Origin of the sequence: Bacillus solitudinis, assembly GCF_002797395.1 — a bacterium.
GTDB lineage: Bacteria > Bacillota > Bacilli > Bacillales > Bacillaceae_D > Halalkalibacter_A > Halalkalibacter_A solitudinis.
In genome coordinates this window covers 2,008,337-2,055,028 of the sequence record NZ_KZ454943.1, presented here as the reverse complement: position 1 = coordinate 2,055,028, position 46,692 = coordinate 2,008,337, and the positions used below count along the sequence as shown (strand labels likewise).

Genomic DNA, 46,692 nt, shown 5'->3' with positions numbered 1-46,692 from the left:
TAGCCTTGGGAGATGGTCCTCCCGGATTCCGACGGGGTTTCACGTGTCCCGCCGTACTCAGGATCCGTCTCGGAGAGAAGGGCATTTCGGTTACAGGATTGTTACCTTCTATGATGGGCCTTTCCAGACCGCTTCACCTATGCTCTTCTTTTCTGACTCCGTATGAGACGTCCTACAACCCCAAGAGGCAAGCCTCTTGGTTTGGGCTGTTTCCGTTTCGCTCGCCGCTACTTAGGAAATCGCATTTGCTTTCTCTTCCTCTGGGTACTTAGATGTTTCAGTTCCCCAGGTCTGCCTCCTCGTATCCTATGTATTCAGATACGGGTATCATCCCATTACGGATGATGGGTTCCCCCATTCGGATATCCTCGGATCAAAGCTTACTTACAGCTCCCCGAGGCGTTTCGTCGTTCGTCACGTCCTTCTTCGGCTCCTAGTGCCAAGGCATTCACCGTGCGCCCTTTCTAACTTAACCAAATTAAAAAAGGTTTTTGTTTAATCGTCTCCGATTAAACATGAATTTTCTTGACTTTCATGTTTACATTTCATTATCTAGTTTTCAAAGAACTATCCTATAGAAAGAACAAAAGTTCCTTCAAAACTGAACAAAAGACCAAAGCGTATATGACCTACGTCATATATCGACTAGAGTAAAAACTCCATAGAAAGGAGGTGATCCAGCCGCACCTTCCGATACGGCTACCTTGTTACGACTTCACCCCAATCATCTGTCCCACCTTAGGCGGCTGGCTCCATAAAGGTTACCCCACCGACTTCGGGTGTTACAAACTCTCGTGGTGTGACGGGCGGTGTGTACAAGGCCCGGGAACGTATTCACCGCGGCATGCTGATCCGCGATTACTAGCAATTCCGGCTTCATGTAGGCGAGTTGCAGCCTACAATCCGAACTGAGAATGGCTTTCTGGGATTGGCTCCACCTCGCGGCTTCGCAACCCTTTGTACCATCCATTGTAGCACGTGTGTAGCCCAGGTCATAAGGGGCATGATGATTTGACGTCATCCCCACCTTCCTCCGGTTTATCACCGGCAGTCACCTTAGAGTGCCCAACTAAATGCTGGCAACTAAGGTCAAGGGTTGCGCTCGTTGCGGGACTTAACCCAACATCTCACGACACGAGCTGACGACAACCATGCACCACCTGTCACTTTGTCCCCCGAAGGGGAAAGCCCTATCTCTAGGGTGGTCAAAGGATGTCAAGACCTGGTAAGGTTCTTCGCGTTGCTTCGAATTAAACCACATGCTCCACTGCTTGTGCGGGCCCCCGTCAATTCCTTTGAGTTTCAGCCTTGCGGCCGTACTCCCCAGGCGGAGTGCTTAATGTGTTAACTTCGGCACTAAGGGCATCGAAACCCCTAACACCTAGCACTCATCGTTTACGGCGTGGACTACCAGGGTATCTAATCCTGTTTGCTCCCCACGCTTTCGCGCCTCAGCGTCAGTTACAGACCAGAGAGTCGCCTTCGCCACTGGTGTTCCTCCACATATCTACGCATTTCACCGCTACACGTGGAATTCCACTCTCCTCTTCTGTACTCAAGTCTCCCAGTTTCCAATGACCCTCCCCGGTTGAGCCGGGGGCTTTCACATCAGACTTAAAAGACCGCCTGCGCGCGCTTTACGCCCAATAATTCCGGACAACGCTTGCCACCTACGTATTACCGCGGCTGCTGGCACGTAGTTAGCCGTGGCTTTCTGGTTAGGTACCGTCAAGGTGCCGCCCTATTTGAACGACACTTGTTCTTCCCTAACAACAGAGCTTTACGATCCGAAAACCTTCATCACTCACGCGGCGTTGCTCCGTCAGACTTTCGTCCATTGCGGAAGATTCCCTACTGCTGCCTCCCGTAGGAGTCTGGGCCGTGTCTCAGTCCCAGTGTGGCCGATCACCCTCTCAGGTCGGCTACGCATCGTCGCCTTGGTAAGCCGTTACCTTACCAACTAGCTAATGCGCCGCGGGCCCATCCCTTAGTGATAGCCGGAGCCATCTTTGAGAACATGCGCATGAACGCTCGTTCTATCATCCGGTATTAGCACCGATTTCTCGATGTTATCCCGGTCTAAGGGGCAGGTTGCCCACGTGTTACTCACCCGTCCGCCGCTAACCTTTAGGAGCAAGCTCCTAAAGGTCCGCTCGACTTGCATGTATTAGGCACGCCGCCAGCGTTCGTCCTGAGCCAGGATCAAACTCTCCATAAAAGTGTTTGAGTTGTTTTACCAACAGGCTCAAAAATATCGCTAACGATATTACATAATAAATTGACGAGATTTGATTTATCGAAATAAAACAATCTCTATTTTTTCGCTTGGCTTTTGTTCAGTTTTCAAAGAACTCGTCATCGTGTTTTGGCGACTTTATTAATATAACATAACTTCAACCACTAGTCAATAATTATTTTTAATTAAGAAGTATTTCAATTGCTGTCTTAGCGGCAAGAAATAATATACCATATGATCACATAAAAGGTCAATGTTTTTTTAAAAAAGTTAAACCTCTCAGGTTAAGAGAGGTTTAATACTACCTATAGAATAAATTGTTTTACTAAAATCAAAAGTGCTAATCCTGGAATACCGAGTATTCCAGAAACAGCAGCAGTCACTCCGTTAATTGGAATATAAAAATTAAAAAAGGTTCCAAATGCATTTACAAAAAATAAAAGTAACGCACCTACAACAAACTTTACCGCTAAATTCCCAAGAAAACGTAACGGTTTTAGTGGGGCACCTACAATTAATAACACGAGTATCAGTGCACCCAGTACGGTTATAATAATAATAGGATCGATTTTAATCACCTCTCAAAACGCTCTATTCTTTATAATTAATCTATGCATGTCCAAAAAAAAAAGAACAAACTTATAGTTTGTTCCTTTTTGCCTTTCTTACCCGAGCTTCTCTTAATAGAAAGGTATAAAGCGACTCTGATAATTCGGTCTTGTAAACGACTTCATCAGGAGGTTCTACACTATGATATAAGAGATGTTTCTGGTTGTTATACCTTTGCTTAAGAAGTTCAATGTATTCAATAAGCTTTTCGTTTCCCTTAATTCTTAAGCTACCTTTCTTTTGAAAAAGCATCTTTTTCCCCTACCTTAAAGTTCTCTTCTTCCTTCAATCGCTTTGGAAAGCGTAACTTCGTCTGCATACTCTAAATCGCCCCCAACAGGTAAACCATGAGCAATTCGAGTGACTTTAATTCCAGTAGGCTTTATAAGACGGGAGATATACATAGCCGTCGCTTCACCTTCAATCGTGGGGTTTGTCGCAATAATAACCTCTTGAATGGTGTCATCTTGCAATCGTTTTAACAACTCAGGAATTTTAATATCCTCAGGCCCAATCCCATCCATCGGTGAAATTGCCCCATGAAGGACATGGTAATCGCCACGGTATTCCCTCATCTTTTCCATCGCAATTACATCTCTAGCTTCTTGTAAAACACAAACTGTAGATTTATCCCGATGCGTATCCTCACATATACGACAAGGGTCCGAATCGGTAATATTATGACATACCGAACAGTAGGTTAAATTTCTCTTTGCATTAACGAGTGCTTTTGCAAAATCAAGCACATCGTCTTCTTTCATATCTAAGACAAAAAAAGCCAGGCGGCTCGCTGTTTTTGGCCCAATACCTGGCAGTCTCATAAAACCATCAATTAGTTTAGCTATCGGTTCAGGATATTGCAACACGTTTCCCCCTAGAACATACCGGGAATATTCATCCCTTTTGTAAACTTGCCCATATCTTGTTCAACTAACTCATCCACTAATTTCAAAGCCTCATTAGTTGCTGCTAGTATTAAATCTTGTAACATCTCTATATCATCAGGATCGACGACTTCTTCTGATATTTTCACATCAAGAATTCGTTTGTCGCCACTAGCGATGACCGTAATCATTCCACCACCTGCTGTAGCTTCAACTGTTTTTTCCTTTAACTCTTCCTGTGCTTTCGTCATTTGCTTCTGCATTTTTTGCATTTGCTTCATCATATTACCCATATTTTTCATAAGATGTATCCTCCTTTAAAATTATTTATCCTCAAACTCAATTAATTCTGAGCCGACTAACTTAATCGCCTCATCAACGACTGGGTCTGATTGTTCTTCGTTATCCGAAGAACCTTGTTGTTCTTTTACGTATTCTTCTCTAAGCTTCTCCCAATGGTTATGTAGCAATGTAAAGAATACAATAGGTCGTTGAAATGTTTCCTGAAACACTCCTTCAAGAAACTCTCTAAACTTCGTATCAATCATATCACGATGCATCTCATTTTGAAATGCTAGAAGCATCCCTGACGGAGAGGCGGCAACTGGACGACTGTCGCTAATCCATGCATGGGCAGGGATGTTTTGAGTTTTTATCCGTTCCATTACAGTTCCCCAACGACCTGTCACCTCCTGAAGACTTTGTTTGTTTGCTTCTTTTAAAAGCTCTTTTACTTGAGCCGTTGCCACTCTCGTTTGTGGTAATTGTCTCATTGTTCGTTTTTGAGAAGAATTAGTGGTTGTTTTACCTTGTTGACCTTCATTTGTTTGAATACCATTCGTATTAATTTGTTGTAACTTATTCTCAAGTTCTTGAACTCTTGAATGTAGTTGTCGAATGGTATCATTTGTCGAAGAATCAAGTGCTTGGTTTTGTGGCGAATTTTGCTGGTTCATCAATTTAATTAAAGCTAGCTCAAGAAATATCTTAGGGTGAGCCGACCACTTCATTTCTAACTGACTTTCATTTAATGAGGCAATGGTGGAGTATAACCATGTAGCATTAAACTGTGAAACAAGTGCTTTAAAATCATCATTTACTTTCGCCCGTTCTAACAAAGCCTCCGCATGAGGAGCAGTCTTAAATAACAAAATATCCCGAAAATAATAGATAAAATCCTCAATAAAACGCATTGGATCTTTTCCTTCTCGAAGTATCTGATCGAGAAGTTGTAACACGTCGGAAGTTTCACCAGCATTTATTGCTTTTATGATATCAGCCAAGGCCTGCTGGGAAACCGCGCCCGTTATTGCAAGCACATCTTGGAGATTCACTATTTCATCTGCAAATGAAATCGCTTGGTCCAATAAACTTAAGGCATCACGCATTCCACCATCTGCAGCACGAGCAATCATCATTAATGCGTCATCTTCGGCTTGGAGCTCATCATGATTTAAGATAAGTTTCATTCGATTCACAATGTCTTCGTTTGAAATTCGTTTGAAATCAAAACGCTGACATCTAGAAATTATGGTCAATGGAATTTTATGTGGTTCAGTCGTTGCTAAAATAAATATGACATGACTTGGTGGCTCTTCTAATGTTTTTAATAATGCATTGAAAGCCCCTGTCGAAAGCATATGAACCTCATCTATTATGTACACTTTATAGCGTACCTCATTTGGTGAAAACTTCACTTTATCTCGTATATCACGGATTTCATCTACACCATTATTAGAGGCCGCATCAATTTCCATAACATCAACAATTGCTCCAGATGTAATCCCTTTGCAAGATGCACATTCGTTACATGGCTCAGCTACTGGTGCCTTTTCGCAGTTAATTGCCTTAGCAATAATCTTCGCCGCGCTAGTTTTCCCTGTACCCCTTGGACCAGAAAATAAATAAGCGTGAGAAAACTTTTCTTGAAGTAACGCATTTTGTAGTGTTCTTGTAATATGTTCTTGTCCAACCACATCCTGCAACAGCTGTGGACGCCAAACTCGATAAAGCGCTTGGTAACTCATTCCGCCACCTCTTTCACAACACCAATCTCATTATTATTATAACGACTTTAAAAAATTTTTCATAGGGGAATGCCAAATGTCATTTTAAATTCGCGGCTAGCGCGACTATATAAATGATGAGCCTTCCTTCGGGCGGCTGCCGTCGCGGCTAGCGCGACTATATAAAAAAACAACCACTTTTGAATAAGTGGTTGTTTTATCTATTAAAATTGATACCGTGCACCTTTCTTTGATAGTATCACCCCAAGCGTTACCTAGACAGTTAGCTCGGCCCAGGCTACTCTACGGCACACGAAAGGGTCCACTTACTGCTGCTTCCTTCCGGACCTGACAGGGTTCATGGGTTTCCGTTGCGTAGAACCAAAGCGTCAACACCACTTATCTAGGGCAGACCTCACGATGACAAAACCTCAGAAAGGAATTCAGTCTCGCTATAGCGGATTGCGAGTGCAGGGCACCGCTACCTCCCCACCTAGCACGGCAAATTTAATAACATGTTTAAGCGTCTTGTCCGACGCATTTATTAGTATAGAATATTTAAAGCAAAAACACAACCGTCAGAAACAGGAAGAAAAGGAAAATCATCAATCTTAATGTTTATTCGCGCGTTTTTCCGCTCGTAATTGACGAAAAAACGACGTTAGTCGACCTCCACATTCTTCTGCCAAGCACCCAGAAACTATTTCAGTCTGGTGATTAAAACGCGGGTCATCTAAAAGGTTCATCAAAGTTCCTGCACAACCTGCCTTCGGATCACTAGCACCAAAAACAACGACATCGATTCTCGATTGGATAATTGCCCCAGCACACATTGGACAAGGCTCGAGTGTTACATAAAGCGTACAGCCATTTAAACGCCATGTTTTTAAGCGCTGACAAGCAATCTCAATAGCCAGTAGTTCAGCATGAGCGATAGCTTGATGATCAATTTCTCTACGATTATAAGCTGCTGCAATAATTTGATTATCTTTCACAATAACAGCTCCAATTGGAACCTCTCCTATGGATTCCGCTAGATCTGCTTGCTTCAATGCTTCTCGCATCCAACTCTCATGCATCTTCTTAATCACCTTTCCCTATGCTTAGCTATATGTAAGAACCTTGCAGATCATCATTAATTTGACTATAAAAAAACACTACCTAATAGGTAGTGTAGTATGTATTATGGAGGAGGAAGAGGGATTCGAACCCCCGCGCGGTTTGACCCGCCTGTCGGTTTTCAAGACCGATCCCTTCAGCCGGACTTGGGTATTCCTCCGTGAACTTGCTGACAAGAAATATCTTATCAGATACACATAAACTTATCAAGGCCTTTTTTTAAAAAATGTAGAGTTTTTTTATTAACAATAATAATCAAAAGTTTGAGGGTGTCATTTTACAAGGACACCCTCTTTAGTTCATCTATTTTGTGATTTTTTCAATGTTCCCCATATAAGGCCTTAGTACAGTTGGAACTTTAACTGAGCCATCCTCTTGCTGATAGTTCTCTAAAATTGCAGCAACCGTCCTGCCAATCGCAAGCCCGGATCCATTCAATGTATGCACAAACTCAGTTTTCGCCTTTGGCTCACGGCGAAACTTAATATTTGCACGACGAGCTTGAAAGTCTTCAAAATTACTACAAGAAGAAATTTCTCTGTATGAGTCATAGCTTGGAATCCAAACTTCAATGTCATACTTCTTTGCAGCTGTAAAGCCTAAATCGGCAGTACACATGCTTAAAACGCGGTAGGGAAGTTCAAGTAGCTGTAAAATTTTTTCTGCATGGCCGGTCAGTAATTCAAGCTGTTCATAAGAATCCTCTGGTTTTACAAAACGAACCAACTCAACCTTATTAAATTGATGTTGACGAATTAAGCCCCTTGTATCCCTTCCTGCTGAACCTGCTTCCGAACGGAAACAAGCACTATAGGCCGTATAGCCAATTGGTAGTTGTTCAACGTTGAGGATTTCATCACGGTGATAATTTGTCACCGGAACCTCAGCAGTCGGAATTAGAAAATAATCCTCCTCACGAATTTTAAAAGCATCTTCCTCAAACTTAGGTAACTGACCTGTTCCAGTCATGCTCGCTCGATTCACCATGTATGGTGGAAGGATTTCTTCATAGCCATGTTGATCTTGATGTAAATCCATCATGAAATTAATTAATGCTCGTTCCAGTCTTGCGCCATACCCTTTATAAAAAACGAAACGACTCCCCGTTACTTTTGAGGCACGCTCAAAATCAAGGATGCCTAAATCAGTAGCAACATCCCAATGAGGCTTCGTCTCAAAATTAAATGAACGAACCGTACCCCATTTACGAACTTCAACATTATCATCTTCTGTTTCGCCAATTGGCACACTTTCATGCGGTACATTTGGAATTGTCAGAAGCAACTCATCAAATTCAGATTCAAACATCCTTAGTTCTTCATCATACGCTTTAATCTGGTCAGAGACCTCACGCATTTCCTTAATAAGAGCATCTGCATCTTTTTTCTCACGTTTTAATTGCGCTACTTCTTGAGAAACTTGATTACGGCGGCTTTTTAATTCTTCCACGTTAACAATAACGCTACGACGTTTTTCGTCCAGCTCTTCAAAGCGGTCTAATCCAGAAATATCTTCACCTCTTAAAGCAAGTTTCTGTTTAATATCATTAAAGTCTTTACGTATACGTTTAACATCCAACATACATGTATCCTCCAATCAAATTCTCATTTATTTACACCATCTTCACTTTAAAAAAAGCCCTCACCCCTTCAAATGAAGAAGGGACGAGAGCACCCGCGTTACCACCCTTGTTGTTCTCTACGGAACCACTCAATTCAATAACGGCTATAAAACCGAAGAGATTTACTATCCTTTCAATCTCCCACTCAAGGGTGGATTCAAAACTAAGCTTCACCAATTCGCACCGACCATTGGCTCTCTGTAACAAGCTACAAGCTTTTACTAGTCCCTATCAACAAGTTAATCCTATTTAGATGTAAGACGTTCTTCTTTTGCTTCCTCTACCATATCAGCAAAATACTGATGAAGGCGATAATCATCCGTTAACTCTGGATGAAAAGAGCAAGCTAAAAAGTTCCCCTGCTTCGCTGCAACAATCTCGTCTCCATATTTAGAGAGCACTTCTACATGTTCTCCTACTTCAACGATAAGAGGAGCACGAATGAATACCGCTCGCACATCATTATCGACACCGGTCACGAGTAAATCTGTCTCAAAACTTTCTCGTTGACGGCCAAAGGCATTTCTTTGTACTTTCATATCGATTAAAGATAAATGTCCTTCATCCTGACCTACAATATCAGTAGCCATTAAAATTAATCCGGCGCATGTTCCGAAAATCGGTTTACCGTCTGCTGCAAACTGTTTTAATGGTTCAAAAAAACCATACTTGTCAATTAAGCGACGCATCGTGGTGCTTTCTCCACCAGGAAGGACAAGTCCATCTAGATCTGAAAGCTGTTCCACCTTCTTCACAACGACTACGTCAGTCTGTGGAGATTGCAAGCACTTTACGTGCTCACGAATCGCTCCTTGAAGTGCAAGCACACCTATTTTTGCCATGTTTACGGCCCTTCCTTCCTAGTATTTTGTTTACCAACCTCGCTCTTGCATACGGTCCGTTGGTTGCAATGTAGATATTTCAATCCCCTTCATTGGTGTTCCAAGGCCTTTTGAAAGCTCAGCAATTAATGTGTAATCTTCATAATGCGTTGTTGCTTCAACAATCGCACGAGCAAACTTTGATGGGTTGTCTGATTTAAAAATACCCGATCCTACAAAGACACCATCACAGCCTAGTTGCATCATTAAAGCAGCATCAGCTGGTGTTGCAATTCCGCCTGCTGCAAAATTAACAACTGGTAACTTACCTGTTTCTTTAATCTCTAAAAGTAATTCATAAGAAGCGCCTAAGTTTTTTGCTTCCGTCATAAGTTCATCCTTGGACATCGAAGCTACTTTCTTAATTTGCGACTGCATCATGCGCATATGACGAACAGCCTCAACAATGTTTCCTGTTCCAGGCTCACCCTTAGTACGGATCATTGAAGCACCTTCTCCAATACGACGAGAAGCTTCTCCTAAATCACGAGCCCCACATACAAATGGCACAGTGAAATCACGCTTGTACAAATGATACACTTCATCAGCTGGTGTCAATACTTCACTCTCGTCGATGTAGTCAACACCCATTGCTTCAAGTATGCGCGCTTCAACGATATGGCCAATTCGCGCTTTCGCCATTACGGGAATCGAAACGGCATTTAAAACTTCTTCTACAATTCTTGGGTCAGCCATGCGAGCTACCCCACCAGCAGCACGAATATCAGCTGGTACACGCTCTAATGCCATGACTGCAACAGCACCCGCATCTTCAGCAATTTTTGCCTGTTCTGCATTAATAACGTCCATGATGACGCCACCTTTTTGCATTTCTGCCATACCACGTTTTACTCGATCCGTTCCTATTTGACTCATATGTAATTCCTCCTATACCGTTCCTTACTTAATTGGTTTACTTGTCAATTTATAGTATAACGCAACCGTATAAGTTTCGGTAATTTTTCTGTTTTCTATTTTAGCACGAAATGGAAGCTACGCAAAATGTAGCTCCATTCGAGACTTCTTTGTTTCAGTTTAACTGCCAAACATATTAGCAACACTTGTCCATATCCCTGAGAAAAAACCAGAAATCGCACGCATCGTCATTGAAAACCAACCTGCTTTTTCAACACTCACATCAGTTACAACGTCTGAAGAAATATGCTGTTGACTATAGAGATACTCTTCCTCTCCTTCACCAGTATATTCAAGAGACAATGTACCCACGATTTTCCCTGCCTCAATAGGGGCCACCAGTTCGCCTTCCCCATTCAACACGGAGTTATCAATTGTTAATACGGCTTCATAAGCTTCTTCTTCACCGTTCTTAATAACGCCAGCTAATGCTTCGGAACTAGAAATTGAAACTTCCTTTTCTTTACCAGCTGCTACCGGTAAGATGTTTTCACCCTCAGGAATAAAGCCTGCTTCTACTAGCTCTTGATGAGAGAAATTATTAAAACCGTAGTCTAGTAACTTTCTTGTTTCATTAAATCGGTCGTCACGGCTTCCTGTGCGCATCACAACAGATATAAGTCTTGTTCCGCCTCGTTTAGCCGTAGCGGTAAAGCAATTCCCTGCCTCAGCAGTGTAACCTGTTTTCAAACCATCTATTCCCTCATAGTCATGCTGAGGTCGAATACTCGATAGCATCCAGTTCCAATTTTCCATTGAGACTTCTTCCCCTGGACCAGCCTGGAAATCTTTCATTGGAATACTCGCTGTATCAAGCACTTCTGGGTAATCCCTTAAAAGTGAGTAAGCCAACTTAGCAGTTGCTCTTGCTGACATCATATTTTCAGCAATTTCACCTGTTCCCTCAGGGTGGTTCCCTTGCAAGTCACTGTTGTTTAATCCTGTCGAGTTCACAAACTCATAATCCTCTAAACCAAGTTCCTTACCTTTATCATTCATCATTTTTACAAAGCCTGTTTCCGAACCAGCAATAAGTTCAGCAATTGCTATAGTTGAAGCATTTGCTGAGTAAATCGCAACCGATTCATATAATTGTTTCACAGAATAAGACTCATCTTGACGCAAAGGAACGTTTGATAGTTCTCTTTTCAATGAAAGCGCTCGTACATGATCACTTATTGGAACTTGTTGTTCCCACGTGATGCTTCCCTTGTTAATTGCCTCTAAAATAAGATACTCACTCATCATTTTAGTCATACTAGCCGTAGGTAAAATCGCATCTATATTTTTTTGATACAAAATTTTACCAGTTGCTGCATCAACAAGAATCGCTGATTCGGCTCCTAAATCTAATGCCGCTTCTGCAGATTTAGGCTGCATGAATAAAGTTAAAACCAGCACAACCGTAAGCATGATTGTAAAACAGTTTTTCATTGTTGCTTGTTTCACCTCTCCACCTCCACTACTTTTCACATAAACGTTATTTTATCACATCGACTCATAAAAAAATAGATAGAGAAGACTCTATCTATTTTCCAGGTCATTTCAATTATAGTGAGTAATTTGGTGCTTCTTTTGTAATTTGGACATCATGTGGATGACTTTCACGTAGACCAGCACCGGTAATTCGAATAAACCGCCCATTGTTGCGTAAATCTTCTAGGGATGCTGTACCGCAATAGCCCATTCCCGCTCGGATCCCCCCAATTAATTGATGAATTGTATCATTAAGTGGTCCTTTATATGGGATACGACCTTCAATCCCTTCAGGAACTAGCTTCTGTGCATTTTCCTGGAAATAACGATCCTTACTTCCCTTTTCCATTGCACCAAGTGAACCCATACCGCGATAAACTTTAAACTGACGGCCTTGATAGATTTCACGCTCTCCAGGACTCTCGCTAACACCTGCTAGGAGGCTACCAAGCATAACGGCATGTCCACCTGCTGCAAGAGCCTTAACGATGTCTCCAGAGTACTTAATACCACCATCAGCAATAATTGGGACCCCGTGTTTACGTGCTTCCGTTGCACAATCATAAACAGCCGTTATTTGCGGAACACCAATTCCTGCAACAATCCTCGTTGTACAGATTGAACCAGGTCCTATACCTACTTTAACAACACTTGCTCCAGCTTTAATTAAATCACGTGTTGCCTCTGCTGTGGCTACGTTACCCGCAATAATCGTTAGGTCAGGATATTGGTCACGTAATTCTCGAACTTTATCAAGTACCCCTCTTGAGTGACCATGTGCTGTATCAATGACAATTGCATCAACACCAGCGTCCACAAGTGCAGCAATGCGGACGTCAGCATCGCCAGACACACCAATTGCTGCGCCTACAACCAATCGCCCTTGAGAATCCTTTGCTGAATTTGGAAATTCAATTACTTTTTCAATATCTTTAATTGTAATTAACCCTTTCAGAATACCTTGTTCATCAACGAGGGGAAGTTTTTCAATTTTATACTTTTGGAGAGTTTTTTCAGCTTCTTGTAAAGTTGTCCCTACTGGAGCAGTGACTAAATTATCTTTTGTCATTACTTCATCAATAAGAATTGAGTAGTCTTCAATGAAACGTAAATCACGATTTGTTAATATTCCCACTAACTTTCTTTCTTCATTAACAATCGGAACTCCTGAAATGCGATACTTCGCCATCAAATGTTCTGCATCGAACACTTGACGATCAGGTGTTAAATAAAATGGGTTTGTAATAACACCACTTTCAGATCGCTTTACTCGGTCGACATGCTCTGCCTGCTCTTCAACTGACATATTTTTATGAATAACACCTAGACCACCTTCGCGCGCAATTGCAATTGCCATTTTTGCTTCAGTGACCGTATCCATACCTGCACTAATTAAAGGTATATTCAATTGTAACTTATCGGAAAGCTTGGTTTTAACAGATACATCTCGTGGCAATATTTCAGACTTTGCAGGCACAAGCAGTACATCATCAAACGTGAGCCCTTCCTTTTCAAACTTATTCTCCCACATTAAATATTCATCCTCTCCACATTCTCTTTTCGTAAAAATATTATTAGTAGCTTAACAATTGGGCAAACTACTGTCAAGAACAGACATTAAGTTTGACTTTTCCGAATTCATTGACAAAAGGTGATTCTTACTATGAAAGAAGCTTTCTTGAAACCACTTGTTCCATTCTATTCCGCATCATATACCCGGTCTTTTCTAACAGAGTGCTATGATTTTCAGAAAATAGAACAACCTAAAGCTAAGGGGTATCAAACAAGCTATTCTTTTTTATACCACTTGCATCATGGCCAACTATACTTTGAACAAGCTTCTAATGCACCTATCGAAATAAAACCAATTTTACTTTTTTATGGTTTAGTACAATTTATGAAAGCTTGTATATTAACAAGAGATCCTCTTTACCCTGAATCTACTCAAGTATTGGCTCATGGCGTAACATCTAGAAAAAGAAAAAAAACAGCCTACCGCTTTCTCGATGACGAAGTAAAAATTCAGAGAACCGGCCTTTATTCTCACTTTTTAGACAAAATGTTTCACATGAAACAAATCGATGGTGAAAAGTATAGGATGGATTGTTTACTTAAACAAATCCCAGAATTGCATGATTTGTTTTTATTAATCCAAAAAACGGATGTTTCTATTAAAGGCGAAAGTAGAAACAATTCAATCGTTTTCTCTTCTCAAATACTTAACTCTCATCATATGACACCGAAACGATTTGAACAGCATATAAGTCAATATAAGCCGCTTTGGAATTTAAATCAAGTGTCAGTTACCTGTTCAGAGGCCAAAGATAAGCTAACCGTACAATTTAATCAACATTTTACAAGTTCTTTTCTTCCTCCTTTTCTAATTAGTGCAGAGAAGGATTATTTCTTACTTAATAAAAAAGAAAATTACTACTTACTTCCGGAAATTACAGTTCACTACTTATTGCTATATAACTTAAGTATGATTAGCCGATATGAGACAGAATGGTGGGGAGAATTAATTCATACAATTGATGGGAATGATTTGCCTTTTATCCTTCACTTTTTAGACGTAACACAACAGAAGATTCCGCTTTTTCTTTATTCGCTATTAAAAATCTAGTAAGTAAAGGTTGTATAGATTTTCTTCTATAAGTAATTTTCTAGTAGAGAGCTTGCAGTGTATGGAGGCGTGCCCCTCCTTGAATGTCTATTTGAATCATCTTAGAAAAATTTCTACTTTCTTATTCGTTTGAAACAATGCTTTACTTTTCTTCCTACACACTTTAATAGTGGCCCCTCTACTTAATCTATGAAAGTAAAAAGCACAATTCAATCCAATTGAACTGTGCTTCATTATTTTATTGTACAATTAAATAAAAGCACAACCCGATTGGGTTGTGCTTTATCGCCTGGCAACGTCCTACTCTCACAGGGGGAAGCCCCCAACTACCATCGGCGCAAAAGAGCTTAACGACCGTGTTCGGCATGGGAACGGGTGTGACCTCTTCGCTATCGCCACCAAGCTTACGACCTGATTATACTTCCTTGCTAGCTTGCGACGAGTAGCGCAGCACGCAGGAGCAGACCAAGTAGCTTTGTCTTGATGTTAAATCAAGATGTAATTGAAAGAATAGTTCTCTCAAAACTAGATAATGTGTAAACATGTGTCAAGAAATATTGGATAAGTCCTCGACCGATTAGTATCTGTCAGCTCCACGTGTCGCCACGCTTCCACACCAGACCTATCAACCTCATCATCTTTGAGGGGTCTTACTGGATTACTCCATGGGAAATCTCATCTCGAGGGGGGCTTCATGCTTAGATGCTTTCAGCACTTATCCCTTCCACACGTAGCTACCCAGCGATGCTCCTGGCGGAACAACTGGTACACCAGCGGTGTGTCCATCCCGGTCCTCTCGTACTAAGGACAGCTCCTCTCAAATTTCCTGCGCCCGCGACGGATAGGGACCGAACTGTCTCACGACGTTCTGAACCCAGCTCGCGTACCGCTTTAATGGGCGAACAGCCCAACCCTTGGGACCTACTTCAGCCCCAGGATGCGATGAGCCGACATCGAGGTGCCAAACCTCCCCGTCGATGTGGACTCTTGGGGGAGATAAGCCTGTTATCCCCAGGGTAGCTTTTATCCGTTGAGCGATGGCCCTTCCATGCGGAACCACCGGATCACTAAGCCCGACTTTCGTCCCTGCTCGACTTGTAGGTCTCGCAGTCAAGCTCCCTTATGCCTTTGCACTCTACGAATGATTTCCAACCATTCTGAGGGAACCTTTGGGCGCCTCCGTTACTGTTTAGGAGGCGACCGCCCCAGTCAAACTGCCCACCTGACACTGTCCCTGAACCGGATCACGGTCCGAGGTTAGAATGTCAGCACAGTCAGGGTAGTATCCCACCGACGCCTCCACGTAAGCTGGCGCTCACGCTTCCAAGGCTCCTACCTATCCTGTACAAACTGTACCAACATCCAATATCAAGCTACAGTAAAGCTCCATGGGGTCTTTCCGTCCTGTCGCGGGTAACCTGCATCTTCACAGGTACTATAATTTCACCGGGTCTCTCGTTGAGACAGTATCCAAATCGTTACACCATTCGTGCGGGTCGGAACTTACCCGACAAGGAATTTCGCTACCTTAGGACCGTTATAGTTACGGCCGCCGTTTACTGGGGCTTCAATTCAGAGCTTCTCCTAAAAGGATAACCCCTCCTCTTAACCTTCCAGCACCGGGCAGGTGTCAGCCCCTATACTTCGCCTTGCGGCTTCGCAGAGACCTGTGTTTTTGCTAAACAGTCGCTTGGATCTATTCACTGCGGCTCTCTCGGGCTTGCACCCTACTAGAGCACCCCTTCTCCCGAAGTTACGGGGTCATTTTGCCGAGTTCCTTAACGAGAGTTCTCCCGCGCGTCTTAGAATTCTCTTCTCGCCTACCTGTGTCGGTTTGCGGTACGGGCACCTCTCACCTCGCTAGAGGCTTTTCTAGGCAGTGTAGGATCAGGAACTTCGGTACTTAATTTCCCTCGCCATCACAGCTCAGCCTTCGCGAGAAGCGGATTTGCCTACTTCTCAGCCTAACTGCTTGGACGCACATATCCATCAGTGCGCTTACCCTACCTTACTGCGTCCCCCCATTACTCAAACGGTGAGGAGGTGGTACAGGAATTTCAACCTGTTGTCCATCGCCTACGCCTTTCGGCCTCGGCTTAGGTCCCGACTTACCCTGAGCGGACGAGCCTTCCTCAGGAAACCTTGGGCTTTCGACGGAGGGGATTCTCACCCCTCTTTTCGCTACTCATACCGGCATTCTCACTTCTAAGCGCTCCACCAGTCCTCTCGGTCTGACTTCGCTGCACTTAGAACGCTCCCCTACCACTGACACCATACGGTGTCAATCCATAGCTTCGGTGATACGTTTAGCCCCGGTACATTTTCGGCGCAGAGTCACTCGACCAGTGAGCTATTACGCACTCTTTAAATGGTGGCTGCTTCTAAGCCAACATCCTGGTTGTCTGGGCAACTCCACATCCTTTTCCACTTAACGTATACTTTGGGACCTTAGCTGATGGTCTGGGCTGTTTCCCTCTTGACTACGGATCTTAGCACTCGCAGTCTGACTCCCGAGGATAAGTAATTGGCATTCGGAGTTTGACTGAATTCGGTAATCCTGTGGGGACCCCTAGTTCAATCAGTGCTCTACCTCCAATACTCTTACCTCGAGGCTAGCCCTAAAGCTATTTCGGGGAGAACCAGCTATTTCCGAGTTCGATTGGCATTTCACCCCTACCCACACCTCATCCCCGCACTTTTCAACGTGCGTGGGTTCGGGCCTCCATTCAGTGTTACCTGAACTTCACCCTGGACATGGGTAGATCACACGGTTTCGGGTCTACGACCACGTACTATGGCGCCCTATTCAGACTCGCTTTCGCTACGGCTCCGCCTTATCAGCTTAACCTTGCACGGGATCGTAACTCGCCGGTTCATTCTACAAAAGGCACGCTGTCACCCATTAACGGGCTCCAACTAGTTGTAGGCACACGGTTTCAGGATCTGTTTCACTCCCCTTCCGGGGTGCTTTTCACCTTTCCCTCACGGTACTGGTTCACTATCGGTCACTAGGGAGTATTTAGCCTTGGGAGATGGTCCTCCCGGATTCCGACGGGGTTTCACGTGTCCCGCCGTACTCAGGATCCGTCTCGGAGAGAAGGGCATTTCGGTTACAGGATTGTTACCTTCTATGATGGGCCTTTCCAGACCGCTTCACCTATGCTCTTCTTTTCTGACTCCGTATGAGACGTCCTACAACCCCAAGAGGCAAGCCTCTTGGTTTGGGCTGTTTCCGTTTCGCTCGCCGCTACTTAGGAAATCGCATTTGCTTTCTCTTCCTCTGGGTACTTAGATGTTTCAGTTCCCCAGGTCTGCCTCCTCGTATCCTATGTATTCAGATACGGGTATCATCCCATTACGGATGATGGGTTCCCCCATTCGGATATCCTCGGATCAAAGCTTACTTACAGCTCCCCGAGGCGTTTCGTCGTTCGTCACGTCCTTCTTCGGCTCCTAGTGCCAAGGCATTCACCGTGCGCCCTTTCTAACTTAACCAAATTAAAAAAGGTTTTTGTTTAATCGTCTCCGATTAAACATGAATTTTCTTGACTTTCATGTTTACATTTCATTATCTAGTTTTCAAAGAACTATCCTATAGAAAGAACAAAAGTTCCTTCAAAACTGAACAAAAGACCAAAGCGTATATGACCTACGTCATATATCGACTAGAGTAAAAACTCCATAGAAAGGAGGTGATCCAGCCGCACCTTCCGATACGGCTACCTTGTTACGACTTCACCCCAATCATCTGTCCCACCTTAGGCGGCTGGCTCCATAAAGGTTACCCCACCGACTTCGGGTGTTACAAACTCTCGTGGTGTGACGGGCGGTGTGTACAAGGCCCGGGAACGTATTCACCGCGGCATGCTGATCCGCGATTACTAGCAATTCCGGCTTCATGTAGGCGAGTTGCAGCCTACAATCCGAACTGAGAATGGCTTTCTGGGATTGGCTCCACCTCGCGGCTTCGCAACCCTTTGTACCATCCATTGTAGCACGTGTGTAGCCCAGGTCATAAGGGGCATGATGATTTGACGTCATCCCCACCTTCCTCCGGTTTATCACCGGCAGTCACCTTAGAGTGCCCAACTAAATGCTGGCAACTAAGGTCAAGGGTTGCGCTCGTTGCGGGACTTAACCCAACATCTCACGACACGAGCTGACGACAACCATGCACCACCTGTCACTTTGTCCCCCGAAGGGGAAAGCCCTATCTCTAGGGTGGTCAAAGGATGTCAAGACCTGGTAAGGTTCTTCGCGTTGCTTCGAATTAAACCACATGCTCCACTGCTTGTGCGGGCCCCCGTCAATTCCTTTGAGTTTCAGCCTTGCGGCCGTACTCCCCAGGCGGAGTGCTTAATGTGTTAACTTCGGCACTAAGGGCATCGAAACCCCTAACACCTAGCACTCATCGTTTACGGCGTGGACTACCAGGGTATCTAATCCTGTTTGCTCCCCACGCTTTCGCGCCTCAGCGTCAGTTACAGACCAGAGAGTCGCCTTCGCCACTGGTGTTCCTCCACATATCTACGCATTTCACCGCTACACGTGGAATTCCACTCTCCTCTTCTGTACTCAAGTCTCCCAGTTTCCAATGACCCTCCCCGGTTGAGCCGGGGGCTTTCACATCAGACTTAAAAGACCGCCTGCGCGCGCTTTACGCCCAATAATTCCGGACAACGCTTGCCACCTACGTATTACCGCGGCTGCTGGCACGTAGTTAGCCGTGGCTTTCTGGTTAGGTACCGTCAAGGTGCCGCCCTATTTGAACGACACTTGTTCTTCCCTAACAACAGAGCTTTACGATCCGAAAACCTTCATCACTCACGCGGCGTTGCTCCGTCAGACTTTCGTCCATTGCGGAAGATTCCCTACTGCTGCCTCCCGTAGGAGTCTGGGCCGTGTCTCAGTCCCAGTGTGGCCGATCACCCTCTCAGGTCGGCTACGCATCGTCGCCTTGGTAAGCCGTTACCTTACCAACTAGCTAATGCGCCGCGGGCCCATCCCTTAGTGATAGCCGGAGCCATCTTTGAGAACATGCGCATGAACGCTCGTTCTATCATCCGGTATTAGCACCGATTTCTCGATGTTATCCCGGTCTAAGGGGCAGGTTGCCCACGTGTTACTCACCCGTCCGCCGCTAACCTTTAGGAGCAAGCTCCTAAAGGTCCGCTCGACTTGCATGTATTAGGCACGCCGCCAGCGTTCGTCCTGAGCCAGGATCAAACTCTCCATAAAAGTGTTTGAGTTGTTTTACCAACAGGCTCAAAAATATCGCTAACGATATTACATAATAAATTGACGAGATTTGATTTATCGAAATAAAACAATCTCTATTTTTTCGCTTGGCTTTTGTTCAGTTTTCAAAGAACTCGTCATCGTGTTTTGGCGACTTTATTAATATACCAGAATGATTTACTTGCGTCAAGCATTTTTCAATAATTATATTATTCTTGACGACAAGTAAAAACATATCATTATTTTTCATGATAACTAACCTAAAAAAGGGTTGTTATTACGATATAATTTCATCTATATGCATATGTGTTTGTTGTGCTAGGTGGATAATATCCCCATTTTTTAATTTAACCATCGGCCTCGTCGGTGAAAGACTATCAAAAAAAACAATCTCAGCCTCTTCCCCTGTTGTTAATCGAACCTTTGTACCAACGGAAACTTGAATTAAACTATCAAGTAGTGTTTGGAGAATTTTGTGATCAAACTTTCCAAATTCCTCTTTTGATATTTCCTCTAAAACTTGGTACGGAGAACGTTTTGAACGATAGTGGCGCTCTGATGTCATTGCATGGTAAACATCAGCAACAGCTACAACTTGACTAAAAATATGCATTTTTTGATCGTTTGCTCCAAGAGGGTAACCACTTCCATCATGTCTTTCATGATGCTGAAGAACAGCTAACAAAACAGAATCGGTCACGCCTGTCACGTCTTTTAACATTCTATAACTATGAATTGGGTGCTTCTTCATTTCTTCAAATTCTGTAGCTGTTAAAGGACCTTCTTTTTCTAAAATTTTTGGAGATACTTTTGACATTCCGGCATCAGCCAACGCTCCTCCAAAGCCAATTTGCATCCACTCTCCTTTTGAATAATTTAATTTATTACCAAGAAAAGCGGAAAGAGCACCAACTGCTATCGCATGATGATAGATATAATCCTTAGTTGTGCTGTAATGGTGCAATCGCAACAAATCAACCGGATGTTCAATTACACGTTCAAAAAGTGGTAAGATGTTTTTTCTAACTTCAATCATTTCAACGCGCTGACCAGCTTGCCAAGAACTAAAAAGTTTCTTATATTGTTTTACTGCTTCAAGGTAGATTTGAAGAAAGCTAGATTCAGTTACTTCCTCTAAGCTCTTCTCACTTTTCTGAAATCCTTCTTCCTCCTCTACCAATTCAACTGGTTCAAATTTTTCACCACTAGATAATACTGATTCAACTTCAACGGTTTCTATTAAAAATGCGTGAATAATGGTCAAATGCCTATTGGCTAAAATTGTATTTTCTTTAATAATTGGAAAGTCTGTTGAACTATAAATATCCTCAGCTAATATACAACCTTCAATTAACTGTTTCACTTTAACCCTCATCCTTAGGTTCCCCTTTTCTAAAAATCATACAGTAATTAAACTTCAAATTTAAAGTATCTGTTCATTATACGATAGGGGTAAACATAAATAAACGCACCTTTGCTCTAAAGCTTAATTTTACCGTTTTGTATGAAGTAAACAAAAGAGGAACCTCTCCTGATAATTATTTTAAACATCCATTTTTAAATCCTGATTAAAGTGCTGTTTTCTTCTATAGACAACTTTCGAAAGTAAAACGCTACATTCATATAAAAACAATAAAGGAATAATTACAAGGATATCTGATAAAAAGTCTGGAGGTGTTATTAAAATTGAAATAACAATAAGTGCAAAATAAGCATATTTACGCATCTTCTGTAATTTGTAAGGATTTAAAACACCAAGACTAGTTAAAAACATGATAATAACTGGTAACTCAAATAAAAAACCAAAAGGTAAGGTCATATGTAATAAAAAATTAAAATACTTTTCTGTTGTATAAAAAGTATGGAACAACTCGCCTGATAAAGACATCAGAAAATCAAGGACAATTGGAAAAACAACAAAGTAACCGAAACTAAGCCCTACTAAGAATAAAATAAATAGGGAGGGGATATATGCCAATGTAACTTTACTTTCTTTTAGGGAAAGAGCAGGTTTCACAAAAAGCCAAACCTGGTAAGCTGCAATTGGGATTGTCCCAGCAATTGCGATAACCCCCGCTATAATAAAATAAACCCATAATATATCACTCGGCCCGAGGATAGCTAACTTTATAGGTAAGTCTGCTACCAAATATAAATATATTTTTTCTACATATATAAAGCCTGCAATTAAAAAAATAGTAAAAAATCCGAATATTATAATTAGGCGCTTCCGCATTTCACCCAGATGTGCTACCAAATCCATATTACGGTCCTCCATCTAAAAACCCTCCTACTTTAAATTAAATTTTACTTTCAAATAAAAAAAGAAGATGTAAGTAGAGAAAGCAAACTCACATCTTCTTTTACTCTAAATTTCTTACATTACTTTTTCCTTCTCTTTACTAACAGTTTCAGAGGGTTCAGTCGTTTCTGTCTTTCTCTCGTCATCTGAAACTAAATCACGTGTAGATTTTTTAAATTCTCTTAGCGTGGTTCCGAATGCTCGTCCAATCTCCGGTAACTTTGATGGTCCGAAAATGATAAGAGCAATAACCAAAACTAAAATGAGTCCTGGTATTCCGATATTTTGTAGCATCCGCATTTGCTCCTTTATTTGTTTTATAAGCAATAATTGCTTTAATATTTAAATCCAGTAATCGCAACAACCGCTGGACGTGGCATGGTATCACCAGCACGATGCGGCCACTTGCTTGTTAAGTTATTTAGGTCTTTTGAATTTTCGCCTGGATGTTGAACGGCCACAAAAAGTGCTGTTTCATCAGGTGTAAAACAAGGTCCAGTAATTTCAGAGTCAATTGGTCCACTTGCAAACTGATACGCTTCACCTTGTTCAACCCCGATTGTCGGAATAACAAAAACTCCATTATTACCAAAAGAGGTAAATACTCCTTTATTCATAGCACTTGATGACATATCAGTTACTGTCCACAAGTTTCCTTCACTATCAAAAGTTAAATTATCAGGAGCACTAAAACCACTTTGGCTTCCACCAGCTGCGAAAATTTGAAAGTCGAAAGTTAGCGATCCTAAGTCATCATTTTCCTCAATAAAACGTGTAATATGCCCATGAATATTACCATGTGAATCATTATTGGTATGAGCTATAAATACTGTTTTATCAAAAGGACTAACCTCAACATCTTCTGGACGGTCTGTTGGGGTACCACCTACCAATAAAGCTGCCTCATGTGTATAAACAAGAACATCTGCTTGGGTTTTAAATTTATCCAATAAGTCTGCATTTTTTTCTGCAGCTTTACGAACAGCTTCGAGTGTTAAAGCAACCCATTTCCCACTCTTCATATTTGCTACATAAAGCGTTCCCTCTTCAAGAAGGTCTGAGTTAGCTGCCCCTCTTGATTCGACATACTTATTTTTGCTAATAAACTTGTAAACACATGCATTTTTTTTATCGTCGCCCATATATACAACAAGTCTTCCATCGTTTGTGGTACTAACAGCAGCGTTTTCATGGTTAAAACGCCCTAACGCTGTGTGTTTACGTGGCATGAATTTTTCATTAAATGGATCCACTTCAATAATCCAACCGTAATGTGTAGCATCTAAGCCAGCATCGTTTGCCGTACGTTCATAATTTTCTTCCGCTGATAAAACTGTGTTCCACGGTGTCATCCCCCCAGAACAGTTCGCAAATGTACCTTGAACATTCGTTGCCCCGCTGACTGTTTTTGATCCTTTAGCAGGTCCAGTTAAATTAAACGGTGTTAAGCCTGTAATTCGTCGTGCATATTTAGAAGTTGTATCCATTTTCCAAATACCGTTCTCATCACGGTAAACTTCAATAATCGAACCACCTTGAGTATAAAGTAATTTTTCAATTTGCTGCTTTGTATATGTATCACCCTGTTTTTTGCCATGAACAAATAATTCACTAGAGTACTCATGGTTAACCCATAATAAGCCTCGTTCATTTGAGCCATTGATGGGGAAAAACATTGTAAAATCATTATTAAAACCAAAAGTATCGCCTTTTTTATTAATTTTATCCCCGTAAGCTGCAATTACATCGTATTTGTAACCTTTAGGCAAAATAAGTTCATCCTTCGTACTCGGTTCAATCGGCGAGAACTTTAATCCAGAAACCTTTTTCTTGAAACCAAATAAGTGGCTACTCGCTTTTACATCCCCAGCAGCACTTGCCTTTGGTACAAATGCGCCTAAACCTGTTGAAGCTACACCCAGTGCAGTAACACCTGTCCCAACATACGTTAAAAATTTACGACGATTGATTTGTTCCACTTTCTAAACACCCCTTTAATTAGTAATAGAATTATCTCTTATTTAGAATATAGGGGAAATATTGATGCTAGATTAATAGAGTGTTAAGATATTTAAATTAAATGTAAATAATGTTAATCTCCATTTAATTTCCTCTTAATTCTCCTACTATGGATGGGACTTCCTTCTTTACATAAAAATAACCCTGCATCTAAAATGCAGGGTTATTAAATCATATGAATGTTATTCTTCTTCAGGGTTTTCTTCTTCAGGATTTTCTTGTTCGTCATTACTAGATGTATTCTCATCCGTGATTTCTTCAATCAAATCATCTATTTCTTCATCTTCGATATCAACTCGAGCAACAGTTGCTACTTCTTCGCCCTCATTTACACGAATAAGGGTAACTCCTTGAGTATTACGTCCAGTCGTTGAAATCCCTTCTGCATGTGTTCTTATAATCACACCACTCGCAGTAATAATCATAATATCATGATCATTAGAAACAATTTTCAAGGAGACTAAAGGACCATTCTTATCAGTAATATTACATGTCTTAATTCCTTTACCACCGCGATTTTGGATGCGATATTCTTCAATTGGTGTACGTTTACCGTATCCCTTTTCGGTAACAATTAACACATCATGCTGTTCTTCAATGATATCCATTCCAACAACATAATCATCCTCAGAGAGTGTAATTCCTTTTACCCCTCCTGCGGTTCTTCCCATTAAACGAACATCATTTTCATGGAAACGAATCGCCATTCCTTGTTTGGTTCCAATAATAATTTCTTGTTTTCCATCTGTTAAACGGACACCATGTAACTCATCATCTCCCCTAAGATTTATGGCAAACAATCCACCTTTTCGAATATTACCAAAAGATGAGAGCTGGGAACGTTTTGCTATTCCATACTTTGTTAAGAAGAATAAGTACGAATCATCATCAAATTCTTCAATCGGAATAACAGTACTTATATATTCACCTCGTTCAATTTGCAACAGATTAATAATTGGAATTCCTTTTGCTGTTCGTCCAAGCTCAGGAATTTCATAACCTTTAAGACGGTATACTTTCCCTTTGTTTGTAAAAAATAAAATAGTGTGATGAGAATTAGTTGTAAAGAGATGTTGTACAAAATCATTATCATTCGTACCCATTCCTTGAATACCTTTCCCGCCACGCTTTTGACTACGATATGTTGAAATCGGAAGTCGTTTCACATAACCATTATGGGAAATTGTAATAATGACATTCTGCCGAGGAATTAAATCTTCGTCCTCCAAATGGTCTTCACTCATAGAAATTCCGGTGCGTCGTTGGTCATTAAATTTATCTTTAATTTCCGTTAACTCTTCACGAATAATTTCTAACACCTTTTCCTCATTAGCTAAAATCGCTTTATATTCAGCAATTCTAGCTAGTAGGTCGTTATATTCTGCTTCAATTTTATCACGTTCTAAACCAGTTAAACGTTGCAGACGCATATCTAAAATGGCTTGAGATTGTTCATAGCTTAATTCAAAACGTTCCATTAAACCAGTTCTGGCAATATCGGTTGTTTGAGAGCTACGGATTAGAGCAATCACTTCATCAAGATGATCAAGGGCAACCCTTAAACCTTCAAGAATATGTGCTCTCGCCTCTGCCTTTCGTAGTTCAAACGCAGTTCGGCGTCTAATTACTTCGACTTGATGATCAAGATAATGCACTAAGCACTCTTTTAAGTTAAGCACTTTAGGCTGTCCTCCTACTAATGCAAGGAGGTTAATTCCGAAACTTGTTTGTAAAGCAGTCTGTTTATATAAGTTATTTAACAAGACATTGGCATTGGCATCACGTCTTACTTCAATAACCATACGCATTCCATTACGGTCAGATTCGTCACGTAAATCAGTAATCCCGTCAATTTTCTTTTCACGTACAAGCTCTGCAATTTTTTCAACTAACTTAGCTTTATTCACTTGATAAGGAAGCTCATTAACGATGATACGTGATTTTCCATTATTTTCCTCAATTGTCGTGATCGCTCTTAAAATAATCGATCCACGTCCTGTTTGATAAGCTTTACGGATACCAGAACGCCCTAAAATTTCAGCACCTGTTGGGAAGTCTGGACCCGGAATATATTCCATTAATTCAGGAATACTAATATCAGGATTTTCCGAAAGTGCTAATACCCCATCAATAACTTCACCTAATTGGTGAGGAGGAATATTCGTTGCCATCCCTACAGCAATCCCGGAAGCTCCGTTAACTAAAAGATTCGGAAAGCGTGCAGGCATAACAACAGGCTCCCGTTCAGAACCATCATAGTTATCCTGATAATCAATCGTATCTTTATTAATGTCTCGAAGAAGTTCCATCGAGATTTTGGACATTTTTGCTTCTGTGTAACGCATTGCGGCTGCTGCATCACCATCAACAGAACCGAAGTTACCATGTCCATCAACAAGCATATAACGGAAACTGAAATCTTGCGCCATTCTTACCATGGTCTCATATACAGCTGAATCACCATGAGGGTGATACTTACCAATAACTTCGCCAACAATACGAGCAGACTTTTTATATGCCTTATCTGACGTCATTCCTAAATCATTCATGGCATATAATATTCTGCGATGCACAGGCTTAAGCCCATCCCTTGCGTCTGGAAGAGCACGAGAAACAATAACACTCATAGCATAATCCATAAAGGACGCTTGCATTTCCTGGCTAATATTAATTTCTTTTATTCTTGATTGATCCTGTTCTGCCATCTAGACAAACCTCCACCTATATATCAAGATTCTTCACGTATTGAGCGTTCTCTTGAATAAAATCACGTCGTGGTTCAACTCGATCTCCCATGAGAACTTCAAATACCTCATCCGCTTTCATTGCATCCTCTAATGTCACTTGAAGAACAGTCCGAAATTCAGGATCCATCGTCGTTTCCCATAACTGGGTCGGGTTCATTTCTCCTAAACCTTTGTAACGCTGAATTCCTACCTTCGATCGCTCTGATACACCGCTTAACGTTTGTTCAAGTTCCTTATCACTATACGCATATTGGATATCGCGACCTTGTGTAATTTTGTACAAAGGTGGTTGAGCGATGTAAATGTATCCTCGTTCTATGAGTGGTCTCATATAACGATAGAAGAACGTTAAAATAAGTGTTCGAATATGAGCACCATCGACATCTGCGTCTGTCATGATAATAATTTTATGATAACGTGCTTTTTCAATATTAAAATCGGCACCAATTCCTGTACCAAAAGCCGTAATCATCGAACGAATTTCGTTATTTGCAAGTATTTTATCTAAACGTGCTTTTTCAACGTTAATAATTTTCCCTCTAAGTGGTAGTATTGCTTGAAAGTGCCGGTCACGTCCTTGCTTTGCAGATCCTCCAGCAGAGTCACCCTCAACGATATAAATTTCACTAATTGTCGCATCCTTAGATGAACAATCTGCTAATTTACCAGGTAAAGAACTAACTTCTAAAGCACTCTTACGTCGCGTTAACTCACGAGCCTTTTTGGCAGCTTCTCGCGCTCTCGACGCCATAAGTCCTTTTTCAATAACCTTTCTAGCTACTTGAGGATTTTCACTTAAGAAACGGGCAAAATATTCACTGAACAATGAATCCGTAATCGTCCGAGCTTCACTATTTCCAAGCTTAGTTTTCGTTTGACCTTCAAATTGAGGGTCAGGAATTTTGACTGATATAATTGCCGTTAACCCTTCACGCACATCATCACCCGTTAAATTAGGGTCATTTTCTTTAAAAAGATTATTCTTTCTAGCATAATCATTTATTACGCGTGTTAACCCCGTTTTAAATCCGGATTCATGCGTTCCACCTTCGTGGGTATTAATATTATTAGCAAATGAATAAATATTGCTCACATAACCATCATTATATTGAACCGCAACCTCAACGGTAATCCCGTCCTTTTCACCTTCAATATGAATCGGTTCGTCATGAAGAACTTCCCTTGAACGATTTAAATGTTCAACAAAAGAAGCAATTCCACCTTCATAAAAATAAGTCGCTTTCTTACCACCTTCACGCTTATCTTCAATCTGGATCGTTAATCCTTTATTTAAAAACGCTAATTCACGCAGTCTTTTTGCTAAAATGTCATATTCATAAACCGTTGTTTCCTTAAAAATTTCGTCATCCGGTCTAAAATGAATAATTGTCCCCGTTTTATCGGTTTCACCAATAATTTTTAAATCTGCGGCTGGAACACCGCGATGAAATTGCATATGATGAACATTGCCATCACGATGTACGAAAACCTCAAGCAATGTTGACAGCGCGTTTACAACAGAAGCTCCCACCCCATGAAGTCCACCAGAAACTTTATAGCCACCACCACCAAATTTTCCACCAGCATGGAGAACTGTCATGATTACCTCAACAGCGGGACGACCCATCTTTTCATGTACACCTACTGGGATCCCACGACCATTATCTTCGACAGTAATACTATTGTCCTCTTCAATTACAACTGTGATCGTATCACAATAACCAGCCATCGCTTCATCAATACTATTGTCGACAATCTCCCAAACTAGATGATGCAGTCCTCGTCCACTCGTAGAGCCAATATACATCCCAGGTCTTTTCCGAACAGCTTCAAGACCTTCAAGGACCTGGATTTGACTCTCATCATAGGATTCTTGCTCTAAATGTTGTTCATTCGCCACACTCTTCACCTTCATTTCCAATTATCTACACGACTTGCCGTGTGTACCCTAGAAAAGGTCTATAGCAGCCCTTTTCTTTATTTCAAATAAAACTATAATGTGAAACCCCATAATCTATCGAGACTAAACTTCCTGATTTTTATCAAGTTGATGTTCAAGTTCAGAGGTTGCTTGCGCTCGTCGATTTAACGTAATGGATGAAACAGGTGAATAAAAAATGGAGTCATCTGTAACCACAATGGATTTAATGAATTCTGAAGAAATAACTACCCTTTTTTTTTGACTTTCCTCTTGTTTTAAAAAGGCCTTTGTCATTGTTGACATCTCTTGAACATCTTGATTTAAAATTGCAATAATTTCTTTCGAACGAATAATGAAGTCTCCACCTAAATGAATAAACATTCAAGTCACCGCCTTACGTGTCTTTTACAACAATCCCTTTATCAACTCGGAAAATCGCAGCTTGACGTAGTGTATCATGGTTTAAACCGTCAATACTTGTCGTGGTCACAAACGTTTGAACACGTCGCTGAATTGTTTGCAGGAGATGAGATTGTCTATAATCGTCAAGTTCAGATAGAACGTCATCTAAAAGTAAAATGGGATACTCACCAATTTCAGCATAAATCAATTCAATTTCTGCTAATTTTATAGCAAGTGCAGTTGTACGTTGCTGACCTTGTGATCCATATGTCTGAACATCGTTATCATTAACAAGAAACCCTAAATCATCTCGATGTGGCCCAAACAACGAGACACCTCTTCCGATTTCACTTTGTTTTTTGGATTTATACGTTTCATTGAATACTTCCTTTATTTTCGACAATTCCATCTCTTCTGATACGTTAGAAGAAGGTTTATAGGTAATTTCAAGCCGTTCTTTGCCTCTACTAATATCATGATGAACCGGCTCAGCCCATTTTTGAAGCTGAGCTACAAAAATAAACCGCTTTTTTGTTATATTTGCAGCAACTTCTATTAGCTGGTCTGTTAGAATGTCGAGCATATCCAATGAACCCTTTTTAACCTGTAAATCTTTTAATAAATGATTACGTTGAATTAGTATTTTTTGATAGAGACCTAAATGATGAAGATATATTTTACTAATTTGTCCAAGCTCCATATCGATGAATCTTCTACGTACTTGCGGACTTCCCTTTACAAGATTCAAATCTTCTGGAGCGAACATGACCACATTAACCGCACCTACGTACTCACTTAATCTTCTTTGTTCAAGACCATTAAGTTTAACCTTTTTTCCTTTGGTGGAAATAACAACGTCTAGTTTAACAGACCCCGATTGTTTGATTACATCACCTTGAATTTTAGAAAACTCTTCATTCCATTGAATTAATTCCTTGTCCTTACTTGTTCGATGTGACTTTGCCAAAGCTAAAACATAAATGGCCTCGATAATATTTGTTTTCCCTTGAGCATTTTCACCGATAAAGACATTAACATTATCATCAAACATTAAGTCTGCTTGATGATAATTCCGAAAATGTTTAATACCTAATGTTTTAATATACAAAGAGAGTCCTCCTAAACAGAGACAATCTCAAATTCTGTTTCATCCGCAAGCTTGATTTGATCGCCAGGGACAAGTTTTTTCCCTCTCCGATTTTCAAGCTCTCCATTTATAAAAACTTCGTGTTCAGCAAGGTACCATTTCGCCATCCCACCGGTATCGATTGCTCCTACCTCTTTTAGCACTTGACCTAAAGTAATGTAAGCTGTCGAAATCGTAAGCTGTTCCATTTCATACCACTCTTTCTCCCTACAAAGGGCTATTTAACAAAACACGTATCAAAGTGAAGACAGCAAATCAGTAAGAGAATTGCTGCCTTCACATTTTTCGTCATTCGATTAGTATACCTTACTCTATTGTACTAAACATAGGCCAACTAGCCAAGTCTGATTTAAAATCTAATACGTACGAACTGGGGAGAAGAGATGGAGATAATGACTATGATCAATTGGTCGTATAACAAATGGGCTCATTGCACCAGTGAAAATGATATGAATATCCTCACTATCAATAACTTTCAGAGCATCGATCACATTTTTTCCGTTGAAAGATATTCTCATTTCTTCTCCATCCATTTCTACACTTTGAATGTTTTCTGTCACTTTTCCAACCTCTGGAGAGACAGATGTTATTTCTATTAACCCATTTTCCAAAGTTTTTAAGTTAATAACATTATTTTTTCCTTCTCGTGAAAGAAGAAGAGCACGTTCAAGCGTATGAAGAAACGGTCTTTTCTTTAATTTGAACGAGGTCTTCGATTGAGTAGGAATCATGTTTTTTGTTACAGGATATTTCCCTTCTAACAAACGAGAGAAAAATAATAGATTTTCAAATTTAAACAAAATTTGATTTTCTGTTACAACAACATCAACCAAATCATTCGTCTCATCTAATATTTTACTAAGTTCATTCAAGCTCTTGCCTGGAATAACCACATTAGAAAACTTCAAGGTCTCATCATTTCGTTCAATCGTTGCTTTTCGCATTGCTAAACGATGGCTATCTGTTGCAGTACAGATCAATTCCTCGTTTTCGACTTCTAAGTTTACACCTGTCAACACAGGGCGTGTTTCCTGAGTGGACACTGCGAACACGGTTTGTCGAATCATGTTTTTTAACATGTCTTGAGGTAACCTAAACATTAAATCTTCTTCAAGTTGAGGTAATCTCGGGTATTCTTCCGGATCAAGTCCATTTAAATTGAATACTGCAGAATCAGAGCGGATTGTCGCTGCGAATTGATCTTGAACGCTCAATTCAATTTCTTCCCCAGGAAGCTTTTTAACAATTTCCGCAAAGAAACGCGCTTGTAGAACTATACTTCCTTCTTCAGAAATTTGAACAATTTCAGTTCCTTCAGACTCTTTAGGTATGAATGTCTCAATAGAAACATCAGAATCACTCCCAGTTAAGGTGATTCCCCCACGATTAGCCACGATTTTAATTCCTGTCAAAATTGGTATGGTGGTTCTTGACGAAACAGCTTTTGCAACATGCTGTACATCTTGAACAAAACGGTCTCTATTAATGATAAAGCGCATAAGAGTATAGCTCCTTTATTAATAATCTTTTTTTTAAAAAGTAGTAGTAATAGTAATAGGTGGGTGTGGATTTGTGGATAAGTTCATTTGTAGTTATTCTAGTAGGCTTGTCCACATGTTGATAACCTGTTGATGAGTTGTAAAGACTTATTAACATTGTGCACAGTTAATTTGAACGTAACTGATCCATTATCTCTTGAACATTATTTTGGAGTTCTTGATCAGTTGTTAGCAGTTTAGAAATTTTTTCATGAGCATGAATGACAGTGGTGTGGTCACGGCCACCAAATTCGCTACCGATTTTAGGTAATGAGGAATCTGTCATTTCACGTGAAAGATACATCGCAATTTGTCTTGGGAAAGCAACAGATTTTGTTCGCTTTTTTGCTTTGAAATCCTCTAGTTTAATATGGTAAAACTCACCAACGAGTTTTTGGATGTCGATAATTGTTAAAATTTTAGGTTTAGAATTAGGAATAATATCTTTTAGTGCTTCAGCAGCCAAATCAGCATTCATATCTTGATTAATTAGGGAAGAATAAGCAACAACACGTATTAAGGCGCCTTCAAGTTCTCTAATATTTGTATCAATCTGGTTAGCGATATAAAGCATAACTTCGTTTGGAATATCAAGGTTTTCGGCCTTGGCCTTCTTTCGAAGAATCGCAATCCGTGTTTCTAAGTCTGGAGGAGTAATATCGGTAATAAGCCCCCATTCAAAACGTGAACGCAGACGATCCTCTAGTGTCGGTATCTCTTTAGGTGGACGGTCACTTGAGATGACAATTTGTTTTGATTCTTCATGTAAGGCATTAAACGTATGAAAAAATTCTTCTTGAGTTTGTTCTTTTCCAGCTAAAAATTGAATATCATCAATTAGAAGGACGTCTACACTACGGTATTTATTACGAAAATTAACGGCTCGATTGTCTCGAATGGAATTAATAAATTCATTTGTAAATTTCTCTGATGATAAATAGACAACTTTTGCATCGGGTTTATGATCCATTACATAATGGCCGATTGCATGCATTAAATGTGTTTTACCGAGTCCTACACCACCATAGATAAATAGCGGATTGTACGCTTTTGCTGGTGCTTCAGCTACAGCAAGAGATGCAGCGTGAGCGAAGCGATTGCCTGATCCTATAACAAACGTATCAAATGTATATTTCTCATTTAGCATTGTTTTTGTTACGTGATTAGCAGAAGACGCCTCTTGTCTGAATTGTTTTTTCGGTGGTGGTTCCAATAGAAATTCGTCCTCAAGTTCATTTTGAGGAATAATAAATTTCGGAACAAGTCTTGCTCCGGTGAGTTGTTCAATGGTGTCCGATGTTAATTCAGCATAATGGTCTTCAAGCCAGTCGCGGGCAAATTCATTAGGAGCCGTTACCGTAATGACATCATTTTGAATATCATTAGCTTTCGTGGATTTTAACCACGTTTCATAACTCGGTTTGCTAACTTTTTTCTCCATCTCCGCCAATGCTCGTTCCCATAGGTCGTGAATATTCTCCAACTTGTTACCTCCTCTTCAAAGCCCGAATAATGAAAAAAAGCTTTATAAAAAAAAGCTAAAATACAAGATTCATCCCCTTGTATAACTTTTGTTCACGTCAAAATAAGTGAGTGAATAAATATTCATACACATAAAAAACTCGGGAAATATATAATATAGTAGAAAAGCGTCTTTACCTACATTTTGTACAGCTTGTGGAAAACATTTTAAACACACATAAATACCTGTCCACAATCTTACCCACAGGTTGTGGACAGGTATTGGTTTTATAAAGACTATCCACGAGTGAAAACAATATAATCATAGCAAAAAAACGTTAGAGTCGCAATGATTTGTTGTGTTTATCCACAAGACACACCATCTTGTGGTCTGTTGTTATCCACAACACAAGATGTGTGAATAACATGTCGATAAGAGTGGGGACAGACAGAAAAATGTCGAAAGGCGGTTATCCACAGGGGGGATAGAAGGAAGTGTAGAAAGTTTATAGAACTATCAGAAGTGAAGAACATCTTGACAAGTACCCGGATGTTCCTTATAATTTACAAGAATGTCTTTAGATGAGTATATCCTCAGGGAGGTGTAATAGATGGGAAAACCAACATTTCAACCGAATAATCGCAAGCGTAAAAAAGTCCACGGTTTCCGTGCGCGCATGAGCACAAAAAATGGTCGTAAATTAATAGCGCGTCGTCGTCGTAAAGGAAGAAAAGTATTATCTGCATAGGCCACTGAAAATCAGTGGTCTTTTCTTACATTTATAAGTTAAACAATCATTGAGGTGTTCTAATAGATGAAGAAAGAGCAGCGGATAAAAAAGAATGATGAGTTTTCATATGTGTTTAATAAAGGTCAGTCCGTTGCAAATCGTCAATTCGTTTTATATTCATTAAAAAAAGAGGGCGAAGCTACGTATCGTATTGGTTTGTCTGTCAGTAAACGTGTAGGACATGCGGTAACGCGAAATCGTATAAAGCGATTGATTCGGACTGTCTTTCAAGAGAATAAAGATGATATTATGCCTGGTTTTGATTATGTGATTATTGCACGTAAGCCAGCGGCAGAAATGGATTACCATCAAGTAGAAAGTAGTCTATTGCATGTTCTCCGTAAAACAAGAGCTCTTTATAGGAAGAATAAATCACATTCATAATGAGACTTTCATTTAAGGATGTTCTTAAGTGGACAGGCGATCATATAATATAGTAGGAAGAAGATAGGTAAGAGGAGGAGAACTTGTGCTCAAAAAGTTAGGCTTAGCGACAATGGTTATTGCATTACTTGTTGTGATGACTGGATGTTTTAATATTGAAGAGCCCATCACTAAAAACAGTGAAGGATTCTGGGATTCTTATTTTGTATATCCATTGTCGTGGTTAATTATTTATTTTGCTGATCTCTTTAATGATAATTTCGGTTTATCGATTGTTGTCGTTACGATTTTATTGCGGCTTTTAATTTTGCCACTGATGATAAAGCAAACAAAGAGTGCAAAAGCGATGCAAGCTATTCAGCCTGAAATGCAAAAGCTTCGTGAAAAGTACAGTGCCAAAGACCAAAAGACGCAGCAGAAATTGCAACAAGAGATGATGGCGATGTTCCAGGAAAAGGGAGTCAATCCATTAGCGGGATGTTTGCCTCTTATCGTGCAAATGCCAATACTTCTTGCGTTATACCATGCGATTATGCGTACAGATGAAATTGGAAGTCATGTCTTTCTCTGGTTTGCATTAGATGTACCAGATCCCATTTTCCTGTTGCCGCTTATTGCAGGGGCAACAACATTTGTTCAACAAAAAATGATGCTGGTGTCAGATAACCCTCAAATGAAAATACTATTGTATGTGATGCCAATTATGATTTTTGTCTTTGGTTTATTCTTCCCAGCGGCGTTAACGCTTTATTGGGCAGTCGGTAACCTCTTTATGATTGCACAAACTTATTTCATTACAGGTCCGAATGTTGGGAAAAAGCCAGCGGAGGCCAGCACAGGAGGCAAGAAAAAGTGACCAATTTGACGATATCAGGTAAAACGATTGAAGAAGCAATTAAAAAGGCAATAATAGAACTTGAAACGACAAGAGAACGACTTTCTTATGAAGTTTTAGTAGAACCTCAAAAGGGATTCCTTGGATTTATCGGTTCGAAGCCTGCAATAATTAAAGCTTATGTAAAACCTGATTCTGTCGATGAGGCACTTTTCTTTCTTCAAGAAACATTGGATAAAATGAGTATTGTTGCAGATGTAACAAAAAAGGAAGAAGAAAGTGAACTTTATCATTTTCATTTAAATGGTTCTGGTGATATTGGACGAGTTATTGGTAAACGTGGTCAAACGTTAGACGCATTAGAGTATTTAACTAATCTCGTTGCCAATCGTAAGAATGAAAAGTTTGTTCGTATTCAATTGGATGCCGAAAATTACCGTGAAAAACGAAGGCAAACATTAGTACAATTAGCACACCGCGTTGGAGAAAAGGTTCGGGTAACAAATCAAAAAACTCGTCTTGAACCAATGAGTGGTTCTGAACGTAAAATTATTCATGCGTCTTTACAAGGTGTATCAGGAATTCAAACGTATTCACAAGGACAAGGACCTAATCGCCATATTGTAATTGCTCCAGAAAAACAAAAAACGATTAGAACATAGTGTAGTGCTACTGGCAATTTTTTGATGTTAAGGGTGTCTTGAGAGGTTTTTATGACTTCTCGGACACCCTCTTTTCTGTTTAAATAAGGGCTAACATAGCTTTTCGAAGTTGGCTATGCTATCCTATTTATTTAGGAGTATGTAAAATTTCAGCTTAAAAAGATACGATAATTGACCATAATAGATGTAAGTACTTGTTTTTGACTGAGGGGTGATTAAATGGAGTTTGATACAATTGCTGCAATTTCAACAGCTTTGGGTGAAGGAGCAATTGGAATTGTGCGTTTAAGTGGAGATCATGCAATTGCTATTGCAGATAAACTATATAAAGGAAAAGCATCTCTTCAGGAGGTTCCATCTCATACGATTGTTTATGGATATATTATTGATGAGAGAACTGGTCAGCGGGTCGAGGAAGCAATGGTATCGATCATGCGGGCTCCGCGGACGTTTACAAGAGAGGACATTGTTGAAATTAACTGCCATGGTGGCCTCGTTTCTGTGAATCGCGTCCTGCAACTTGCTCTAAGGAATGGGGCTAGGTTAGCTGAGCCAGGCGAGTTCACCAAGCGTGCGTTCTTAAATGGAAGAATCGATTTGTCGCAAGCAGAAGGCGTTATCGACTTAATCCGCTCAAAGACGGATCGGGCGATGAATGTTGCATTAGGACAGGTTGAGGGAAGATTATCAAAAAAGGTGAGAGAATTAAGACAGGATTTACTTGAAACTGTGGCCCATGTCGAAGTAAATATTGATTACCCAGAGTATGATGCCCAACAGATGACCCATAACTTACTGATGGAAAAATCAGGTAGCGTTTCTAAAGAAATTGATCAAATTCTCGCAACTGCTAATCAAGGGAAAATCTTACGGGAGGGTCTTTCGACTGTGATTGTGGGTAGACCCAACGTTGGTAAGTCATCTCTATTAAATAGCCTCGTTCACGAAAACAAAGCGATTGTTACAGAAGTCGCTGGAACAACAAGAGATATTATTGAAGAATATGTAAATGTTAGAGGAGTTCCGCTAAAATTGATAGACACAGCTGGGATTCGTGAAACAGAGGATATCGTTGAGCGAATTGGTGTTGAAAGATCTAGACAGGTTTTAAAGGAAGCAGAACTTATTTTACTCGTGTTAAATTACGGAGAACTTCTCTCTAAAGAGGATGAAGCGTTATTCGAAGCTGTTAAACAGATGAATGTTATTGTAATTATTAATAAAACAGACATTCCTCAGCAAATCGATTTAAAGCGTGTTGAAGAACTTGCCGAGGGAAGACCCGTTATAACAACATCACTAATCCAAGATAAAGGTATTGATGATTTAGAGCAAGCTATTGCTTCATTGTTTTTTGAAGGAGAACTTGAAGGTGGAGACGTGACGTATGTTTCGAATACGAGACATATTGCTTTATTAGAGCAAGCGAAGACGACAATAGATGATGCAATAGTAGCGATTGAGTCTGGTGTTCCAATTGATTTAATCCAAATAGATATTACAAGAGCTTGGGAACTCTTAGGTGAAATTATTGGCGATAGTGTACATGAAAGTCTAATTGACCAGTTATTTTCACAATTTTGTTTAGGTAAATAAACAATTAAAGGAGGTTTTATTCATGAACTATCATGGTGGTGAATTTGATGTCATCGTTGTAGGAGCAGGTCATGCGGGTGTAGAAGCCGGTCTAGCAGCGGCAAGAATGGGTTCAAAAACATTAATGTTAACGTTAAATTTAGATGCTGTAGCCTACATGCCGTGTAACCCTTCTGTAGGAGGACCTGCCAAGGGGATTGTTGTTAGAGAAATTGATGCTCTTGGTGGTGAAATGGCGAGAAATATTGATAAGACACATATTCAAATGCGAATGCTGAATACAGGAAAAGGGCCAGCTGTGCGTGCATTACGTGCTCAAGCTGACAAATTTATGTATCAGCATGAAATGAAAAAGACAATTGAAGAAAATGAAAACCTTTTACTTCGACAAGGGATGGTTGAACGGTTGATTGTTGAGGAGGGTGTATGTAAAGGAGTAATTACAAACACCGGCGCAAAATATTATAGTAAATCTGTTGTTATTACCACTGGCACATATTTAAGAGGGAAAATTATTATCGGTGAGCTTTCTTACGAAAGTGGACCAAATAATATGAAAGCATCCGTTGAATTATCTCATCACTTAAAAGAGTTAGGATTTGATTTGGTACGGTTTAAAACAGGAACGCCTCCTCGTGTGAATAGTAGTACAATTGATTATGATAAAACTGAAATTCAGCCTGGGGATAATGTCCCGCGTGCGTTTTCATATGAAACGACAAAGTACATCACCGACCAACTCCCTTGCTGGTTAACTTATACAGGTGAGGATACCCATCAAATTATTACAAATAATTTAGGGCGTTCACCGATGTATTCAGGTATGATTGAGGGGACGGGGCCACGTTATTGCCCATCAATTGAAGATAAAATAGTCCGGTTTAATGATAAACCAAGACACCAAATCTTCTTAGAACCAGAGGGTAGAAATACTTCAGAAGTGTATGTACAAGGCTTATCAACAAGCTTACCGGAAGATGTTCAGCTAGAAATCTTAAAATCAATAACTGGCCTTGAAAATGTAAAAATGATGCGCCCAGGCTACGCTATTGAATATGATGCAATTGTACCTACGCAGCTTTGGCCGACACTGGAAACAAAAGCTGTAGAAGGCCTATTTACAGCAGGTCAAATTAATGGAACATCAGGTTATGAAGAGGCGGCAGGACAAGGGATTATTGCTGGAATTAATGCTGCAAGAAAAGCGCAAAACAAAGAAGCATTAATTTTAGATCGATCAGAGGCTTATATTGGTGTCCTCATTGATGACCTAGTAACGAAAGGCACGAACGAACCTTATCGTTTACTAACATCCCGAGCAGAGTACAGATTATTGCTTCGTCATGATAATGCAGATTTAAGATTAACTGAAATGGGATATGAAATAGGCCTAATTTCACAAGAGCGCTATCAGCGTTTTTTAATAAAAAAGGAGCAAATTTCTCAAGAGAAAAAACGCTTAGAAAATTTAATTATTAAACCTTCAGAAGAGGTAAGAGTCCTCTTGGAAGAAGTGAAATCTACACCACTGCAAGAAGCAGTGAGAGCCTCCCTTTTGTTGAAAAGACCCGAGTTAACTTACTCAGATATAGCCAAAGTTATTCCAGCAGCTTCATGTGAAATAGATGAGGATGTAGCCGAACAAGTTGAAATTCAAGTAAAATATGAAGGATATATTGAAAAACAACTTCAACAAGTGGAACGATCGAAAAAAATGGAAAGTAAAAAAATCCCAGAAGATTTGGATTATTTCTCAATAAACGGTCTAGCTACGGAAGCGAAACAAAAGCTGGCACAAGTTCGTCCACTTTCTGTTGGTCAGGCATCACGTGTATCAGGGGTAAATCCTGCAGATATTTCAATTCTTCTCGTTTATTTAGAACAAGGGCGACTAGCGAAAATCCAATAAAAAGCGGAGGAACTTATGAGTAAGGAAAAATTTATCCCTTTTTTAGAAGAAAAAGGGATTTCCCTTTCTTCAAAACAGATTAATCAATTTCAGCGTTATTATGAAGTATTAGTCGAATGGAATGAAAAAATGAATTTAACGGCGTTGACCGAGGAAGACGACGTGTATTTAAAACATTTTTACGATTCAATCTCAGCCAGTTTTTTCTATGAATTTAAATCAGGGCAACGTTTAATTGATGTAGGAGCAGGAGCGGGATTTCCAAGTATCCCTTTAAAAATACTTTTCCCTGACCTTCACGTAAGTATTGTTGATTCCTTAAAGAAACGGATTGGTTTCCTCGAACATTTAGCAGCAGAACTTCAACTAGAAGGTGTTGAATTCTTTCATGACCGTGCAGAAACATTTGGTCAAAATCCAGTTCAACGTGAACAATATGACATTGCTACTGCACGAGCTGTAGCAAGAATGTCAGTTCTAACAGAATTATGTCTTCCTCTAGTGAAGGTAGGTGGCGATTTTATTGCAATGAAAGCTGCTGGAACAGTAGACGAGTTGAAAGCTGCAAAACGATCAATCCATCAATTAGGCGGAAAACCAACTTCTGATCATTCCTTTACCCTACCAATTGAAGACAGTGAACGTCATATTGTCATTATAAAAAAAGAAAAAAGCACACCTAAAAAGTACCCGAGAAAGCCAGGAACACCTAACAAACAACCATTGTAGTGTTTCACGTGAAACAATAAGATACAGGGATATTTTACTTGACGATTTATCTCGAGCAAGATATAAAAGAACTAGGAATAAAAGAAGGATTGTAGCTGTACATGTCGAAGATAGTAAGACGGTTATTATCAGAAGGTGGTGTCAGGCGATGAAGCAATCGTTTTCACGCCTATTTGGCTTTAGTGACAAGCAAGAAGAAGAACTTGAAGTTGAAGTGAGTGGGAATGAGGAAGTAAGGCAAATCGTAGTTACTGATATTGTACCCAATCGATTTCAACCACGCACTGTTTTTGATGAAGAAAGAATTGAGGAACTTGCTCAAACAATTAGAACGCATGGAGTTATTCAACCGATCGTCGTTCGTGAACGCGATGGTAAATTTGAAATTATTGCTGGTGAAAGAAGATGGCGAGCTGTCACGAAGTTAGGCTGGGAAACGATACCCGCTCTTGTTAAAGAATTCAATGATTCGCAAACAGCTTCAATTGCATTAATTGAAAACTTACAACGTGAAGGGTTAACTGCTATTGAAGAAGCAATGGCATACGCAAAATTAATTGAACTTCACGGGTTAACGCAGGAAAGCTTAGCGCAACGATTAGGAAAGGGTCAGTCAACAGTTGCTAATAAACTTCGGTTGCTTCATTTGCCTGAAATGGTTCAAAAGGCTATCCTTGAACGGAATATTTCAGAACGGCATGCGCGAGCACTCCTTATTTTAAAAGATGAGGAACTTCAAGTTAAGCTACTTGAAGAGGTTCTAGAGAAACACCTTAATGTCAAACAAACAGAAGAACGCGTAAAGCAAATTCTTGAGGGTCACACTATTGTCAAAAAGAAGGCGACACGCAAATCATATTCTAAAGATATGAGAATAGCGATGAATACGATTAGACAGTCTGTAGATATGGTACTGAAAAGTGGTCTCCATGTTGATACGGATGAAGAAGAACATGATGACTTTTATCAATTTACGATCCGAATACCGAAAAAATAATCTATCGTTGAACGATAGATTATTTTTTTTATCGTAGAGGAGTTAACTTTTGTCGATAAAAAACGGTATATCCGGTAACTTTATAAAATCTTTTTACAGCAAACTGTGATAAAATAAAAAGCGATTGTGAATGTTTGGATGGAAAGAAGGTGACAGCGTGGCCAAAATCATTGCTGTAGCAAATCAAAAGGGTGGGGTCGGTAAGACGACAACAGCTGTCAATTTAAGTGCTTGTTTAGCATATATAGGAAAAAAGGTTCTTTTAGTAGATATAGATCCACAAGGAAATGCAACAAGTGGTGTGGGCGTTGAAAAAGGAGATGTCGATGAATGTGTCTATGATCTTCTGGTTGAGGATATCGAAGCACAAACAGTTATAAGACAAACTTCAGTGGAGAATCTAGACGTTTTACCATCAACTATTCAGCTATCAGGGGCGGAAATTGAGCTGGTTTCAACGATCTCAAGAGAAGTACGACTCAAAAGAGCACTTTCAAGTATTTCTGGAAATTATGACTATATCTTTATTGATTGCCCGCCTTCATTAGGCCTATTAACAATTAACGCACTAACAGCAGCAGACTCTGTACTTATTCCAGTACAATGTGAGTACTATGCGTTAGAAGGGTTAAGTCAATTATTAAATACAGTTCGCCTTGTTCAAAAACATTTAAATACAGACCTAGCAATCGAGGGGGTTTTGCTGACAATGTTAGATGCCCGGACGAACCTAGGAATACAAGTTATTGATGAAGTGAAAAAGTATTTCCGTGAGAAGGTATTTGATACGATTATCCCGCGTAATGTTCGTTTAGGAGAAGCACCAAGCCATGGAAAACCAATTATTATTTACGATGCAAAGTCACGTGGTGCTGAAGTATATGTAGATTTAGCAAAGGAAGTGGTCGCCAGTGGCTAAAGGGTTAGGGAAAGGACTACAGGCATTTTTCCCAGAACAAAATGAAGACCAAGATAAAGTAGAAGAAATAGCAGTTTCACAGTTGCGTCCAAACCCATATCAACCTCGTAAATCCTTTTCAGATGACGCTATCCAGGAGTTAGCTGTTTCAATTGAACAATATGGTATATTACAACCTATTATTGCGAGAAAAAGCATTAAGGGCTTCGAAATTGTGGTCGGTGAAAGAAGATTTCGTGCCGCACAAAAGGTGGGGTTGAAAACGATTCCTGTCGTTGTTCGTGAGTTAAACGAACAAAAAATGATGGAAATCGCTTTAATTGAAAACCTTCAACGTGAGGACTTAAATCCGATTGAAGAAGCACTTGCTTATGAAAAATTACTAGAGCATTTATCTATTACACAAGAAGAACTTTCGAAACGAGTTGGAAAAAGCCGTCCACATATTGCTAATCATTTACGATTATTGCAATTACCAGAAGTGGTGCAAGAATTTATATCTGATGGTAAGCTTTCTATGGGACATGGACGGGCATTGCTAGGGTTAAAAGAGAAACAAAAACTATCGGCTTTACTTGAAAAAGTATTACAAGAAAAATTAAGTGTACGTGAAGTGGAACAAATTATTCATCAATTAAATGAACGCGTTTCACGTGAAACAAAACGTAAGAAGATTGTGCTTCCGCCACTATTACAAGAAAAGCAAGACTTTTTAAGGTCGCATCTAGGTACCTCTGTTTCCATTAAACAAGGTAAGAAAAAGGGGAAAATTGAAATAGATTATTTTTCAGATGACGATTTAGAACGGATTTTAGAGTTGCTTGCAAGTAACGATGTATGATTTAAATATGTTTAAACTAGGTCATCTTTTGAGATGACTTTTTTCTATCAAAATCAAAGGAGCTTAAAATGATTTATTTTGACCATGCCGCGTCTTCTTTTCCTAAACCTAATTCTGTTGGAAAGGCAATGCTTGAAGCTGTTGAGGAATATGGCGCCAATCCTGGGAGAGGTGGACATCAGCTTGCCGAAAAAGCTAGTTCTGTTATTAGAGAGGCAAGATTGAAATTAGCGACCGTATTTGGGGCAGAAAATGGTAAGCACGTCTGGTTTTATCAAAATGCAACTATGGCTCTAAACCAAGCCATTCTAGGTTTTCCTTTCCAACCAGGTGATCACGTTATTACATCAATGTTTGAGCATAATTCGGTTCTCAGACCTTTACAACAATTAAAAAAGCAGAAAAACGTAAATATTACGTATCTAGAACCGAATCAGGACGGAATAATTGATGCCAGTCAAGTAGAGAGCATGATAGATGGTAAGACTAAAATGGTTGTTTTATCTCATGCTTCCAATGTAACAGGTGCCTTTATCGATTTGAAATCCATTGCTAAGGTACTTTCAAATTTTGATGCTGTATTTGTTGTTGATGCCTCACAAACAGCAGGGACGATTCAAATGAATATGGAGGAAGATGGAATTGACTTGTTAGCTTTTGCTGGTCATAAAAGTTTACTAGGACCTCAAGGCACTGGCGTTTTGATAAGTCGGTTAGATTATAAGTTAAATCCACTTTTGTATGGTGGCACAGGGAGCTACTCTGAAATAGAGGAACAACCCCAAAAATGGCCAGACCGATATGAAGCCGGAACTCTTAATACACCAGGCATAGCCGGACTCTTAGCTGGTATTAATGAGGTCATAACAATTGGTATTCCAACAATTTTTGAACATGAAAATAAATTAATGAAGCAATTTATAGAAGGCGTGAAGTCTTTAGAGTATGTAACATGTTTTGGACCAACTGATTTAACGAAACGAGTCGCAGTCGTTCCATTTAAAATGAAGCAACTTGAGAGTCACGAAGTAGCTATGATACTAGATGAACATTATCAAATAGCCGTTCGTGCGGGCTTACATTGCTCTCCGAAAATACATCAGCATTTAAAAACAAGGGATACAGGATTAGTTCGAATTAGTATTGGACCTTATAACACAAAAGATGAAGTAGATCAGTTACTTAAAGCTTTACAGGAAATTGAGCAAGCCTTTAAATAGTTAGGAGAAAACAGATGGTTCTTACTGGTACTTTAGTCAATGGAATGGCTATTATTTTTGCTGTAATTATAGGATTATTGATTCCGAAAATCTCAGATAACTTAAAAAAAACAGTCATGCAGGCAATTGGTCTTGCAGTTGTGGTGCTTGGAGTTGGCATGGGACTAAAAAGTGAGCAATTTTTAATTGTCATTGGTAGTTTGGTTATTGGAGCAATTATTGGTGAAAAGATTGATTTAGAGGGTAAATTAAATCAAGTTGGGAAATGGATCGAGAAACGAATGGGCGCAAAGCAAGAGGAGGGGACGATTGCCAATGCGTTTGTGACAACGACATTAATATACGTTGTTGGCGCCATGGCGATACTCGGAGCATTAGATGGTGGATTAAGAGGGGATCACTCTATTTTATATACGAAGGCGATGTTGGATGGTTTTTCCGCAATAATTTTCACATCTACATTAGGAATTGGCGTTATCTTTTCAGCTATTCCAGTTATCCTTTATCAAGGTAGTATCGCGTTGATGGCAACGCAAATTAACGCAATAATTCCGCAAGCACTTATGGACGCCTTTATTGTTGAAATGACAGCCACTGGTGGAGTAATGATTATTGCCATTGGTTTTAATATTTTAGGGGTTTTGACGATTCGTGTAGCAAATCTATTACCAAGTATAGTAGTTGTCGCAGTTCTTGTATCTGTGTTATATGGTTTACCGTTGTAAGTGCAAGGCATGAGTATGTGTAAAATGTTATACACAAAGAGGCTCCTGAGAAAGGTCAAAACCACCTTTTTCAGGAGCCTCTTTAAAACTGTGTCTCTTTGTTTGCTTTCATAAAAACACTAGGTTTCAACGTCTCAAATAGGGTTGGTGGGACGGGGCGATCCGGTAATAAAGAATCTGTTTGTGTAATTGTTTTAGCTATCATATCTGCCATGGTCATGACCGTATGCAAGCGCGTATTTTGAAGGACGAAGTATTCCATCATCCCACCAATATTGACGATTCCAGTCATATGAATATCACCAACTTCAGGTAATTGTTTATTTACAGCAGCTCCAGGTTTTAGAGGTCCAGATGAGAGTGAAACCTTTCCAACACTACTTGACTGTCCTAAACACGCATCAATTGCAATAATAAAACGGCGTGGATGGTTACCATGTATTTCTTGTAACCGATCAGTTAAGTTAACGGCATGTACAGGGGATTCTAACGTGCCGTAAACATGAAATCTTTTTAAATTAGCGGACTCTAACTTTGAGCCAACGAGTGGACCTAGGGAATCTCCAGTTGAACGATCAGTCCCGATACAGATAATGACAAATTCACGGCGATGATAGATTTCAATCATCTGTTTGAGTTGCTCTACTAGTTTCTCAACCGCTCTATCTTCTTCGATGTGTACTCGTAAAGAAACTTGCTTTTTTCCAAAAAAACGAGGGTTTGTACTCATAACTTCCGCTCCTTCACCATAGTCTTAACAGTATACGGATATTTTTTCCTTTCTATACATAATAGGCCGAAAAAGTGAGAGGGGGGAATACACGAAGATGTGGATAAACGGGTTAAAATGGATGTTTCTTATTATTGGAACAATGATTGGTGCTGGGTATGCTTCAGGTCGTGAACTCTGGGAATTTTTTGGAGCTGAAAGTGGACTAGCAATTTTCTTGTTCACAATTTTATTTATTGTATGTTGTACCGTCATTATGATGATAAGTTATTCTCAAAAAACAGTTCACTATTTACCTGTATTAGAGCGACTTTTAGGAAAACGTCTATCAAAATTATATGATGCCATGATTATGTTATATTTATTTTCAACAACCGTTATTATGCTCGCTGGTGGGGGGGCAACCCTTGAAGTGATTCATCTTCCTTACTGGATTGGGACAATTCTCATTGGTGGACTAGTGGTTATATTATTTATATGGGATACCAAAGGAATGACATCAATGAATGCAATCATTATTCCAATTCTTATTATTTCGCTTATTGGTCTATTAGTAGCATTTCAGTCGCTAAAAGGGTTTCCAATAGAATTTCAACTAAATCAACAAAAAAATTGGCCATCTGCTTTAACATTTACTGCCCTTAATATCCTTCCACTGATTGCCATTCTTGCTGCTGTTGGTACCGAGTTTAAATGTAGGGGAGAGATTTGGATAGCTAGTGTGGGTAGTGGTTTATTGCTAGGTTTCATCTCTTATTTATATAACGAATCCCTCCTCCAAGTTGCTGGGGATATTATTTTTTATGAAATACCGCTATTCGCTATACTAAAATATTACCCATACTATATGGTATTAATAATGTCGGCTTTATTATGGATAGCTATCTATACGACTGCAGCAGCTGGTGTTTTTGGTTTGATATCGAGGGTAAGAAATTATTTACGGGGACCAGCTTGGCTAATCGCTATGTTGTTGATCGCTTTGATGGCACCACTAACGACGTTTGGATTCTCTAATTTAATTGCAGTATTATATCCTTTATATGGCGTTTTAAATTTGTACGTATTTGCTTCGATATTGCTCTATCCAATTATTCACCATGTATCACTAAAGAGATAGTGCCACAAACTCCCAACTCTATTTAATTTGTTGTATAATAAGAAAAGTGCAGTCGGTTAAGGAGGCATGATACATGGTTGATAAAGAAT

Annotated in this window: 38 protein-coding genes, 1 tRNA gene, 4 rRNA genes, 1 other RNA gene and 2 other annotated features (1 of these 46 running past the window's edge); of the genes, 15 read left to right on the top strand and 29 right to left on the bottom strand. The window is 40.0% G+C overall.

Annotated elements, in window-relative coordinates; translation table 11 throughout:
* Positions 1-430, bottom strand: a sequence feature (23S ribosomal RNA rRNA prediction is too short).
* Positions 431-665: 235 nt separating this feature from the next.
* The 14 genes from CEF19_RS09725 to guaB form a co-directional block, all read right to left on the bottom strand.
* Positions 666-2,218: ribosomal RNA gene (locus CEF19_RS09725) — 16S ribosomal RNA — on the bottom strand.
* 323 nt (positions 2,219-2,541) lie between these two features.
* Entirely contained in the window at positions 2,542-2,805 is a 264-nt protein-coding gene (locus tag CEF19_RS09720; RefSeq protein WP_100408270.1) for a pro-sigmaK processing inhibitor BofA family protein, read from the bottom strand.
* A 70-nt stretch (positions 2,806-2,875) separates the two neighbouring features.
* Positions 2,876-3,097: a YaaL family protein gene (locus CEF19_RS24245; protein WP_100405906.1), complete on the bottom strand. Its 222-nt coding sequence runs from the start codon at positions 3,095-3,097 to the stop codon at positions 2,876-2,878.
* A 14-nt stretch (positions 3,098-3,111) separates the two neighbouring features.
* Positions 3,112-3,708 (bottom strand): recombination mediator RecR, encoded by a 597-nt coding sequence (recR, locus tag CEF19_RS09710; RefSeq protein ID WP_100405905.1) that lies wholly within the window; start codon positions 3,706-3,708, stop codon positions 3,112-3,114.
* An 11-nt stretch (positions 3,709-3,719) separates the two neighbouring features.
* Complete coding sequence (locus tag CEF19_RS09705) at positions 3,720-4,031, bottom strand: YbaB/EbfC family nucleoid-associated protein (protein ID WP_100405904.1); 312 nt, start codon at positions 4,029-4,031, stop codon at positions 3,720-3,722.
* Positions 4,032-4,052: 21 nt separating this feature from the next.
* Positions 4,053-5,756, bottom strand: coding sequence for a DNA polymerase III subunit gamma/tau (dnaX, locus tag CEF19_RS09700; RefSeq protein ID WP_100405903.1), 1,704 nt, complete (start codon positions 5,754-5,756; stop codon positions 4,053-4,055).
* A gap of 215 nt (positions 5,757-5,971) precedes the next feature.
* An RNA gene (ffs, locus tag CEF19_RS09695) (signal recognition particle sRNA large type) lies at positions 5,972-6,237 on the bottom strand.
* A gap of 109 nt (positions 6,238-6,346) precedes the next feature.
* Positions 6,347-6,814, bottom strand: coding sequence for a tRNA adenosine(34) deaminase TadA (gene tadA / locus CEF19_RS09690; protein ID WP_100405902.1), 468 nt, complete (start codon positions 6,812-6,814; stop codon positions 6,347-6,349).
* Positions 6,815-6,921: 107 nt separating this feature from the next.
* A tRNA-Ser gene (locus CEF19_RS09685) sits at positions 6,922-7,014 on the bottom strand.
* A gap of 143 nt (positions 7,015-7,157) precedes the next feature.
* Positions 7,158-8,435, bottom strand: coding sequence for a serine--tRNA ligase (serS, locus tag CEF19_RS09680; RefSeq protein WP_100405901.1), 1,278 nt, complete (start codon positions 8,433-8,435; stop codon positions 7,158-7,160).
* A gap of 76 nt (positions 8,436-8,511) precedes the next feature.
* Positions 8,512-8,719: a binding site (T-box leader), on the bottom strand.
* A 1-nt stretch (position 8,720) separates the two neighbouring features.
* Positions 8,721-9,317 (bottom strand): pyridoxal 5'-phosphate synthase glutaminase subunit PdxT, encoded by a 597-nt coding sequence (gene pdxT / locus CEF19_RS09670; protein ID WP_100405899.1) that lies wholly within the window; start codon positions 9,315-9,317, stop codon positions 8,721-8,723.
* A 30-nt stretch (positions 9,318-9,347) separates the two neighbouring features.
* Positions 9,348-10,232, bottom strand: a complete 885-nt coding sequence (pdxS, locus tag CEF19_RS09665) for a pyridoxal 5'-phosphate synthase lyase subunit PdxS (protein ID WP_100405898.1) — start codon at positions 10,230-10,232, stop codon at positions 9,348-9,350.
* 159 nt (positions 10,233-10,391) lie between these two features.
* Entirely contained in the window at positions 10,392-11,705 is a 1,314-nt protein-coding gene (locus CEF19_RS09660; RefSeq protein ID WP_100408269.1) for a D-alanyl-D-alanine carboxypeptidase family protein, read from the bottom strand.
* Between the two features lie 115 nt (positions 11,706-11,820).
* Positions 11,821-13,278, bottom strand: a complete 1,458-nt coding sequence (gene guaB / locus CEF19_RS09655) for an IMP dehydrogenase (protein WP_100405897.1) — start codon at positions 13,276-13,278, stop codon at positions 11,821-11,823.
* Between the two features lie 132 nt (positions 13,279-13,410).
* Between guaB and CEF19_RS09650 the strand changes: the two genes are divergently transcribed.
* Complete coding sequence (locus CEF19_RS09650; protein ID WP_100405896.1) at positions 13,411-14,370, top strand: YaaC family protein; 960 nt, start codon at positions 13,411-13,413, stop codon at positions 14,368-14,370.
* Between the two features lie 287 nt (positions 14,371-14,657).
* Here CEF19_RS09650 and rrf read toward each other — a convergent pair.
* From rrf to dnaA, 14 genes are all read right to left on the bottom strand, one after another.
* A 5S ribosomal RNA gene (gene rrf / locus CEF19_RS09645) occupies positions 14,658-14,773 on the bottom strand.
* A 154-nt stretch (positions 14,774-14,927) separates the two neighbouring features.
* A 23S ribosomal RNA gene (locus CEF19_RS09640) occupies positions 14,928-17,865 on the bottom strand.
* Between the two features lie 190 nt (positions 17,866-18,055).
* Positions 18,056-19,608 (bottom strand): 16S ribosomal RNA (locus tag CEF19_RS09635).
* The 16S, 23S and 5S rRNA genes sit together here, the layout of an rRNA operon.
* Positions 19,609-19,885: 277 nt before the next feature.
* Complete coding sequence (locus CEF19_RS09630) at positions 19,886-20,983, bottom strand: HD-GYP domain-containing protein (protein WP_100405895.1); 1,098 nt, start codon at positions 20,981-20,983, stop codon at positions 19,886-19,888.
* A gap of 168 nt (positions 20,984-21,151) precedes the next feature.
* Positions 21,152-21,886 carry a twin-arginine translocase subunit TatC gene (tatC, locus tag CEF19_RS09625; protein WP_100405894.1) on the bottom strand — a complete coding sequence of 245 codons (735 nt, stop codon included), beginning with the start codon at positions 21,884-21,886 and terminating at the stop codon, positions 21,152-21,154.
* 99 nt (positions 21,887-21,985) lie between these two features.
* The gene (locus CEF19_RS09620; protein ID WP_100405893.1) at positions 21,986-22,204 is read right to left on the bottom strand and encodes a twin-arginine translocase TatA/TatE family subunit; all 219 of its coding nucleotides are present in this window, start codon (positions 22,202-22,204) and stop codon (positions 21,986-21,988) included.
* A 41-nt stretch (positions 22,205-22,245) separates the two neighbouring features.
* The gene (locus CEF19_RS09615) at positions 22,246-23,889 is read right to left on the bottom strand and encodes a PhoX family protein (RefSeq protein WP_100405892.1); all 1,644 of its coding nucleotides are present in this window, start codon (positions 23,887-23,889) and stop codon (positions 22,246-22,248) included.
* 222 nt (positions 23,890-24,111) lie between these two features.
* A complete protein-coding gene (gene gyrA / locus CEF19_RS09610) occupies positions 24,112-26,634 on the bottom strand; it encodes a DNA gyrase subunit A (protein ID WP_100405891.1) in 2,523 nt (840 codons plus the stop codon).
* Between the two features lie 16 nt (positions 26,635-26,650).
* Positions 26,651-28,591, bottom strand: a complete 1,941-nt coding sequence (gene gyrB, locus CEF19_RS09605; protein ID WP_100405890.1) for a DNA topoisomerase (ATP-hydrolyzing) subunit B — start codon at positions 28,589-28,591, stop codon at positions 26,651-26,653.
* Positions 28,592-28,699: 108 nt separating this feature from the next.
* Positions 28,700-28,978: an extracellular matrix regulator RemB gene (gene remB / locus CEF19_RS09600; RefSeq protein WP_100405889.1), complete on the bottom strand. Its 279-nt coding sequence runs from the start codon at positions 28,976-28,978 to the stop codon at positions 28,700-28,702.
* Between the two features lie 13 nt (positions 28,979-28,991).
* Positions 28,992-30,107, bottom strand: a complete 1,116-nt coding sequence (gene recF / locus CEF19_RS09595; RefSeq protein WP_100405888.1) for a DNA replication/repair protein RecF — start codon at positions 30,105-30,107, stop codon at positions 28,992-28,994.
* 11 nt (positions 30,108-30,118) lie between these two features.
* Positions 30,119-30,334 carry a S4 domain-containing protein YaaA gene (gene yaaA, locus CEF19_RS09590; RefSeq protein ID WP_100405887.1) on the bottom strand — a complete coding sequence of 72 codons (216 nt, stop codon included), beginning with the start codon at positions 30,332-30,334 and terminating at the stop codon, positions 30,119-30,121.
* Positions 30,335-30,502: 168 nt separating this feature from the next.
* Positions 30,503-31,645 carry a DNA polymerase III subunit beta gene (gene dnaN / locus CEF19_RS09585; RefSeq protein ID WP_100405886.1) on the bottom strand — a complete coding sequence of 381 codons (1,143 nt, stop codon included), beginning with the start codon at positions 31,643-31,645 and terminating at the stop codon, positions 30,503-30,505.
* Between the two features lie 166 nt (positions 31,646-31,811).
* Positions 31,812-33,167 carry a chromosomal replication initiator protein DnaA gene (gene dnaA / locus CEF19_RS09580; protein ID WP_100405885.1) on the bottom strand — a complete coding sequence of 452 codons (1,356 nt, stop codon included), beginning with the start codon at positions 33,165-33,167 and terminating at the stop codon, positions 31,812-31,814.
* 589 nt (positions 33,168-33,756) lie between these two features.
* Here dnaA and rpmH point away from each other — a divergent pair.
* The 12 genes from rpmH to CEF19_RS09520 all read left to right on the top strand — a co-directional run bounded on the left by rpmH (position 33,757) and on the right by CEF19_RS09520 (position 44,753).
* Positions 33,757-33,894, top strand: a complete 138-nt coding sequence (gene rpmH, locus CEF19_RS09575) for a 50S ribosomal protein L34 (RefSeq protein WP_100405884.1) — start codon at positions 33,757-33,759, stop codon at positions 33,892-33,894.
* Positions 33,895-33,960: 66 nt separating this feature from the next.
* The gene (gene rnpA, locus CEF19_RS09570) at positions 33,961-34,320 is read left to right on the top strand and encodes a ribonuclease P protein component (RefSeq protein ID WP_100405883.1); all 360 of its coding nucleotides are present in this window, start codon (positions 33,961-33,963) and stop codon (positions 34,318-34,320) included.
* 85 nt (positions 34,321-34,405) lie between these two features.
* Complete coding sequence (spoIIIJ, locus tag CEF19_RS09565) at positions 34,406-35,176, top strand: YidC family membrane integrase SpoIIIJ (RefSeq protein ID WP_100405882.1); 771 nt, start codon at positions 34,406-34,408, stop codon at positions 35,174-35,176.
* On the top strand, positions 35,173-35,817 hold the full coding sequence (gene jag / locus CEF19_RS09560; RefSeq protein WP_100405881.1) for an RNA-binding cell elongation regulator Jag/EloR: 645 nt from the start codon (positions 35,173-35,175) through the stop codon (positions 35,815-35,817). The genes spoIIIJ and jag overlap by 4 nt, the downstream gene beginning before the upstream one ends.
* 219 nt (positions 35,818-36,036) lie before the next feature.
* Positions 36,037-37,413, top strand: coding sequence for a tRNA uridine-5-carboxymethylaminomethyl(34) synthesis GTPase MnmE (gene mnmE, locus CEF19_RS09555; protein ID WP_100405880.1), 1,377 nt, complete (start codon positions 36,037-36,039; stop codon positions 37,411-37,413).
* Between the two features lie 22 nt (positions 37,414-37,435).
* Positions 37,436-39,322 (top strand): tRNA uridine-5-carboxymethylaminomethyl(34) synthesis enzyme MnmG, encoded by a 1,887-nt coding sequence (gene mnmG / locus CEF19_RS09550; RefSeq protein WP_100405879.1) that lies wholly within the window; start codon positions 37,436-37,438, stop codon positions 39,320-39,322.
* Positions 39,323-39,337: 15 nt separating this feature from the next.
* A complete protein-coding gene (gene rsmG / locus CEF19_RS09545; RefSeq protein WP_100405878.1) occupies positions 39,338-40,051 on the top strand; it encodes a 16S rRNA (guanine(527)-N(7))-methyltransferase RsmG in 714 nt (237 codons plus the stop codon).
* A 148-nt stretch (positions 40,052-40,199) separates the two neighbouring features.
* Positions 40,200-41,048 carry a nucleoid occlusion protein gene (gene noc, locus CEF19_RS09540; RefSeq protein WP_100405877.1) on the top strand — a complete coding sequence of 283 codons (849 nt, stop codon included), beginning with the start codon at positions 40,200-40,202 and terminating at the stop codon, positions 41,046-41,048.
* 157 nt (positions 41,049-41,205) lie between these two features.
* Complete coding sequence (locus CEF19_RS09535; protein WP_157800926.1) at positions 41,206-41,967, top strand: ParA family protein; 762 nt, start codon at positions 41,206-41,208, stop codon at positions 41,965-41,967.
* Positions 41,960-42,808 carry a ParB/RepB/Spo0J family partition protein gene (locus CEF19_RS09530; protein ID WP_100405875.1) on the top strand — a complete coding sequence of 283 codons (849 nt, stop codon included), beginning with the start codon at positions 41,960-41,962 and terminating at the stop codon, positions 42,806-42,808. Before CEF19_RS09535 ends, CEF19_RS09530 begins: the two co-directional genes overlap by 8 nt.
* Before the next feature lie 68 nt (positions 42,809-42,876).
* Positions 42,877-44,028, top strand: a complete 1,152-nt coding sequence (locus CEF19_RS09525; protein WP_100405874.1) for an aminotransferase class V-fold PLP-dependent enzyme — start codon at positions 42,877-42,879, stop codon at positions 44,026-44,028.
* A 14-nt stretch (positions 44,029-44,042) separates the two neighbouring features.
* On the top strand, positions 44,043-44,753 hold the full coding sequence (locus tag CEF19_RS09520) for a DUF554 domain-containing protein (RefSeq protein ID WP_100405873.1): 711 nt from the start codon (positions 44,043-44,045) through the stop codon (positions 44,751-44,753).
* A gap of 82 nt (positions 44,754-44,835) precedes the next feature.
* Here CEF19_RS09520 and yyaC read toward each other — a convergent pair whose 3' ends face one another.
* A complete protein-coding gene (yyaC, locus tag CEF19_RS09515) occupies positions 44,836-45,483 on the bottom strand; it encodes a spore protease YyaC (RefSeq protein ID WP_100405872.1) in 648 nt (215 codons plus the stop codon).
* A gap of 97 nt (positions 45,484-45,580) precedes the next feature.
* Here yyaC and CEF19_RS09510 point away from each other — a divergent pair, with 97 nt between their 5' ends.
* Positions 45,581-46,603: a YkvI family membrane protein gene (locus CEF19_RS09510; RefSeq protein WP_100405871.1), complete on the top strand. Its 1,023-nt coding sequence runs from the start codon at positions 45,581-45,583 to the stop codon at positions 46,601-46,603.
* 73 nt (positions 46,604-46,676) lie between these two features.
* A protein-coding gene (locus tag CEF19_RS09505; protein WP_100405870.1) for a DUF951 domain-containing protein crosses the window boundary here: on the top strand, positions 46,677-46,692 show its 5' end (the start). It continues 185 nt past the right edge of the window; only the first 16 of its 201 coding nucleotides appear in the window; the start codon lies at positions 46,677-46,679; its stop codon lies off the right edge, out of view.

Bases quoted from the DNA above. Each gene is read 5' to 3' on its own strand.
- tadA (WP_100405902.1), bottom strand. From the start codon at position 6,814: ATGCATGAGAGTTGGATGCGAGAAGCATTGAAGCAAGCAGATCTAGCG.
- CEF19_RS09520 (WP_100405873.1), top strand. From the start codon at position 44,043: ATGGTTCTTACTGGTACTTTAGTCAATGGAATGGCTATTATTTTTGCT.
- rnpA (WP_100405883.1), top strand. From the start codon at position 33,961: ATGAAGAAAGAGCAGCGGATAAAAAAGAATGATGAGTTTTCATATGTG.
- serS (WP_100405901.1), bottom strand. From the start codon at position 8,435: ATGTTGGATGTTAAACGTATACGTAAAGACTTTAATGATATTAAACAG.
- dnaN (WP_100405886.1), bottom strand. From the start codon at position 31,645: ATGCGCTTTATCATTAATAGAGACCGTTTTGTTCAAGATGTACAGCAT.
- CEF19_RS09705 (WP_100405904.1), bottom strand. From the start codon at position 4,031: ATGAAAAATATGGGTAATATGATGAAGCAAATGCAAAAAATGCAGAAG.
- noc (WP_100405877.1), top strand. From the start codon at position 40,200: ATGAAGCAATCGTTTTCACGCCTATTTGGCTTTAGTGACAAGCAAGAA.
- pdxT (WP_100405899.1), bottom strand. From the start codon at position 9,317: ATGGCAAAAATAGGTGTGCTTGCACTTCAAGGAGCGATTCGTGAGCAC.
- tatC (WP_100405894.1), bottom strand. From the start codon at position 21,886: ATGGAGGACCGTAATATGGATTTGGTAGCACATCTGGGTGAAATGCGG.
- CEF19_RS09660 (WP_100408269.1), bottom strand. From the start codon at position 11,705: ATGAAAAACTGTTTTACAATCATGCTTACGGTTGTGCTGGTTTTAACT.
- rpmH (WP_100405884.1), top strand. From the start codon at position 33,757: ATGGGAAAACCAACATTTCAACCGAATAATCGCAAGCGTAAAAAAGTC.
- gyrA (WP_100405891.1), bottom strand. From the start codon at position 26,634: ATGGCAGAACAGGATCAATCAAGAATAAAAGAAATTAATATTAGCCAG.
- CEF19_RS09650 (WP_100405896.1), top strand. From the start codon at position 13,411: ATGAAAGAAGCTTTCTTGAAACCACTTGTTCCATTCTATTCCGCATCA.
- rsmG (WP_100405878.1), top strand. From the start codon at position 39,338: ATGAGTAAGGAAAAATTTATCCCTTTTTTAGAAGAAAAAGGGATTTCC.
- pdxS (WP_100405898.1), bottom strand. From the start codon at position 10,232: ATGAGTCAAATAGGAACGGATCGAGTAAAACGTGGTATGGCAGAAATG.
- gyrB (WP_100405890.1), bottom strand. From the start codon at position 28,591: ATGAAGGTGAAGAGTGTGGCGAATGAACAACATTTAGAGCAAGAATCC.
- mnmE (WP_100405880.1), top strand. From the start codon at position 36,037: ATGGAGTTTGATACAATTGCTGCAATTTCAACAGCTTTGGGTGAAGGA.
- CEF19_RS09620 (WP_100405893.1), bottom strand. From the start codon at position 22,204: ATGCTACAAAATATCGGAATACCAGGACTCATTTTAGTTTTGGTTATT.
- CEF19_RS09630 (WP_100405895.1), bottom strand. From the start codon at position 20,983: ATGAGGGTTAAAGTGAAACAGTTAATTGAAGGTTGTATATTAGCTGAG.
- dnaX (WP_100405903.1), bottom strand. From the start codon at position 5,756: ATGAGTTACCAAGCGCTTTATCGAGTTTGGCGTCCACAGCTGTTGCAG.
- CEF19_RS09510 (WP_100405871.1), top strand. From the start codon at position 45,581: ATGTGGATAAACGGGTTAAAATGGATGTTTCTTATTATTGGAACAATG.
- yaaA (WP_100405887.1), bottom strand. From the start codon at position 30,334: ATGGAACAGCTTACGATTTCGACAGCTTACATTACTTTAGGTCAAGTG.
- yyaC (WP_100405872.1), bottom strand. From the start codon at position 45,483: ATGAGTACAAACCCTCGTTTTTTTGGAAAAAAGCAAGTTTCTTTACGA.
- CEF19_RS24245 (WP_100405906.1), bottom strand. From the start codon at position 3,097: ATGCTTTTTCAAAAGAAAGGTAGCTTAAGAATTAAGGGAAACGAAAAG.
- CEF19_RS09525 (WP_100405874.1), top strand. From the start codon at position 42,877: ATGATTTATTTTGACCATGCCGCGTCTTCTTTTCCTAAACCTAATTCT.
- guaB (WP_100405897.1), bottom strand. From the start codon at position 13,278: ATGTGGGAGAATAAGTTTGAAAAGGAAGGGCTCACGTTTGATGATGTA.
- remB (WP_100405889.1), bottom strand. From the start codon at position 28,978: ATGTTTATTCATTTAGGTGGAGACTTCATTATTCGTTCGAAAGAAATT.
- mnmG (WP_100405879.1), top strand. From the start codon at position 37,436: ATGAACTATCATGGTGGTGAATTTGATGTCATCGTTGTAGGAGCAGGT.